This window comes from Geomonas subterranea (assembly GCF_019063845.1).
In the GTDB taxonomy this organism is placed as follows: domain Bacteria; phylum Desulfobacterota; class Desulfuromonadia; order Geobacterales; family Geobacteraceae; genus Geomonas; species Geomonas subterranea.
In genome coordinates, this window is sequence record NZ_CP077683.1 from 861471 (window position 1) to 919141 (window position 57671).

Below are 57671 nucleotides of genomic sequence, written 5' to 3' on the forward strand. Positions count from 1 at the left end.
CGAGAATATGTTCAACGACCTCGGCCTCACCAACCCCTTCATGAAGACCATCGAGTGGCACAAACACCACACCCCGCAACTGTGGGGGGAGATCTGTTCGCAGGCGGGCTTCTCGGAGCCGTTGATCACCTGGCCCTCCGGCCGGTACCTCAGGTACCTGAGGATTTACAGCCGCCCCTCCTGGTGTTCCTACCTCACCGACAGCCTTTTCCGGCTGGAGATGACCCGGTCATAATAGGTGGCGTTCATGCGTTGTGTCGAATTCATAGGCCCTCCCGGCGTAGGGAAGACCACGCTGGTAAACGAGGTGGCTGCGGTTCTCGCGAGGAGCGCGTCGAGCACCGTCTTCACCCCGGAGGAGGCGGCCTTTCACGTGGCCAAACACCACGGCGAGCCGTCGGTGGCCAGGGTTTTGCGGGTGCTGCCGCAGTGGCTGGGACGGCGCGTTTTCAGGCTTCTTGAAGGAAGGACGTTGTGGCAGCAGGACGCGATTTTCCGGTTCGTTGTGCAAAAACACAAACTGATCCACGAACTCTTCGAGGCACCTGCCATGAAAAGCCGTGCGGAGGCGGACCGCTTGGTCGTCCTTTCGGGGCTTTTGAGATCGGGCGGGCTGCTCGCCTCCCTTGAGCGGGGGGGGGGGGACGATGCCTGGGTCCTGTTCGACGAGGGGATGCTTCAAAAGTCGATGATGCTGGTGGGCGGGGATTCCGCCGGCACGGAAGAGGCGCTGAGAAGCTACCTTTCCCAGGTCGAGATGCCTGACCTCGTCGTGCTGCTCGACGCGGCAGCGGATACCTGTGTGGCAAGGATGATGGGGCGTTCCAAAGGGCTTACCGCGAGGTTGAAGCTGAAGTCCGATGAGGAGAGGTCGGCGTTTCTGCAGAACTCCGCCCTGCATTGGCGCAGGGTCGCGAGGTACCTGGCGGAGGAGACCACGGTCCCGGTGCTGTCAGTCGACGCGGGCCAGGAGAAGTCCCTCCTGGTCTGCCGCCTCGTCGACGAATTGACCGGGGTCATCAGCGGAGCGCCGGGGCAGGGGACGGCGCTTCCCCTCCCCGGCACCCGGTAACCACCGATGAGGTAAGCGGCAGCGGGGCGTAGCGCAGCGAAGCCCCCACTGTCCGCTTGACCGTTTTGTTAGGCGTTTCAGTTTTGTCACTTTGCCTGGAATCCGCCATCAACATTGAGAACATGGCCCGTAACGAATGATGCCTCATCAGATAAGAGCCACACAATGCCGTTGACGATCTCATGTGGCAGGCCCATGCGGGCCATCGGATGCATAGCGGCAATACTGGGTTCGTCATATACCCCTTGGGTGATCGCTTTGACGATGATGTCAGTCTTGGCCGCTCCTGGCGCAACGGCGTTAATGCGTATTCCTTGCGTGGCGTAATCGAGTGCGCCTGCCTTTGTTAGCCCAACAACCGCATGCTTGGTTGCACAATAAGCGCCCGTGTAGGGAATACCATTGAGACCAGCAATGGACGCGAGATTAACAATGGAGCCTCCACCATTCTTCAGCATTTGTTGAATCTGGTATTTCATTCCAAAGTAAACGCCAAGCACATTGGTTTGAATCATTTCTTGGAACCGAGCTGTTTCAGATTCTGCAATCTTTGCACCCTCAGTCGAGATACCTGCATTATTTACTGCCAAATCAAGGCGACCATATTTTTCAACGGCCCTGTTGACGAGCGCTTTAACGCTGGCTTCGTCGTTGACATCGGCGTAAGTAAACATTGCCTCGCCACCTTTGGCGCGAATGTCCGCAACGAGATTTTCACCCGGTTCCTTGCGGCGACCGCTGATGACGACTTTCACACCTCTGGCGGCCAGAACCTCTGCGGTTCCTTTGCCAAAACCCGACGTAGCACCTGTAATAACTGCAACTTTACCTTTCATTATTGCGCACTCCTTTTTCTTGGCTTGCGAAATATGTTGATCGATTCGTTAATTTACGCCTAACTACGGGTTGGCCCTTCTGAGGTTGGGAGGAGAGGCCGGTTTGGGTTCGGCGAGTCCGTTTATGTACTCCTCGATGTTGGTGTAGCCGTCGCCGTTTTGATCCAGCGCCGAGTCATCCACCCTGGGGTTCAGTCCTTTGGCGATTTCGTAGCTGTCCGGCATGCCGTCGTTGTCCGTGTCTGTGAGGGGAGGTGTCTGGGCGTAGGTAGGCCAGTCAGCCGGGTAGGCGACGGTGTCCTTCATAAGGGAGATCCCCGCGTCGAAGGACTTCGCTATCGCGGTGTCGACCGAGTCCCTCAACGGCACGGTAGCGCCGGCCGCGGCGACGATCCTCGATGCCAGGGCCGGGGTCATCTTGTCGTATGGGAGGGGGGCGGAGATGTCCCACCGCGAGCCCTGCTGGTAGGTCGAGGGGAGCGGCGTCGTGGTGTAGGCCTGCGACACCATCCATTCCGGATCGGTGTCACTCCGCGCGGTGCCCAGGTTGCCGCTCACGTACAGAAGCGGTTTCGCCGGCGTCACTATGGTTTCCCCCTGCATGAAGAAGTTCTGCCTGTTGGAGTACGGTCCTTCCTTAGCGTAGTTGGCGATCCAGTTCACATGCGCGTCGCCCCCAACCGACGGCCTGAGCCCCCCCTTCCAGTTGTAGCTGACGTTGTTGGTCCCGTCGACGAGGAAGCTGGTGTTGTCGGTAGGCGGGTTGTACATAAGCGGCGAGCGGTCGGTGTTGTGGGCGATGAAGTTCCGGTAGAGGGAGACTTCGGTGGGGAACTTGTACTTGCCGCTAACCATGAGCCCCTTGCTGTGATCGGAGGTGGCCAACTTCGCGTACCTGAGCCCCTGCGCGATCAGATTGTACTGCAGGGTCGTCTTGGTCACCCCTCCGGTTATCGAGAAGGTCTCGTCGGTACCCCACGTGAATGAGCAGTGGTCGACGATGACGTTGTAGACCGGAAGTCCGCCGTTCCAGTACTGCCCCCAGAGGCTGAAGCTGTCCCCGTCCGAGTCGTCGCCGGTGTAGAGGTAGCCGCCGGAGCGGAACCTCATGTGGCGGATCACAACGTCATGGGTGGCGACGTTGAACTGTTTTCCGGAAACGGAGATCCCCCCCGGCGACGTCTGCCCCGCGATGGTCACGTACGGCTCCTTGACGTAGAGCAACGTCGTGAGGCTTATGTTGCCAGACACGTCGAAGACGATGATGCGGGGGCCGGGGGTGGAGAGGGCTTCACGGAGGCTGCCTGGACCGCTGTCGTTGAGGTTCTTCACCTTTATGACCTTGCCCCCCCTGCCGCCGACGCTGTTCGCGCCGACACCGACCGCACCAGGAAATGCGGGTAATCCGAAAGCAGATGAGCCAAGGCCCACCGTTATCGCCACCACCAGGAGTAGAGTTCTCATATTTCGCCTCTCAAAAGCACTATTTGTTTTTGACGTTGACGGCGATCTGGCTGGACTGGGTGTTGCCAGCAGCGTCGTACGCCGTAGCCGTAAGGGAGTAACTTCCATTGGGCACCGTCTTGGTGTTCCAGTTGAACCTGTAAGGGGCCGACGTGCTGGTAGCGATCAGCACCCCGCTTCTGTAGAAATTCACCTTGGTCACGCCGACGTTGTCTGATGCGTTGGCGCTCACCGTCACCGTTCCAGATACCGTGGCGTTGTTGGAAGGTGAGGTGATGGCGACTGCGGGAGCTTGGAGATCGTTTTGGACGGTGACCGAAACGTTCTGAGAGCTTCCCACATTGCCGGCCGCATCGTAGGCCTTTGCCGTCAGGGTGTGACTGCCGTTGGTTGAGGTTTTCGTATCCCACGTGTAGCTGTAGGGGGACGCCGACAGGGTGGAGAGAAGGGTGCCGTCGCGGTAAAACTCCACCTTCGACACACCGACGTTGTCGCTTGCGTTCGCGCTGATCACCACGCTTCCGGTCACGGTACTCCCGGAACCGGGCGAGGTGAGCGAAACGGCCGGCGCTATCAGATCGCTGGAAGTGTTGGCGACGGTCACCGTGACGCTTTGCGACTGTCCGACGTTTCCTGCCGCGTCATAGGCCTTCGTGCTGAGTGTCCAGTTGCCGTCGACGACCGTCGTGGTGTCCCAGGAGTAGGTGAAAGGAGCACTTTTAATGGTCGCGATGAGGGTGGTGTTGCGGTAGTACTCCACCTTGCTGACCCCGACGTCATCGGTGGCGTTGACGGTTACCGCGACCTTGCCGCTGACGATGGCGTTGGGGGCGGGGGAGGTGATGGAAACGGTCGGCGCTATCAGATCGCTGGAAGTGTTGGCGACGGTCACCGTGACGCTTTGCGACTGCCCGACGTTTCCTGCCGCGTCATAGGCCTTCGTGCTGAGTGTCCAGTTGCCGTCGACGACCGTCGTGGTGTCCCAGGAGTAGGTGAAAGGAGCACTTTTAATGGTCGCGATGAGGGTGGTGTTGCGGTAGTACTCCACCTTGGTGACCCCGACGTCATCGGTGGCGTTGACGGTTACCGCGACCTTGCCGCTGACGATGGCATTGGGGGCGGGGGAGGTGATGGAAACGGTCGGCGCTATCAGATCGCTGGAAGTGTTGGCGACGGTCACCGTGACGCTTTGCGACTGCCCGACGTTGCCTGCCGCGTCGTACGCCCTGGAGGTGAGAGTGTGGCTGCCGTTGGCCGCCTGGGTGGTGTCCCAGGTGTAGCCGTAGGGAGCCGCCGCACTTGTCGCGGCCAGCACGCCGTCGCGGTAGAACTCGACCTTGCTCACCCCTATGTTGTCGGTGGCGTCTGCCGCAACGGTCACCGTTCCGGTTACCGTCGCATTGCTGGCGGGGGAGGTGATGTTCACTACCGGGGCCACCAGGTCGTTCATCACGTTCACGGTGACCACCTGTGATTGCCCGGCGTTGCCCACGGCGTCAAAGGCCTTGGCCGTCAGGGAATACACCCCGTTGGTCATGGTCCTCGTGTCCCAGGTGTAGCTGTAGGGGGCGACGTTGGTGGCGCCCAGGAGCGTGTTGTTCAGGTAGAACTCCACCCGGCTGACTCCTACATTGTCGGTTGCATTGGCGGAGACGGTGACCGCGCCGCTCACCGTCATATTGTTGGCCGGGGATGCCAGAGAAACCGTCGGCGCCAGGACATCATTGGCAACGGTGACGGATATCGCCTGCGACAGCGCACTGTTCCCCGCGGCATCGAAGGCCTTGGTCTGCAGCGTGTAACTCCCTGGCGCGAGGGACGCTGTGTCCCAGGAATAAACGTACGGGGCCGCGGCCGCGGACCCCTTCAGGACCCCGTTCACGTAGAACTCGACACTGGCCACGGCGATGTTGTCAGTGGCGTCCGCAGTAATCGTTACCGCGCCGGCGACTGTGGCGGAGGGGGCCGGGTAGGTGATGGCGGTGGCGGGTGGGACCGATTCCACGACGGTTACGATATTCGAGTAGTCGCTTTCTATGCCGTCAACGTCATAGGCGGTCACGGCGAAGCTGTAACTGTGGGAGGGGTCCAGGTTGTCTATGGTGGCAGCGGTGAGGCTCTGTACGTCGACCGGAGCGGGGCCCTGGAACGGGGTGGTCTGGGAATCGGGCTGATAGTAGACTTTATACCCTACCACCGTGGCATCGGAGGAGGGATCCCACGCCAGCGATACGCTGGACGCGGAGGCGGAAGCGGTCATCGCGCCCATGGAGAGTATGGCGGCCAGGACCGAGTTGATGCACATCTTCTGCAGCCGCACCACGTGGTTGATCTGGCTGCGTCGGGCGAATCCTTCCGCTACGATGACTTCACCGAGCTTTTGGCCGGTGCGGCTTTGCTTGGCAAGGGCCAGGTCGAGTTGTTGCCGGGTGATGAAGCCGCTCGAAACGAGCAGTTCCCCCAATCGCAGCGGGGTGCTGGCTGGGCTTTCCTGGTTGTGCTGCAACTCCAGAAGCCCCTTTAGCTGAATCTCGGTGAGCATGCCGAGGCGGATGAAGACCTCGCCCAGCCTTTCACCCGTCCTCTGGTGTTCCGCAATGGCGTGATCCAGCTGTGCAGCGGTGATCTTGCCGGACAGGACCAGCAGGGAGCCCAGCAGCTGCCTTTGCCCCGCAGCCAGCTTTACCGCATCCTCCATGCTGCTTAAGTGCCCCTGGATCATCAAAGGCACGTCCACGTCACTGGGGCGCAGAACCCCCATGCGGACCAGAACCGCCCCCAGCAGCTCATGGGTCTGCTTTTGCTGCTCGAGGGCGCGGTCAAGCGTGCGTTTGGAGAGGAACTTGCCGTCAACCAATATCTGCCCGAGGGCGCGTCTGAAAAAGCTTCGCATGACAGGCTCCTTATTACCCTTCACATGTTCTCCTCTCAGCGGAAAAGGAAGGCTTGTCTGTTTAAGGACAACTCTCTAGCAATTTTCGGAGGGTCTCTATGACGGAGTCATGGTGAAGTTTTAGCAAGGCTGGATACCCGCCATGTCCAGACAAGTTTTTACCTTTTTTCTCTATTTGTCAAGGTGTTAGGAAATTCTTACTCTGTTTGGGATGGCCTTCCTCGAAAAACAGGCGAACCAGGTAGTGATAGCTTCCGGTTCTGCTTTCCGGGAGTCTTTGGGGAGGGTAGGATGTGGGGCAGCCCGGTTTGGAGGCTGCCCCTGCAGGGCTTTAGAGGGACATGATGGTGACCGGGACGGACCACTCACCGGCACCGAAACTGAAGATACCACGAATCCGGACCCAGTAATTCTGGCCGCTGACCAGGTCGCTGATAATGATTTTGCTGCAGCTCTTTGAGATACAGTAGGCGGCCCAATTGGCTTCCAGGTTGGGATCGCTATTGCTTACCTGCACCTCGTAGCTTCCAGCACCCGGGAGTGCTTTTGCTTTCACCCAGATGGTGCACCTGCGCTCGCCGTGCCTCAACTGGACTTCCGGTGTGAGGGGGCGACCGGCTTTTGTCGACCGGCGCTCTTTCTGGAAATCGAATCCGCTGCTTTGCAAGGCCTGGACATTCCCCGCGGCGATGAGTTGTACATAGTTCGCGATGTTCCTCAATACGCGCTTTGTTTCGCTCTTCACCTGGTTCCGGTACTTGACCTTAAGGGAATCGTGGTATTTGGCCTCGTCGTGCGCCTGTTGCAGTTTTTCCAGACAACCAGACAGTTCCGCGAGGGAACACCCAACCCATGGCTCGGGAAAGTTAGGATTTCCGGTCAACGATACTAATACTCGGCGCACCAGCTCGATGAACGCAACTATTGCCGATGGAAAAGTGATGATGACTTTGTCGATGGACATGCGAGCCTCCTTGTCTGGAAGTTTAATATTTTCTAATCATACCCCGATATTTTGCCTAGTCAAGGCTGTCGTTTCCTCACCGTTCAAAATAAGCGGAAGGGCCGATCGGGTCTTGTTTTGCGTTGATCGGGTTTGGTTTTCTCTTGATCGGGTTTGGTTTTCTCTTGATCGGGTTTGGTTTTCCGTTGATCGAGTTTGGTTTTCTCTTGATCGACTCTGGTTTTCTTTTGATCGAGTTTGGTTTTTTGGCAGCTAAGCCCTCAAATTTATACTGTTTTTTTGTGGAGGGGTGAGATCGACCCTGAAAAAGAGAAAAACAAGGCTGATTTTCAGCATCATTTGGGGCTAAAAGGGTGCATCCGGTTTCACCTGCCGCAGTTTTGGGCGGCGTTCGGTTATTCCGATTACGCGAATGAGGCGAAGAAGAAACGGAAGCGCCACGATGAAGGGCAATTTCTGCCTGACCGGCCGTTGAACCGTAGAAATGTGATTTGAATCACAGCAGATGAACGCCGGTTGGGTTAGAAGGGAGTTAAAATTTTGCGGTAAACGACAATACTAAACCTTCCGCGAGGATGGGACGGAAAGCCTATAGGGTCTCCCTGAGACAGCCGGGTCGCCGAAATACCTGCACTACAGGTCGGTGCCCGGTTTTTTTGCGTCCTGAATCCTGGTCCGACCTCCTGTGGAGGTCACAGTTGAAAGTAAAGCATGTAGTGCTCCTCGCGCTGTTTGCGCTCATTGTTCCCAGCGCGGCCTTTTCATCCACTGTGACCCTGCAATGGGATCCTTCCTCCGACCCCGATCTTGCGGGTTACCGGGTATATTACCAGGCCAATTCTTCAGCCATCCCTTTCGTTGGCAGTGGCGCAGCGGAAGGTAACGCCCCCGTCGATGTTTCCGCCAGTACCACCGCTTCCATTAGCGGCCTCGATCCCGGCACCTCGTACTACTTCGCGGTGACCGCCTACAACACCAGCGGTGCGGAGAGCGTCTACTCCAATCTCGTGCAGGTAAAGGAGATGGTTCCGCCGGTGGTCGGCATCACCTCACCGGCAACGAACGCGACCATCAGCGGGCCGGTAGCCGTCGGGATCAGCGCCGTCGACAATGTCGGGGTGACCAGCGTGGAGTTGTACGTGAACGGGAACCTGCTGGGGAGCAGCAACACCGCTCCCTACGTCTTCAACTGGACTACCTCCTCGCTCGCCCCCGGGCAATACACCCTCACCGCGAAGGCTTACGACGCGGCAGGCAACGTTGGCACCTCGGAAGAGGTCGTCTTCGTTGCCGGAGACGCGATGGTTCCAACCATCGCCTTTTCCGCACCTGCAAACAACAAGCAGGTAAGTGGCATCGTCGACGTGACGGCCAGCGCCTCCGATAACGTCGGAGTCACCGGTTTAGCCCTTTACGACAACTCGACCCTGATTTACGCGGCCAACGCAGGCACACTCAGCTACAAATGGAACACCGCGACCGCCGGCAACGGGAGCCACACCTTGGTCGCCATAGCCTCCGATGCCGCCGGAAACGCAGGTTCGGCCAGCGTGTCTGTCACCGTGGCCAACGACCTCACCCCTCCGGCCGTCAACATCGTTTCCCCTTCCTCACCACAGATCACCAATGCGAACCTCAAGGTCGCGGCTTCGGCCAAGGACAACGTGGCTGTGGTACGGATGGAGGTCTATCTGGACGGAGCGCTGCTTTTGGGAACCAATTCGGGGTCCATCAGCGCGGCGGCGAAGCTCGGTGTCGGGACACATACCGTCACCGTCAACGCTTTCGACGCCGCCGGAAACAAGGGGACCAAGGCCGTGTCCGTAACACGCTAGCTGTTGGTCCTCGTCGAGAGGGTAATCGCGGGGGGAGCCGGGGCGGCGCTTTATTGGTAAAAACAAGTTGCTTTTCATTTATAAATCAAATAATATGCGCTCCCGATGACCAGGCCGTCCCGGTCATCCAACCTAATAATAGGTACACGACAATACTAAACCATCCGCGAGGGTGGGACGGAAAGCCTACAGGGTCTCTCTGAGACAGCCGGGTCGCCGAAATGCCAAGTACTGGTGCTGCGGTCCCGGCTTTTCTTTTTTCCTTCCCCTGACAAGAAAAGCCCAAGGCCCCACGCCGATCCTTGGGAGCCAACGATGGAAGTATCCGCAAGAGCTGGATTGTTTTCTGTACTGCCGCTGTTTTTGTTCTTGCTGCTGTCCCTGCCTCATCCCTGTCTCGCCACCAGCGTGTCCCTGGCCTGGGATCCCAGCCCGGACACCGACATCGCCGGATACCGGGTCTACTACCAGGCCAACAGCAGCGGACTTCCGTTCCAGGGGACCGGAGCCGCCGAGGGAAATGCCCCTGTTGATGGCGGCACACTCACCGTGGCGAGCATCAGCGGGCTGGATCCGGCCAACTCTTACTATTTCGCCGTGACCGCATACAACTCCGCCGGTACCGAAAGCGTCTATTCGAACATCGTGCAGGTCCCCGAAACCCTCCCCCCCCTGGTCAGCGTAACCTCCCCCGCGGAAAATACCCCGGTGGCCACAAATCTCGTCATCTGCGCAGCCGCCGCCGACAACGTCGGCATCGCCAAGGTACAGTTCCTGGTGAACGGCGCCCAGGTGCACGAGACTTCCGCCGCACCTTATACCTACACCTGGAACGCGGCGGCGCTGCCGGCGGGGAGCTACGCCATCTCGGCCAGGGCCGTCGACCTCTCCGGAAACGAGGCGGTATCCAAAGCCGTCAACGTTTCAGTGGTGGGGGACGCCATATCACCCACAGTTTCGCTGGCGGTGCCTCCTTCGGATGCCAAAGTGGGGGGCACCATCAGCGTCTCAGCAAGCGCCAGCGACAACCTCGGCGTGAGCAGGCTCGAGCTCTCCATCGACGGGACGTTGTTATTGAGCAGCAACCAGAACCCCGTGAGCTACGTCTGGAATACGGCGAGCTTCGCCAATGGCACCCATGTCATCAGCGTCAGGGCGTACGATGCAGCCGGAAACAGCGGAGTGGCATCCGCGACCGTCCTCGTGGACAACGGCACCGGTCAGACCGACTCGACACCCCCCCCGGCCTCGACCTCCACCTCGACTTCAACTGCAACCTCGCCCCTCACGCTCGCGGACGCGCAATTCGCCCTTCAGATCGCGTCGGGGCAGCAGGGTCCGACGCTCGACCAGATGCAGCGCCTGGACGTGGCGCCCTACGTGAATGGCCAACCCCAGCCCAACGGCAAAGTCGATACCGGCGACGTCGTGGTCATCCTCGCCAAGCTGACCGGTAAGCTGTGAAACGAGCAGGCGAGCTCCCGGTCCAGATGGCAGACGGAGCTTAGGAGGCGCTATGGAGATCTTGAAACAAGCAGTGCTGGGTGGGATGATGTTCCTGGTAACCGCCTGCGGAGGCGGGGGAGGGGCTGATGTCGCGGTAACGGTCCCGGTGCACGCCACCATGACTACTGTCGTAAGCGGAGCCACCGCCGTCGGCACCGTGTCGGTGTCTGGGCTAGCGACCGCCGCCCCTTACGGTTTGAATTTCGTGGTGACGATGCCCGCCGGTGCAACCCTGTTCACTGTCGGAACCTCCGGGGCGTACGCGCGCAACGGTCTTGCCAGCATCGCAGGCACCAACAGTCTCATCCTCGCCAGCAGCAATTTGGCTTCCGGTGAGATCCTGACCGTCACCTTCGCCAATGTTCCGCCGGGCGCCCAGCCGGGCGACTTCGCCGTAACTCTTTCGGCCGTCTACGATGGCCAGGGTAACCCCATTCAATAGGGAAGGCGTTGCACGAAAAGGGACGCCTGGCGCGGGGCCCTCACCCCGCCCCTCTCCCGGAGGGCGAGGGAGGAGTCGCAGGGATCCTGGTAAGGGGCGAGGGCGGCTCAGGAAAGGAGAGGGGGATGGGAGGGCGCGTGGAAAGGCAGGCGTTGTTCAGAAGCGGAGTCGGCGTGCGTGCAGTAGCAGGATGGAGAACGCAGACGCAAAACGCATACGTAGAACAGTTCCCGTGTTTCGTAGGACGTAGAACGGTTCCCCGTTTTACGGCCTCTTGCCGTTGCTTCGTGTATTGAAGAAGGTCTTGTTGAGCAGGATCGCCTTGCTGTCCAGGACGCTGATCACGTCCGACTTCTCCAGGCTGCGCAGCACGCGGCTCATGGTTTCGCGGGTCACTGACGCGTAACTGGCCATCTGCTGGTGGGTCATCTTCACGTCGATGATGACGCCGCGGTCGTCACGGACCCCGTACAGTTCTCCCAGCCGGTCCAGCAGGGAAAGAACCCGGTCCTGGGCGTTCTCCGCGTTGAAGCTGAGGATCTTGATCATCTCCCACGATTCGCGCAGGCGGCTGCACAGCAGCTCGATGACCTTCTTGCGGATCTCGTCGTTGTGCATCAGGTGCTGCTCGAAATCGCTCTTGTGCAAAAGCCCGATCACCGAGTCCTCGTGGGCTATGATGGTGGCCGGGGAGGTCTTGTTGTCCAAAAGGGACATCTCGCCGAAGAAGTCGTTCTTCTTGTGGATCGTGATGATCTGCTCTTTCCCCTCGTCGTTCATCTTCACGACCCGTACCTTCCCCGAATAGATCAGGTACATGTAGCTGGAGGTGTCCTCCTCGTACAGGACTATCTGCTCCTTTTCGTAGTTCTTCTTTCTGAACAGTTTCTCAACCTGATCGACCTCATCTGGGGTCAGGGATGAGAAGAAAGGGATGCTGCTGATGACGTTGGATTCGTGCTTGTGTCTCAGCGATGTCGGACAAGTCATCACAGTGCCTCCGGCTTCATTTTACCTCAGCCATTCGATTGTTTAACATAAACAATTAGCACTTGTCAATTTATGCCTGAGGCTGTATAGGTATAGCAGTCATTTTCTAATGGGGTGCCCTGAGGAACGGGACGTAGCCACTTCCCCAGCGGCAGACTTTGATCCTGAAAGACATCCGGTTATGTGGTTCTGCCTTACTGAGAGGACACCGCTGTGACTGTTGCCGAGTCGATAAGGACGTACAGGTGGCAATTCGTGTTGGTGCTCCTGTTGCTTACCGGAGTCTACTACGCAGTCGTTGCCGACATGGTGTCCCAATGGTATGAAGACCCTAACTATTCCCACGGCTTTATAGTTCCTCTAGTCGCCGGATACTTCGTGTACCAGCGGCGGCATGACGTGGCTGGCCTGCCCCTGGATCCCTGGTGGCCCGGCCTGTTCATCATCCTGCTCGGTCTCGCCCAGCTTTCGATTGGGTGGCTCGGCATCGAGTTTTTCACCATGAGAAGCTCCCTCATTGTGACGCTGGGGGGGATGACCCTGTATTTCTTTGGCAGGCAGTTCTTCGCCTTCATGTTCCTCCCCTTGTGCTATCTCTGCTTCATGGTTCCAATCCCTTACATCGTCTACGACATGATTGCCTTCCCTTTGAAGCTTTTTGTGACCCGCATTTCCATTGCCGCCCTGAAGTTGATGGGGGTCGTGGTTATGCATGAAGGTAACGTAATACTGCTTCCCATGACCACGCTCGAGGTGGCGGATGCCTGCAGCGGAATCAGGTCTCTCATCTCCCTTCTCGCCGTTGCCGTGGCCTTTGCTTCGTGCCTGAAACTGAGTTGGCGGAAAAAGGTCTTGCTCGCCTCCCTGGCCATCCCTGTCGCGATTCTGGCCAACGCCTTGCGGGTCATAGGCACGGGAGCGCTGGCCCAGTACTGGGGGGCACGAGCTGCCGAAGGGTTCTTTCACGAGTTTGCCGGGATGGCGGTCTTCGTCGTAGCTGTTCTGGTTCTGGTGGCTATGGGGTCTTGGCTCGCAAGAGGCACGCAGGGGGCGCGATGATCAACTGGTATCGCTTTGTCATGCTGTATGTGCTTTTGCTTGGCGTCGGGCTGTATTTGCAGTTTCACCGCGATGTCACCGTGCCGGTGAACAGGCCGCTCGAACAGTTCCCGGCCCAGGTGAACGGGTGGCGTATGGTCGGCTCTACCCAATTTTCCGCTGACGTGCAGAACGTGCTTAAGGCAACGGACCTCCTTGTGAGGCAGTATGTCAACGAAAAAGGGGAAAAGGTCGAGCTTTATATCGGCTATCACGGTGGCGGTAAAGGGAGCGGTGAGATTCATTCCCCCAAACACTGCCTCCCTGGAAGCGGCTGGCACGAGGAGTTCACCTCAAAGGACACCATCCCTGCCGGGAGCGGCTCCTTGAACGTGGTGCGGTCCGTTTATCGGAAGGGCGATAGTAGCGCGCTTTTTCTTTACTGGTACCAGGTCCGCGGCAAGAGCATTTCCGACGAGTTCTCGCTGAAAGGGCAACAGATTGCGAATTCATTTCTCTCTCGACGTCGAGATGCTTCTTTCATCAGGATATCACTGCCATCGGAAGGCGATCAGGCAAAAGCCACTGCCACGGCCAAGAGGTTCGCGCAGGATCTGCTCCCGACCATAAGGGCTTTTCTTCCGGGCTGAGTCGGCCGCGATATTTTGCGCCCTGGAGAAGCCAGGACCGGGGGGGCGCGCACGCGGCGTAGCTGGTTATAGGGGCCATTGGCGAGCTTCGGCAGGTATCCTGGGCCCTAGAGGTGACGATGTCGCTTACGCTGATTTCAGTCTTTTTGCTGCTGGCCTCCGTGCTGCGCATCGTGCTGCTGGAGAGACGAAGCGGTGCGTACAGCTACCTGGCAGTGCCGTTTTTCGCCATCGCTGTCCTGGAACTCTTCGATTTCTTCGCACTGGGGAATTCCCGGGCTGAAATCGACTGGAAGCGCTGCGCCCTGTTCGTCGAGGCGCTTTTACCGTCCTGCTGGATTTTGCTGAGCCTGACCTACGCGCGGGAGCTCCCGGAGCGGGGACTTTCGTTGAAGAGCCGGTTACTGGTCGGGATCAGCGCGCTTCTGGTACTGGTTCCCCTGTTGCTGCCGGCGGCTTCCTTCTACTACGCTCCTGACTTCCCGGCCGAGGCGGTGCTGTTTCTGGCCGACGCCGGCTACTACTTCTACGTGGCGATCCTGTTGCTGCTGGTGGTGGCGCTAATCAACTTCGAGTCCACGCTGGTGAACGCCTCCTCGGAAGCCCTGTGGCGGGTGAAGCTCGATATCGTCGCGCTCTGCTCCATGCTCGCCGTGCTCGCGTTCTACTACTCGAGCGCCCTGCTGTACCGCTCGCTCAACATGGAGCTTGCGCCGCTGCGCTCCCTGCTCTTCATCATCGCCTCGCTGATGTTGCTCTATGCCCGTTCCCACTGGCGCGGCAGCGCCCGTGTCAAGGTCTCGCAGGCGGTCCTGCTGAAATCCGTGGTCATAGTGGTGATCTCCGCCTACCTGGTCATGCTGGGCGCGCTCGGCGAGGCGATGAAGTACTTCGGGCCGCTGTTCCCGCGGGTGCTCACCCTGTCACTGGGGTTCATAGCCGGCATCCTGCTGCTGCTTCTGCTCCTCTCCGACCGGGCCAAGCGGGAACTGAAGGTGCTGCTACACAAGCACTTCTACCAGAGTAAATACGATTACCGGGCGCAGTGGCTTGGGTTGACCGAGAGGCTGTCGACCTTCGAAGGGGGGGATGACCTGGTCCACAGGGTGCTCCTCGCCTACTGCGAGATCTTCGGAGTGCACGGAGCGGCGCTGTATCAGCACCAGCAAGGGTGCGGCTGGTACTGCGTCGCCTCTGCCCTCGAACTGGAGCCGCTTCGGGAGACCATCAACGACGACAACCCGATCCTGACCTCCCTGCGGGAGAGGCAGTGGGTCTTTTGCAGCGGTGACCCCAACCATGAGCTCACCCCGCACGAATGGCTCTTCCTCGAACGCTACGGGATCTCCTTCGTGGTTCCCCTCTTCGAGGGGGAGGCGCTCTCCGGATTCATCGTGCTGGGGGCCCAGGTGGTGCCCGACGAGCAGTACCGCTACGAAGACTTCGATCTGATGAAGACCATCGCGCGTCAGGTGTCGGTTGCCATGCAGCATCAGCGCCTCTCCGAGCAGCTGACCCAGTCCAAGGCGATGGAGGCGGTGGGGAGCCTGGCGACCTTCGTGGTGCACGACCTGAAGAACCTTGCGGCCACCATCTCGCTGGTGCTCGAGAACGCCCGGGAGCACATCGATAACCCGGAGTTTCAGCAGGACATGCTGAGCAGCCTCGGCAACACCACGAAGAAGATGCACCACCTGATCGGCCGGCTGCGCAACCTGGGCGAGAGCGAACTCCTGCAGAGGCGCCCGGTCGATCTGCTGGCGCTCACCGGGGATTGCGCGGCGATGGTGCAGGGAAGGACCATTTCGGTGCAGGGTGACCAGCAGGTAGTGCTGGGGGACAGGGAGGAGCTGCAAAAGGTGCTTTTGAACCTCTTGCTGAACGCGGTGGAGGCTTCACCCCCCGGGGCATCCATAACCGTGGAAGTCGGCTGCAACGGCACCCCGTTCGTCAAGGTGGCGGACCGCGGCTGCGGCATGTCCCCGCGCTTTATCAGGAACGATCTGTTCGTGCCGTTTCGCACCTCAAAGCCGACCGGGCTCGGCATCGGACTGTACCAGTCGCGCCAGATCGTCACGGCCCACGGCGGCAGTATCGAAGTCTCCAGCGTGGAAGGGGAGGGGACCGTGTTCACCGTCCACCTCCCGGTCGCGGCGGAGGAACCGGCGGCCGGCGCCATCGAGGCCGCATGAAGGAGGAGCAGGTGAGAAAGCTTCTGATTGTCGATGACAATGAGGATATCAGGCAACAACTGAAGTGGGGGCTGAACCAGGAGTACCAGGTGCTTCTGGCGGCCGATGCCCGCGAAGCCCTTTCCCTTTTCAGGAGCGAGCGCCCTGCGGTCGTGGTGCTCGACCTGGGGCTCCCCCCGTACCCGGACAGCTCGGTCGAGGGATTCCGCTGCCTGGACGAGATGCTGGGGGTGAACCCGGTGACCAAGGTCATCATGCTGACCGGCAACAACGAAAGGGAAAACGCGCTCAAGGCGATGCGCATGGGCGCCTTCGACTTTTACGCGAAGCCCCCCGTGTTGTCCGAACTGAAGGTGATGATCGGGCGCGCCTTCCACATCGCCAACATCGAGGAGCAAAACAGCGTGATCTCCCCCTGCGGGGAGGCGGAAGAGCAGTGGGGTATGGTTGGGAAGTGCGCCGAGATGCAGGCTGTCTTCACCACCATCCGCAAGGTCGCCGCCTCCAACGCCCCCATCCTGATCCTCGGCGAGAGCGGTACCGGCAAGGAGCTTGTGGCGGCCGCCATTCACGAGGCGAGCCAGCGCCGCACGGGGCCGATGGTGGCGATCAACTGCGGCGCCATCCCGGAGAATCTCCTGGAGAGCGAGCTCTTCGGGCACGAGAAGGGAGCCTTCACCGGCGCTCACACCGCCGTGCGCGGGAAGCTGCAGTACGCCCACAAGGGGACCCTTTTCCTCGACGAGATTGGTGAACTCCCGGTGAACCTGCAGGTGAAGCTGCTGCGTTTTCTCCAGGAAGGGACCATCCAGCGGGTCGGCGGGCGGGAGGAGATCCCCATCGACGCGCGCACCACCTGCGCCACCAACATCGACATCCCGAAGGCGATCGAGGAGGGACGGTTCCGCGAGGACCTCTACTACCGGATAGGCGTGGTCACCGTCAAGCTCCCCCCCCTTAGGTCGCGCGGCGACGACGTCCTCCTGCTGGCGGAAACCTTCCTGAGGCTCTTTTGCAAGGAGAGCAAGAAGAAGGTGCGGCTGTCGCCCGCTGCCATTGCCTTCCTGAAACGGCACGACTGGCCCGGGAACGTGCGCGAATTGAGAAACCGCATCCAGCGCGCCGTCATCATGTGCGACGGTTCCAGCATCGGCCCGCTCGATCTTGGTTGCGACTTCGAGCCTCCGCCGATGCCGTCCCACAACAATGACAACCTCTCGCTCAGGGAAGCGCGCGAACGGATGGAGCGGGAGATGATACTGAACGCCATAGAACGGCAATCGGGCAACATCCTGAAGGCCGCCGAGGAACTGGGCGTCAGCCGCCCCACGCTCTACGACCTGATGAAGAAGCTTTCCATACACCAGTAGCCCCGTTCAAGGTTCTATGACCTGAGTGAGTGAAACGCGAAAAGGGCCGGCATGTTATCTGCCGGCCCTTTTCGCGTGGTGAGAAGGTATGAACTACAGGCCCGGGGGGGGCGGGGGCGGGGTCCAGGCCGCGGGCCTTGGGAGCGCGGCGCCAAAGGGATTTTCCTCGCAGGCCGGGCAGGTGATGGTGCCGCTTCCAAAACAGACGCTGCAATCCGATTCCCAGATGTCCAGCACCGGGACATAGTACCGGTTACCCGTACCGCCGCACTCCGGGCAGGTCACGATCTTTTTGTCTCTACAGTCCTTACAGATTGCCATGGTACAACTCCTTCCGTGCTGCGGCACGTTGTGACTTATTGAGTAGGAGTTGTGCAGTATAGAACAGGATTGATTCCTGTCAATTAAAAATAATAAATATTTATGCACCGGGGGGACGCGTCCGTACCTGCGTCCCCGCCGGTTTCACGGATTTCAGAAGCGCTCGAAGTCATTGTGGTCCAGCCTCAGTGCCACACCCTTGTCTATTGCCGCCTGTGTGGAACGTGATGTGGTGGTTCCCTTGGCGGCCGTGCCGGCATACGTCATGGGTGCCGCGTCGCGGCGCCCTTGCCGCTTCCCCCCCTCCGACGCCCGACCCGCGGGGACACCGCTGTCCCGGACCTGGAAGAAGGAGACCGTGTTCTGCAACTGGGCCGCCTGGGAGGACAACTCCTCGGCGGTGGACGCCATCTCCTCGGCCACCGTCGCGTTCTTCTGGATCACCTGGTCCAGCACCTGTATGGCCTGGTTGATCTGCTGGGCGCCGCCGTCCTGCTCTTTGCTCGCGGCGCTGATCTCCTGGACCAGTTCCGCCGTTCTCTGGATGTTGGGCAGTATTTCGCCAAGGAGTGCTTCCGCCTTTTCGGCGATCTCGACACTGGAGGTGGAGAGGGTGGAAATCTCACCTGCCGCCTTCTGGCTCCGCTCGGCGAGCTTGCGCACCTCGGCCGCGACCACGGCAAACCCCTTGCCGTGTTCCCCGGCACGCGCCGCCTCTATGGCGGCGTTGAGCGCGAGCATGTTGGTCTGCCGCGCGATCTCCTCGACGATGGAGATCTTTCCGGCGATCTCCTTCATGGCCGCGAGCGTCCCGGCGACGGCCTTCCCCCCTTCCTGCGCGTCGGCCGCCGACTTCACCGCGATCTTTTCGGTCTGCATCGCGTTGTCCGCCGTCTGCCTGATGTTGGCGCTCATCTCCTCCATGGAGCTGGACGCCTGCTCGGCCGAGGCCGCCTGCTCGGTGGCGCCCTGTGAGGTGTTCTCCGCGTTCTCTGCCAGTTCCTTGCTCCCAAGCGTCACGTTGTCCGCCGCCTGCTTCACGTCGAGGACCACGTCCGAGAGCTTTCGCACCATGGCGGCAAGGTCCTTCAGCAATTCGTCCTTCTCGGAGCGGGGCGTGACCTCCACGCTCAGGTTGCCGTCGGCGATTTCCTTGGTGATGCCGATGACGCCGTCCATGGCGAGTTTCACGCTCTTCAAGCTGTCGTTGATGCGCATGAAGTCGGAGTGGGTATCCCTGGTATGCTGGTCCGGCTGCGCGATCGCGAAGTCGAGGTCAAGGTCCCCCTGCGAAAGGAGGTGGAGGTTCACGGCCATCCTTTCGATCTCCGTCTTGGTATAGTCGCGGTTCCTGATGATCGCCGTCAGGTCCTGGACCACCTCGACGTAGCCGATCTTCTCCCCCTTGCGGTTCATGAGGTACGTCGTGTCCTGCTTGCACCCGGAGCCGCACCAGTCGAAGTAGCTCTCCGGCACCCCTCTGTGCAGTTGCTTTATCCCGCACCCCTCGGTGTTGCAGATGTTGGCGGCGGCGTTGCTGCAGGGAAGCCCCAACGCCGTCACCCGGTCCCTGATGCGTCCTTCCTTGACCAGGAGCGCCTCGAAGGGCTTGTTGAGGAAGGTCCAGTTCATGTCGTTGTCGGTGACGTGGATCGGGAAGGGGACCGCGTCTATGATCGCCTCGTACCAGTCGTTCTTCTGCACCACCACGTCCAGGGTCCGGTTGACCCCGTCCACGATGGCCCGGTACTCACCCTGGTGCTTCGAGGCGTCGGAGCGGGTCTGGAAGTTGCCGGCGAGGGCCGCGTTCACGAGCGTTTCGGTGTCGACGATCATGGCGCCGACGGCGTCTTTCACCCTGGAGAGGCTGTCGTTGATCTTGACGAAGTTGTCACGCGCCACTTCGGTGTGCTGGTCTGCATCCGCGACCTTCAGGTCGAGGTCCAGGTTGCCCAGCGCGAGCTTGGTGAGGTTCCCCGCCATCCGCTCCACCTCGGCCTGGGTGTAGTCGCGGTTCCTGATGATCGCGGTCAGGTCGGTCACCGTCTCCACGTAGCCGATACGCTCGCCGTTGCGGTTTACAAGGTAGGCCGTGTCCTGCTTGCATTCCGAGCCGCACCAGGTGAAGAAGCTTTCGTTCACCCCCTTGTGGAGCTGCTTGATGCCGCATCCCTCGTTGTTGCAGATGTTGGCGGCCGCGTTGCTGCAGGCATGTCCCACCGCGGAATCGCGGTCCTTGATGCGTCCCTCCCTGATCAGCAGCGTCTCGAACGGCTTGTTCATGAAGGTCCAGTTCATGTCGTTGTCGGTGACGTGCACCGGGAACGGGACCGCGTCGATGATGGCGCGGAACCAGTCGTTTTTCTCCACCAGCCGGTCTCGTTCCTGTTCGAAATCCCGGGTCACGGTCTCGACCGTCTGCGTGTTTTTCTCCATGAGCCGGTCGCGCTCCCCTTCGAACTCCCTGGTCATCGCCGCGGCTGTCCGTGTGTTCTCCTCTACGAGTCGTTCCCGTTCCGCTTCGACCGCGCGCGCCATGTAGCCGCCGAGGACGAGCGTGAGGACAAACGCCACGGCGCAGGCGCCCGATGCGCCAGACGTGGAACCTCGCACCGCGGCGAGAGAACCCGCAACACCGAGTACCGCGGCGGCGATGAATGCAACCATTACCTTTACCTTGAGAGTCATTGTCTCCATACCCCTTTTATGCGTGCTGCTTGTTTAGTGATGGCGTCGCCCCGACGCGTGAATTCTGTGTGTCACCGGCACCGGTAAAGGGTCCGTTTAAAAGCCGTGGCGGCATCCTCTCGGGAGTGTGCCTTACACGGGTGATGTTCCGAGGGGATTTCATGCTGCTTTCGGCGGGGCGGCTGATTAATAAAGCGAAAAAAGATTAGGGCGATTGAATATGAGGGGGCGAAGAAGGAGTAGTGAAATCGTGCGGCGGTATAAGAGTAGGAATAGATTGATAAATAATGTATACGCAATCTGATTTGTAATACATTATTTTCTGTTACTTGTCACGGCTGAAGGGTGACTTCCGACAAAGTATCAGCGTGGCCGCGAAAACATCTACTGCTTCCTGCCGCGGGTCTTCCCATGCCTCGTTTTCAGAAAGTGAGGTCCGGTGTCCCGGCTGATGACTGGTGGAACACAAGTGAAGAGTCACTGGACGGGGGGCGATGAGGCATTTACCCGCCGGCGGCGAAAGAGGGAGTGGAGCGTCACCAGGGGGGCGGAACAGGGGTCATGTCTTTCGCGAAAAGACCGTCAACTACAGCCAAATGACAGGCGGAAACATTCCAGCAGCCGCGTCCTCTCCGCATGTGGCGGGGAACAGGGTGATTGGTGCCGCTTCAGGAATTGCCGTGAGGCGGCATTGTTCTTGCTCTTAATGAAGGTTGTGCACTGTTATTTGGTTATCTGATTATTGCGTTTTTAGTTCGGAGGAGCTTGCATGAAGAATCTGGTTCTTGTTCCGGCCCTGCTCTTTTGCCTCGTGTTCGATCTTCCCGCCTTCGCAACCTGTCCGGAAGGTTCCAACTGGACCTCATCGTGGACCGACAGCTACGGGCAGACCACATACTCAATTACGGCGCCTTGTGTGGTTTACCTCGGGGTTCCATTCACCGTAACCGCCAATGTGCATGACGTGTACTATGCCAACACGGCGGTGGGGTGGAACTGGGCCATCACGGACGACGGCGCGACCCTTCTCTCCAACCAGGACCCCCTGGGCATAACCACCGACGCGAGCGGGAACTGGCAGCGATCGGTACAGCAGACCTACAGCGGCGTCGCAACCAACCATAACCTTTCTTTCTCCTTCACCGACTTCGGAAAAGGGCTCGGGTTCATGAGGACTGCAGGCTCATCGGTCGGCGGCCTGGTCGTCGACCCGTATTTAATTACCCTTACTTCCTCGTTCACCCTGTCAGCCGCCGCGCAAAGCGCTACCACGATCCCCGCAACCGTCTACAACCCCGGCGGTGCCCCGTTGAGCTACAGGTGGCTCGAAGGTGGCGCGGTGGTCCAGGATTACCAGCCGGTGGCAGGGACAGGGACGGTGAACATCCCGCTCAACCTGGCCGCTTTGCCGCCGCTTTCCATCGGCACACACACCTACACCGTCGAGGTCACCGACGGGACGCAGACCGGCTCAAAAACGACCGATGTCGCGGTGACCCTGTCACCCCCGACCATCTCGGGCTCCCCGGCCGGGGCGGTTACCGCCGGCACTCCCTACAGCTTCGTGCCGACAGCCAGGTACGCCTCCAGCTTCAGCATCGGCAACAAGCCGGCATGGGCCATGTTCAACACCTCGACGGGTGCCCTCACCGGCACGCCCACTAGTTCCGACGCCGGCACCTATTCAAGCATCACGATTACCGCCATCAACAGCGCCGGCTCCGCGTCTCTCGCCCCTTTTTCCGTCATCGTCTCCCCCGCGGGAGGCGGTCAGGGGACGCCTGTTCATGTGATGGAGGGGTGGTGGTTGCTTCCCGCACTCCTTGCCGGGGTCGGGATCTTCTCGCGTAGAAAGGGAAAGTGAAGCGCGGGCACTGAAGCTCGTGTGGTATGAAGCGGGGAGGGGGTGCGATCATCGCGGCACCTGTTACGGCAATGCAAAAAGGGCTTACGGGAATCCCCGTAAGCCCTTATCAGTTTCACCCTGTAGATGAAAGCGCAACCGCTTCCGCGCGGAGGTCACGTCGTTGCCCGTTTTTTGTACCAAGCCGGCAGCAGCATGACGGCAACAATGAGTGCGGCACCTGCAAAGAGCGCCGGGGAAGCCTCTCCCTTCAGCAACTGTGGCAACGAACTGGAGAACACGATAAAGGCTATGCAGGCCGGCAGCATGAAGAGGAAACTGGCTGTGACATAATGCCAGAACGGTATCCTGGTCAGGCCGAACGCGTAATTGAGCACATTGAACGGGAAGAGGGGGACCAGTCGGGTGATGGCGACGATCTTCCATCCCTGTTCACCCACCTTCTGGTCGAGGTTCTGCCACATCTCCCCACTCAGCTTGGCTACCACCCAGTCCCTTGCCAGGTACCTCGCCACCAGGAAGGATGCGGTTGCTCCCAGTGTGGCTCCGGTTATGGCGTAGACGACTCCCCAAAGAGGGCCGAACAGCAGGCCGGCAGCAATGGCCATCGGCAGGCCTGGCAGGAAGAGCACCGGCGTGATGCCGTATAAAAGGATGAAGACCACCGGACCCAGTATCTCGTGCCCCTGGAGCATCTGCTTCAGGGCTTCCGGGTTGCAGGCCTGGCTCCCCCCGGCCAGCCGAAACAGCAGCGCGGCTGTGGCTATCAGGATCAGGATGGTACCGGCCTTGATCCGCTTGGTGGCGTCAGCAGTCACCTCTTTTCCTCCTCTTTCCCGCATGATGACGAAATGTCCACTGTTGCGAAATCTCCGTTTCAATGCCAGCCGGTTGAGGTAGGTGAAGGGAGCCCTCGACACCTTGGCCTTGCCGGCCATGGCCCGTTCCGGCGCCAACCAGAGGTCGAGCACGTGCATGGTCGCGGTTGTGCCGCGATATGTTTCCGCACATGCCGCGCAGTAGGTCACGATCGGCCGTCCCGCCGCTTCGGCGGCACGTGATGCGGCCGCCTCCTCCAGTGCTTTGGGACGGACGAAGTTGACTCCCCCGCCGCGACCGCAGCACCGGGTCCTTTGCCGCGCATGCTTCATTTCCTCAACGTGGAGCCCGCGGCGTCCGGCGAGTTCCCGGACTGCGTCCTGCATCGCCTTCATCTCCCTCGATACGCAAGGGTCGTGAATCACCACGGTGGTAGAGCGGTTCGCGGGAAGTGCGCCGGGGGTGCCGGCAAAAGCCTCATAGACGGTCTCCACTTGCAACGGTCCGCCATACTCGCTGAAGATCCTTTGGCAGTTGGGACAAGCGACCAGCACCTTCCTGATCCCTTTCTCCAAAAGGTAGTCCGTGATCTCCCGGAACGAGGCTCCGAACTCTTCCCTTCTTCCCAGGCTGTGCGACGGCTTGAGGCAGCAGTCGAGGACGATGCCGAGAGCGGGAACCGTCCGCTTCAACTCCTCGTACACGTTCCACACCATGTCGGGACGGGAACCGGGGAGGGCGCATCCCGGGAAAAGGACGACGCTGCAGTGCTCCGGCAGCCCGTAAAAGGTGTAGGCCCGGGAGGTGCCTCTCCGTTCATAGGCGATGAGCGGAGCGTGTCGCGGGTCGTCGGCTCCCTTTGCTGCCCGGAGGTCCCGCCGGCGCTCGAGGAAAAACGCCGCGGGATCGACCCCCAACCGGCAAACGGCGGTGCAGAGCCCGCAAAGGGTGCACTCGAAGGGATCGTACTCCGCTCCTCCTCCCGCCAGTTCCTTGGGGTTTCCTGTCCGCTGCAGGAAGTCACATTCTTTCACACACAGGTTGCATCCGGTGCAACCGCCGACATTGCCGACGGTTGCCCCCGTTGCCACGGGTGCCTGGTTAGATACTGCCATGAGGTGGTCCCATGGTGGGGAGGGGGCTCCCCACCGCAGTTGAGATGAATGATCAGCGGATGGCCGCTACGGTAGGCGTGGTGCCACAGCCGGTAACGATGGGAAGGGAAGGATCCTTGGACCAGCCAATCCAGGAACTGTCGTAGTTGTGCAGTTTGTCCAGGGACCAGCCCAAGAGATAAAAGGTAAACAGTGCCTGTGTGGAACGCACGCCGGACTGGCAGAAGAAGTACTGGTCCTTCTTGGGATCCGCTCCGAGTTTCTTGAGGGTGGCGGCTGCTTCCTCAGCCGCTACCCACTCCGCCTTGTTGGCCTTCTGCTTGAAGAGCTCCCAGTTGGCGAATTTCCCCCAGGGAATGTGCCCTTTGCGGAAGGCACCTTTCTTCAGTTCTTCGCCGCAGAATTCCTTTTGTTCGCGCTCGTCCCAAAGCTGTCCCTTGGGCGAGTCCTTGAGCGCCGCTATCTCCGGTGTATCGACCCTTAACCGCGGATAGGCGACTTTGGCCACGAAGTTGCCGCCATTGCGTCTTTCGGGACCAAGAAAGTCGGTCTCGTATCCGCTGTCTTTCCAGGCTTTGATCCCGCCGTCCAGCACCCTTACGTCGGTTTTGCCGTAGTAGAAGAAGGCCCACCAAAGCCGGGTCGCGTCGTACTTGGTGTCGTAAACGACGACCTTGGACCCCTTGTTGATGCCGAGCTGCCTTGCCAGCTTGGTGAACCCTTCGGCATTGATGAGGTTGCCGGTGATGCCGTTTTGAGTTTCGGCCGGAGCTTCGTAGTCGGGACGATCCACCATGAACGAACCGGGAATATGCCCGACGCGGTACTCAAGTTCATTCTCGGCAGCAAGGATGATCAGGTTGGGATCCTTGGAATCGATGAGGCGTTTCAACTCGGCTGCTGTGATCAGGGCGTTACCCCGAACATACCCCTTGTACCCCTGATTTGCGGGGGACGCATAAGCGCCGGCGGCAAACAGCAATAACATTGCAATAGTCAACAAAAGCCTGGTGATTGATTCCTTCATTGTACAACCTCCACGGTAAAGTAAACGCGTGGACATAACTAACCAAAAAAGTCGTAAAAATCAAGGATAAAATCCAAAGCGAAATACTAAAGTAAAAACATCGAGCATCGAGGAGAAACGGGGGAGCCGCAGTGGGGTGCATGCAGGATCTTGGGGAGCTGGTGCCGGGGTCTTGAAGACAGCGTGAGCGGTGCGCGACAGATTGAAGGGGAGGGAGCGTGAGAGTGTGAGAGCGTCGGGGTCCCCAGGAGCAGGGAGCGAGGCAGGTTCCGTTGTGCCACGTGGAGAGGGATAGCAACGTGGACGGGGTTGAGGAATTCTTGCAATGGAGACAAGGAATGTTTGCGGTGGATTTTACAGCGAAAGAAAAAAGGGCTTACAGTGTGTCACTGTAAGCCCTTTTTATTATTGGAGGCGGCAATCGGATTTGAACCGATGAATGAAGGATTTGCAGTCCTTTGCCTTACCACTTGGCCATGCCGCCTTGTGCATCGAAGGAGCCCGTTTATAACCTGATTCCCGCGTCTGTGTCAATACGAAATTTTATTTGGCTATCACTCTGACAAATTTGTTCAGGTAGTCGACGCCGCTCCAGATGGTTATGATTGTCGCGATCCAGAGATAGAACATGCCGACGTTGTGCATGTTCACTACCAGAAGGGGATGGTCGATGCCGAAGAACCAGTGGTAGTCGTAATGCAATAACAGTCCGATGATCGCCACAAGCTGGAAGATGGTCTTGAACTTGCCCAGGTTGCTGGCCGGGATGACGATCCCCTCGGTGGAGGCGATGCCGCGCAGGCCGGTGATGATCATCTCGCGCCCGAGTATCACCAGCACCATCCAGGCTGGTACCCGGTCGAAGGGGAGGATCATGATCAGGGCGGCCATGACGATCAGCTTGTCGGCGATCGGGTCCAGGAACTTGCCGAACACGGTGACGATCCCCATCCTCCTGGCCAGGTAGCCGTCCAGCCAGTCGGTCACGGAAGCGGCGGCGAAAAGGGCCGCGGCCCAAAAGCCCGGTTCGCGCTCTGGCGAGAGCAAAAGGACGCACAAAAGCGGAATGGCCGCAATGCGCACCATGGTCAGGATGTTCGGGAGGTTCATGATCTGGGCTTGGGTGGAGGGCATGCGTTGGCCTTTGCGCTATCTGTAGCTGTTCCGGTAACTTAGTACCTTGGACACGTAGGTCTGGGTTTCGGGGTAGGGGGGGATGCCGCCGTACTTGGCGACGTTGTTCAGGCCACAGTTGTAGGCAGCCACGGCCAGGGACTCGTTCCCCTTGAAGGTGTCCAGGAGGAACCTTAGGTAACGCACCCCGCCGCGGATGTTGTCCGACGGGTTGAAGGAGTCGGCGACCTTGAGCCCCTGGGCGGTCTTGGGCATGAGCTGCATCAGCCCCTGGGCTCCCTTGGGGGATACCGCGCTCGGATTGTAGCCGCTCTCGGCATGGATCACCGCCTTCACCAGCGAACTGTCGACGCCATACTCGCGCGAGCAGGAACTGATGATGGGTTCGAACTCGGCGGGGTTTCTGGCGTAGCCGGAGAGCTTGAAGGCGGTCCTAAGCCGCTTGTCCTTCTTTATGTCGCGCATGAAGATCTTGAAACGCTTGTCGGTGGGGGCGTCGGTGAAATGAACGGTTCCGTCGGGATCTTCGTACTTGTATATATCGGCGCGAGCCGGTGCCGGGATGCACCACGACAGCGCGGCCACGGTCAGGATGGCTGCCAGAAAAACTCGGTGTGACGTTACACGCATGAGCTACCTTTTTTAATGGGAAAGGAAAATTCCGCCACCGAAATATATAGACCAATAAACACGATAATTCAAGGTCTAATGTGAAGTTGGCGGGCTATAACCTGTCAAAAGTCTTGACAAAAATCTTGGCCGGATCAATAATTTGCGGGTTTTCCCGAGCCGGTTACGCGAAGAACGCAAGGTATCCGCGACGCACGCCAAGAAATCTCCTTTGAGGGCACAGGCCCAACGTTGCCGCCAAGACCCCCTAAGCCTTTCCTGAAGTACTCGCGACTGCTGCACGGCTTCGTCTCATACTTTGGTCTCAAGAAACGCCTAATCCAGCTTATCGGGGGGTAGTTGATGAAGGAGAAAACTGATTTTCTGGTGATCGGAAGCGGTATCGCGGGGCTTTCCTTCGCGCTGCAGGCCGCGGCCCACGGCAAGGTCGCGGTGGTCACCAAAAGGGATATTGCTGAGTCCGCCACGAACTACGCGCAGGGGGGGATCGCCACGGTCTCCTCGGAAGAGGACACCTTCGACGCGCACGTGCAGGACACCCTGGTCGCCGGCGCCGGCATCTGCCACGAGGACGTGGTGCGCATGGTGGTCGAGGAGGGGCCCCAGGTCATCCGCAACCTGATCGACTGGGGGGTGCAGTTCACCAAAAGCGGCGACGTCTATGACCTCACCCGCGAGGGGGGGCACAGCGCGCGGCGCATCCTGCACGCCGAGGACATCACCGGCCGCGAAATCGAGCGCGCCCTGGTCGAGGCGGCCAAGCGGCACGAGAACATCACCATCTACGAGAACCACATCGCCATCGACCTCGTCACCGAGTCGAAGGTGCTGAAGCAGAAACTGGAGCACAACCGCTGCCTCGGCGCCCATGTGATGGACAAGGAGTCCGGCGTGGTGAAGACCTTTGCCGCGCGCATCACGCTCCTCGCCTCCGGCGGCGCCGGCAAGGTGTATCTCTACACCTGCAACCCGGACGTGGCAACCGGCGACGGCGTCGCCATGGCCTACCGCGCCGGGGCGACCATCGCCAACATGGAATTCATGCAGTTCCATCCGACCACGCTGTACCACCCCAACGCGCGCTCCTTCCTGATCTCCGAGGCGGTGCGGGGCGAGGGGGCCGTCCTCAAGCGCCGTGACGGCACCGCCTTCATGGAGAAGTACCACCACCTGAAGGACCTGGCGCCGCGCGACATCGTGGCCCGCGCCATCGACAACGAGATGAAGACCTACGGCGACGACTGCGTGTACCTGGACATCAGGCACCGCGGCGCCGAGTACATCACCTCCCGCTTCCCCAACATCTTTCAGACCTGCCTCGAGTACGGCATCGACATGACCAAGGAGATGCTCCCGGTGGTCCCCGCGGCGCATTATCTCTGCGGTGGGGTACAGGTGGACTTCAATGCCGAGACCGACATCAAGCACCTCTACGCCATCGGCGAGGTCGCCTTCACCGGTCTGCACGGCGGCAACCGGCTGGCCAGCAACTCGCTTCTCGAGGCCGCCGTCTACGCGGGGCGCGCCTACGAGCACGCGGTGCAGGTTCTCAGGGCGGAGGAGTTCTCCTTCCCGCAGATCCCCGAGTGGGACGCCGGCACCGCGACCAACTCCGACGAGATGGTGGTGGTTTCCCAGAACTGGGACGAGATCCGCCGCTTCATGTGGAACTACGTCGGCATCGTGAGAAGCGACAAGCGTCTCGCGCGCGCCATGCGACGCATCGAGCTGATCCAGGACGAGATCGAGGAGTACTACTGGAACTTCATCGTCACCTCCGACCTGATCGAGCTTCGGAACATCGCCACCGTCGCCCAGCTGATCGTCGCCTGCGCGCAGATGCGCAAGGAGTCGCGCGGGCTCAACTACAACATCGATTACCCGGGCGTCGACGACCAGAACTGGAAGCGCGACACCCACATCAAGAAGAAGTTCTGAGGACCGCCATGGGCATTGACGACATCAGGGACGAGATAGACCGGCTGGACGGCGAACTGCTGCGCATCTTCAACGAGCGCGCCTCCCTCGCCCTCAAGATCGGCGAGATCAAGAAGGGGCTCGATCTTCCGGTCTACGACCCCGCCAGGGAAAAGCGGATCTTCGCCCGGATGACGTCGGAGAACAAGGGGCCGCTGGACGACCAGGCCATCGTGCGGCTCTTCGAGAGGGTGATCGACGAATCGCGCCGGCTTGAGCGCATCATGACCCGCGGCGAACAGTAAAGGGAGGTTTGGCAGGTGCTCATCGTTATGCGTAAGACGGCCGACGAAAAGGCCCAGGAAGAGATCAAGTCGTACCTCATCGAGCGCGGCTTCGACATCCACCAGTCCACCGGCGCGAACCGGGTCATCATCGGCGTCATCGGCGACACCGAAACCCTTCCCGAATCGGACATCAAGGCCTTCCCGGGTGTCCTGCAGGTGGTGCGTATCGCCAAGGAAGAGTGATGCGCCTCAACATAAACGCATACCTGTCGGAGGCGATGAAGGGGGACGGCAAGAGCTTCGAGGAGAAGCGCGGCGCCTACCTCGCCGCGGCGCGGGAATTCCTGGAGCATTTTCGCGAGGAGTCCAAGCGCTCGCACCGTGAAGGGGAGGACGGCATCTCCGTGGTGCAGTCCATCACCGCGATGACCGACGCCCTCGTCACGCGCCTTTTCACGGCGCTTTCCGACGACCTGAAGATGCACAAGTCCGGGCAGCTCGCCCTCATCGCGGTGGGGGGGTACGGGCGGCGCGAGTTGAACCCGTATTCCGACCTGGACCTGCTGTTTCTGTATAGCGGTAAGGACTCCAAGGTGGTGGAGGAGGCGGCGAACCGCCTGCTCTATTTCCTGTGGGACCTGCGCCTTGACGTCGGCTACTCGGTACGCACCATCGCAGATTGCATCGATATGGCGGCCAACGACATCACCGTCAAGACGGCCCTTCTGGATGCGCGCCTTTTGACCGGGAGCGAACACCTCTTCGGCGAGCTGAAGAAGGTGATGGTGACCCAGGTGCTCGCCAAGCGAAGTGACTCCTTCATCAACGAGAAGCTCGAGGAATTGAGGAAGCGGCGCGAGAAGTACGGTTCCAGCGTCTACATCCTGGAACCCAACATCAAGGAAGGCGAGGGGTGCCTGAGGGACCTGCACACCGCGATGTGGGTCGCCAAGATCAAGTACAAGGTGGACGAGCCGCGCGAACTCGTGATCAAGGGGGTGCTCTCCGAGGAGGAGCTGGGGATGTACTACAGCTCGCTTTCCTACCTCTGGCGCATCAGGAACGAACTGCACTACCTGGCCGGAAGGAAGAACGACCAGCTCACCTTCGAGGCCCAGACCACCATCGCACGCTTCTTCGGCTACGAGGACAAGGGGAAGACCCTCGCCGTCGAGCAGTTCATGCAGGATTTCTACCTTCACGCCAATCGCGTCGAGCATTTCAGCTCGCTTCTCATCACCAAGTGCAGCCAGCGCGAGGACTCCGCCCGCAAGATCCTTGGGTACTTCACCCGCCGCCCGGTGGGGGACGGCTTCTACGTCATGAAGGGAGAACTGGTGGTCCCGGACGAGACCGTGATCGCCAAGGACCCGGTGCGGCTCATCAAGATCTTCGAGCACGCCCAGAAGCAGGGGGTGGCGCTCAGCCTCGCCACGAAGACCCTGATCCGCAACAATCTGGAGCTGGTGAACGACAAGTTCCGCCGCTCCAAGGAAGCCAACGCCAGCTTCATCAACATCCTCCAGTCCGAGAAAAAGGTTTACGCCACCCTGCAGCAGATGCACCACCTCGGTTTTCTGATCCGCTTCATCCCGGAGTTCGAGCGGATCTACTGCAAGGTGCAGCACGACGTCTACCATATCTACACGGTCGACACCCACACACTGTTCGCGGTGGAAGAGATCGCGAAACTCTGGCGCGGCGAGCACAAGGATACCTTGCCGCTTCTGACCCAGCTCGCCATGGAGATCGACAAACGCTGGCTTTTGCTCCTCGCCGTTCTGTTTCACGACATCGGCAAGGGGGGAGGGGGCGGACACGCGGAGGTGGGCGCCGAGCTGACCAAGACCATCGCGCGCCGCATGGGGCTCATCAAGGAAGATTCCGAACGGCTGCAGTTCCTGGTTCGGCAGCACCTCCTCCTGGCCCACATAGCCCAGCGCCGCGACCTGCACGACGAGCGGATGATCATCCAGTTCGCGCGCCAGATGGAGAAGAGCGAGAACCTGAAGATGCTCTACCTTCTGACCTACGCCGACATCAAGGCGGTGGGGCCGGAGGTCTGGACCGAGTGGAAGGCACTTTTGCTGCAGGAGCTTTACGAGAAGGCCTTCCAGGTGCTGGAACGCGGCGACTTCAAGCTGGAGGCGTCCGGGGACCGGGTGCGCCGCGTCAAGAGGACCGTCTTCGACCTGTTGGTGGATGACTACCCGGGGCAGCTCATCAAGGACGAGTTGCAGGCGCTCACCACCAGGCACCTGCTCTCCTACACCCCCGAGGTCCTCTCCGGGCATGTGCGCACGCTGCTCGAGATGCCCAAGAAATTGTTGGTGCTGCAGATGTCCCACGAGGTGGACAGGGGGTACACCAACTGCACCATCTGCACCTACGACATACCGGGGCTCTTCTCCATGATCACCGGGGTTATGGCGGCCAACGGCATGAACATCCTCGGCGCCCAGATCCACACCAACACCAACGAGAAGGTGCTGGACATCCTGCAGGTGAACTCGCCGCAGGGGTTCGTGATCACCGAGGAGAGCCGCTGGGCGCGGCTGGAGGCCGATCTGAGGCAGGTGCTGGAAGGCAAGGTCCGTGTCGGGCAGCTGGTGGCGAAGAGGCACCGTCCCAGCATCCTCACCGAGAAGGCGAAACCGACCGTGCCGGCGCGGGTGGAGATCGACAACGAGGTCTCTTCCGATTACACGGTCATCGACATCTACGCCCACGACAAGGTGGGGCTTTTGTACAGCATCACCAGCACGCTGACGAGACTCGGGCTCTACATCGGCGTGTCCAAGATCTCGACCAAGGTCGACCAGGTCGCCGACGTGTTCTATGTGAAGAACATCTTCGGGCAGAAGATCTCGGAGCCGGGGAAGCTCGAGGAGATCCGCAAGGAACTCCTCGCCGCCGTGGACGGGTAGTGGACCGCTACCTCGACCTGTTTCTGAACTACCTCGTGGTGGAGAAGGGAGCTGCCGCCAACACGGTGGCGGCCTACAGCAGGGATCTGACCCGCTACCTCGCCTACCTCGGCGAGCGGGAACCCGGGCAGGTGAAGGCAAGCGACGTCTCCGGGTATCTCGCCAGGCTCAAAGGGGAGGGGATCTCGCCGCGAAGCCGCGCCCGGGCGCTTTCCGCGCTCAGGATGCTGCACCGCTTCCTGGTGCGCGAGGGGTACTGCGAGGTGAACCCGACCTCGATCGTGGAGGCGCCCAAGGGGCTTCAGAAACTTCCCAGCGTGCTCAGCTCGCGCGAGGTGGAGGCGCTTTTATCCTCGCCGCTGGACACCGGCGCCATCGAGCTGCGCGACAAGGCGATGCTGGAACTTCTCTACGCCACCGGGTTGCGCGTTTCCGAGCTGGTGGGGCTGAAGACCGGGGACGTCAACATCGACGCCGGGTACCTGATGACCATCGGCAAGGGGGACAAGGAGCGGCTGGTACCGATGGGGGAGGGGGCCTGCCGCGCGGTGGGGGAGTACCTGGAGCAGGCGCGCCAGGAGCTGTTGAAGCAGAAGTGTTCGCCGCTGCTCTTTCTGAGCCGGCTCGGCGAGGGGATGACCCGGCAGGCCTTTTGGAACATCATCAAGAAGAGGGCGCTGCAGGCGGGCGTTCGAAGCGGCATCTCGCCGCACACCCTGCGCCACTCTTTCGCCACGCACCTGCTGGAGAACGGAGCGGATTTGAGGAGCGTGCAGATCATGCTCGGGCACGCCGATCTCTCCACGACGCAGATCTACACCCACGTGACCAGGGAGCGGCTGAAAAGGCTGCACGAGAAGGCGCACCCGAGGGGATAAACAAAGCGCCTCACGCAAAGCCGCAAAGGCGCAAAGGCACATAGAGAAGCTAGTGATTCTAAAACGTTTCACCCTTTGCGCCTTGGCGGCTTTGCGTGACAGATTGTGTTTCACTCTAACCACAGATTACTGATAAAGGATGGATGCTATGAAGTACGTTGTGTTGCTCGGAGACGGGATGTCGGACCAGCCGGTCGGGGCTTTGGAAGGGAAAACGCCGCTGCAGGCGGCAAAGACGCCCAACATGGATTTCATGGCGCGACGGGGAACGCTGGGGCTCGCCCACACCGTGCCGCAGGGGTACGCTCCCGGCTCGGACGTCGCCAACCTCTCCATGTTCGGCTACAACCCCGTCGACTGCTACACCGGCCGCTCCCCACTGGAGGCTGCCAGCATGGGCGTGTCGCTGGGCCCCGACGACGTCGCCTTCCGCCTCAACCTGGTGCACCTGGAGGCTCGCGGGGGGAAGCTGATCATGGAGGATTACTCCGCCGGCCACATCTCCAGCGCCGACGGGCGTGAACTGGTCGAGGAACTGCAGCGCCAGCTGGGCAACGAGGAATTCTCCTTCCACCCCGGTGTCAGCTACCGTCACCTCATGGTATGGCACGGCGGCAGGACGCAGATCAAGATGACCCCGCCCCACGACATCTCCGGGCAATCCATCACCGAACACATGCCGTCCGGCGAGGGCGCCGACAAGCTCATCTATCTCATGAACTCCTCGCAGATGATCTTCCACAACCACCCGCAGTACAAGCGCCGCGCGGCCAACGGCGAGGTGCCGGCCAACTCCATCTGGCTCTGGGGACACGGCAAGGCTCCCGCCATGGACACCTTCGGCGCGCGCTACGGCCTCTCCGGCGCCGTGATCTCCGCGGTCGACCTCATCAAGGGGATCGGCGTCTACGCCGGTCTCGACATCATCAACGTCCCGGGCGCCACCGGCTACCTCGACACCAATTTCGACGGCAAGGCCCAGGCCGCCATCGACGCGCTCAAGGAGCATGACTTCGTGTTCGTGCACGTCGAGGCTCCCGACGAGGCGTCGCACTCCGGCAAGCTAGCCGACAAGATCAAGGCCATCGAGCTCTTCGACGAGAAAGTGGTGGGGGCGGTGCTCCGGGGGGTGAAGCAGTTCGGCGAGTACCGCATCCTCTGCGCTCCCGACCATCCCACCCCGATCGCCCTGATGACCCACAGCTCCGATCCCGTTCCCTTCGTGATCTACGCCGGAGAGGAGAAGGAGAAGAGCGGCGTGGCCGGCTACGACGAGATCGCCGCCGCGGCGACCGGGCTCCAGGTGGAGCCTGGGTACAAGCTCATGGAGATGCTGCTCGAACGGTAGGGCACATCCGGTTGCTGGATAGGGGATCCTTCCTTCGGGCACCGGTGGCTGGGCAAATAATTATTGCCCCTACAGGGGTGATATCGTTGGCCAAAACGATGCGGTCTCTGTAGGGGCGAATAATCATTCGCCCCTTGCCCGCGCTTAACGCCTCTCCCACCTGCTTTTTGTTCAAAGATGAAAACATCGCCCCGCATCCTCACATTAAGCGTTGACAACTGCCTGGCCACGGGTTTTAATGGCCAGTCTATTACTTCCTAATCTCATCGGTCCTGCCCCCGGGCATATCACATTAAGCTTCAGGAGGAATTTGATGAATCCATTAGCCGCAGAGTTAAACGAGTCTCTAGCCCAGCACAGCCCCCATGTTCTGGAGATGCTGTCGGATCTCGGCAAGAACCTCTTCTTCCCCAAGGGCATCCTTACCCAGTCGGCTGAAGCCAAAGAAAAAGCTACCAAGTTCAACGCCACCATCGGCATCGCCACCGAGAACGGCGGCCCGATGTACCTCTCCTGCATCCAGGACAAGCTCTCCTCCTTCGACCCGAAGGACATCTTCCCGTACGCGCCGCCGGCAGGCAAGCCGGAACTGCGCGCCCTGTGGCGCGAGAAGATGCTGCGTGAGAACCCGAGCCAGGTCGGCAAGCATTTCAGCAGCCCCATCGTCACCAACGCGCTCACCCACGGTCTCTCCATCGTCGCCGACATGTTCGTCGACAAGGGGGATCACCTGATCCTGCCGGACATGCTCTGGGGCAACTACAACCTCACCTTCGGCACCTGCAGCGGCGCGATCGTCAAGAAGTACCCGACCTTCACCGCCAACGGCGGCTACGACGTGGACGCCTTCAAGGCCACCCTGCAGAACTCCGCCGAGGAGAAGGGGAAGGTCATCGTGCTCTTGAACTTCCCGAACAACCCGAGTGGCTACACCCCGACCGTCGCCGAGGGTGACGCCCTGGTCGCCGCCATCAAGGAGGTTGCCGATGGGGGCTGCAACGTGGTTGCCATCACCGACGACGCCTACTTCGGTCTCTTCTACGAGGACAGCCTCAAGGAATCGCTCTTCGGCAAGCTGGCGAACCTCCACCCGCGCATCCTCGCGGTCAAGCTGGACGGCGCCACCAAGGAGGAGTTCGTCTGGGGCTTCCGCACCGGCTTCATCACCTTCGCCGACGGCAACGACTACGAGAACGCGCCGGTCATGACCGCCCTGGAGAAGAAGGCTATGGGCATCATCCGTGCCCGCATCTCCAACTGCCCGCACCCCTCCCAGACCTTCGTCATCGAGGCGCTGCGCTCCCCCGACTTCTTGAAGCAGAAGGAGGAGAAGTTCGAGATCATGAAGGGTCGCGCGCTGAAGACCAAGGAAGTTTTGAACAGCGGCAAGTACGACAAGGCCTGGGATTACTATCCGTTCAACTCCGGCTACTTCATGTGCCTCAAACTGAAGACCGTCGATGCCGAGAAGCTGCGCGTGCATCTGCTGGACAAGTATGGTGTCGGTGCCATTTCCACCACCAAGACCGACCTCCGTATCGCCTTCTCCTGCATCGCGGAGCAGGACATACCGGAGCTCTTCGACATCATCTACAAGGGTGTGCAGGACCTGGCGTAAATTCACTTCAGTTCCAGGTTCTAAGTTCTACGTTTACGTAACAAAAGCCCCTGACCGCATGCGCGGCAGGGGCTTTTGTCGTTTTGGCTGTCCTATTTTCTGTCCTGTAGGGGCGAATAATTATTCGCCCTGCCTTTGGTCTTTTCATGTGCGAGAGGATGGCTGCAAAAGAAAAGGGCTCCCTGATGCAGAGAGCCCTTTTCGAGAAAGAGGTTGAAACGTAGAACCTGGACCGTCGAACCTGGAACGTAGAACGGCCGTTTAGTCTATCAGCTTGCCAATGGCGTTGAAGCGCGGCCGCATCTTGTCCTTGTCCCAGGACCAGTACTTGATGAAGGCGAGCCCCTTGATCTTGTCGTTCTTCACGAAACCCCAGAAGCGGCTGTCGTAGGAACGGTCACGGTTGTCGCCCATGACGAAGTAGGAGCCGGCGGGGACGGTGACGGGATCCTTGAAGTCCCTCGGGTTGTACTCCTTGGGAACGGTGTCCGGCTCCTTGTGCACCTCGTGCGGGTTGGCGTAGAGCTTGCCGTTCACGTAGACACGCTTGTTCTTCACCTCGACCACGTCGCCGGGGACCCCGATGACGCGTTTGATGAAGTCCTTGGTCGGGTCCTCCGGATACTCAAAGACGATGACGTCGCCCTGCCTGGGGTCCCGGATCTTGAGGATGCGCCCGTCCATCCCGGGGATCCTGGTGCCGTAGATGAACTTGTTGACCAGCAGATGGTCGCCGATCGCCAGGGTATCCTCCATGGAGCCGGAGGGGATCTTGAATGCCTGCACGACGAAGGTGCGGATGACCATGGCCAAGAGCACCGCGATGATGATCGACTCGACGTACTCGCGGACGATGTGTTTGGCCTTGACCGGCTTCACCTCTTTTGCCGGCTCGGCGGGTTTATCTTCGCAGACGTTCTTGTAATCTTCCATGTGCTGTTGCTTCCTTTTGGGGAGATGGGAGGGCGTGAGCCGACCTTGGTTGCGGCTACCCTTCGACTTTCAGGATCGCCAAAAACGCCTCTTGCGGCAGTTCCACGTTGCCCACGTTCTTCATGCGCTTCTTCCCTTCTTTCTGCTTCTCCAGGAGCTTGCGCTTTCTGGTGATGTCCCCGCCGTAGCACTTGGCAAGAACATCCTTCCTCATGGCCTTCACCGTCTCGCGGGCGATGACCTTGGTGCCGACCGCCGCCTGGATGGCGATCTCGAACATCTGGCGCGGGATCAGTTCCTTCATCTTGGAGACCAGCTCCCGGCCGCGGTAGTACGCCTTGTCCTTGTGGATGATCAGCGACAGGGCGTCGACCACCTCGCCGTTGATCATGATGTTGAGACGCACCAGTTCGCTCTGGCGGTAGTCCAAAAGCTCGTAGTCGAGCGACGCGTACCCCTTGGTGATGGACTTCAGGCGGTCGTAGAAGTCGAGTACCACCTCGTTCAGCGGCAACTCGTACACCACCATGACGCGGGTCGGGGTCAGGTACTTGATCTCGCGCTGCACGCCGCGCTTCTCCTCGCAAAGTGCCAGGATCCCCCCCACGAACTCGTTGGGGACGTGGATGGAGGCGAGGATGAACGGCTCCTCGACGTAGGCGATCTCCTGGGTCGGCGGGAGCTGGTTCGCGCTCTGGATGTGGACCATGTTGCCGTCGGTGCCGTGCACGCGGTACACGACGGTGGGGGCGGTGGTGATCAGTTCGAGGTTGAACTCGCGCTCCAGGCGCTCCTGGATGATCTCCATGTGCAAGAGACCGAGGAAGCCGCAGCGGAAGCCGAAGCCGAGCGCGAGGGAGGTTTCCGGGTCGTACGAGAAGGAGGAATCGTTCAGCTTGAGCTTCGCCAGCGCGTCGCGCAGGCTCTCGTACTGAGAGGTGTCGATCGGGTAGAGCCCGGAGAACACCATGGGCTTCACTTCCTTGTAGCCGGGGAGGGCGCCGTCGCAGGGGTTGTGCAGCAGCGTGACGGTATCGCCAACCTTGGCGTCGGCGACTTCCCTGATCCCCGCGATGATGAAACCGACCTCGCCGGCGGTGAGGGCGGCGCTCTCGCGCATGTCCGGGGCGAAGACGCCGGCCTTCAGGACCTCGTAGGACTTACGGTTGGACATGAGCTGGATCTTGTCGCCCTTTTTGATGGTGCCGTCGACGATGCGCACCAGGATGATGACCCCCTGGTACTGGTCGTACCACGAGTCGAACAGGAGCGCCTTGAGCGGCTTGTTCGGGTCACCCTGCGGCGGCGGGATCTTCTTGACGATCTCTTCGAGGATCTCCTTGGTGCCGATCCCTTCCTTGGCGCTGGCGAGGACGGCGTCGTGGGTGTCGAGGCCGATGATCTCCTCGATCTCAGCCTTGACCCGCTCCGGTTCGGCGGCGGGGAGGTCGATCTTGTTCAGCACCACGAAGACCTCGAGGTTCGCGTCCAGGGCGAGGTAGACGTTGGCGAGCGTCTGCGCTTCCACCCCCTGCGAGGCGTCGACCACGAGGAGCCCCCCTTCGCATGCGGTCAAGGAGCGGGATACCTCGTAAGTGAAGTCCACGTGTCCCGGGGTGTCGATGAGGTTGAGTATGTAGTCCTTGCCGTCCTCAGCCCGGTAGTTGAGACGGACGGTCTGGGCCTTGATGGTGATGCCGCGTTCGCGCTCCAGGTCCATCTTGTCCAGGAACTGGTCCTGCTTCTCGCGTGCGGAGAGGGCACCGGTGAATTCGAGAAGGCGGTCGGCGATGGTCGATTTGCCGTGATCGATGTGGGCGATGATGGAAAAATTGCGGATATGCTCGAGTACCATATTGTCCTTTATCACGCGGAGGTTAACTCGCGAATAATATAGAACCAAGGGGTAATTGTAAAGGAGTTTCTAGGTGTAAACGGGAGTTAGCGGTGGTGGTGAGGGGGGGCGGCGCATGTGAAGAGGGATGGACGTTTCCGGCGGAAAAGGGGTTCAAAACTCGCGCGGCGGACTGGGGGACGGGGAGGGGCGGGGAGGGGGATCCTACGCCCCCCTCCCGCTCCCCCCCGGTGGGAGGAACTGCGGACTAGGCCAGCTTGAACTGACCGACCAGCCGCTGCAGGTCCTTCGAGAGGGCCGCGAGGTTGCTCGCGGCGTTGGCGCAGGTATGCGCACCCCGCGAGGTGTCCTGCACCACCTCGGTGATCTGCATGATGTTGTTGGTGATCTCGCCCGTGGTCGCGGTCTGCTCCTCTGCCGCGGTGGCGATCTGGTTCACCTGCTCGGTCACCTCGCTGATCTGCCGCAAGATCTCCTGCAGGGACTCACCCGATTTGGCCGCCTCCCTGGTGCCGTTCTCTACCTCGCGCACGCCTTCCTCCATGGCTCCCACGGCTTCACGGGTCTCACTCTGGATCGACTTGATCATCTCGCCGATCTCGCGGGTCGCGCGGGTGGTGCGCTCGGCGAGAGCCCTGACCTCGTCGGCGACTACGGCGAACCCGCGCCCCTGCTCCCCGGCCCGCGCCGCCTCGATGGCCGCGTTCAGCGCCAGGAGGTTGGTCTGGTCGGCGATGTCCTCGATGGTGCCGATGATGGCGCCGATCTGGTCGCTGCGCTCGCCGAGCCCGGCCACCGTCGCTGCGGAGGTCTGCACCTGCGCCGCGATCCGGTTCATAACCTGCACGGTCTGCTCCACGACAGCCTGCCCGGCCTGGGCGCGGCCGGTCGCCTGCTCACCCCCGGCGGCGGCACGGTGGCAGCTCTGGGCGATGTCGGCGGAGGTGGCGGCCATCTCCTCGCTGGCGGTCGCCACGGTGCTGGTCTGTGACGCAACCTCCTCGGCGCCGGTGGCGATCTGTTCGGAGGTGCTGTGCAGGTCGTTCGCCGCCGAGGCGACCTGGAGGCTGTTGGTCACCACCTGGTTCATGGTCTCGTTCAGCTTCTGCGCCATCTCGTTCACTTCCGCCGCCAGCATCCCCATTTCGTCGCGGGTCGTGATACTCGAGCGGGCGGTGAGGTCGCCAGCCGCCACCTCGGCCAGGGTGTCGAAGACCATCTTGAGCGGCCTGCTGATGGAGTTGGCGATGAGCACTCCGATCGCTGCCAGTAACACCGCGGCCAGCGCGGTGAGGCCGATCATGAACATCTGGGAGGAGCGGTAGGCCGCGAGGTCCTGCTCGTAGAGACTCTTGGCGCTCTTTTCGTTGTCTGCCACCAGATCGCTGATCGCCTCCGCGGGTTTCTTGTAGAGCGGCGCCACCGAGCTGGTCGCGAAGGCGACCGTTTCCTTGCGGGCTTGGGCGTTGCCCACGCTCTGCTGGGTCATCTGTTGCAACTTGGTCCCTTGCACCAGGTACTCTTCGTACCCCTGCTTGAACTGGCCGATCAGGCGCTTTTCGTTTTGGTCCAGGTCGTACTTCAGGAACTTGGCCTGGGTTTCTTCGATCTGCTTCTTCCTTTTTTCCAGGTCGTCCGCCCTGTCCTTGATGAGGGCAGGATCTTCGAGGAGCATCATGTAGACGAGGTCCAGCCTGATGGCCAGGAGGTCGTTCTTCATGTCGTTCAACATGCCCACGTGGATCACGGATGTGTTCATCGCTTCCTGGTCGTCCGACATGACGCGCATCTTGTGAAGGCTTGCGGCGGCAATGGCAATCAGCGTGACAACGGCGATCGCCACAAGGCACAGGCTCTTGGTTTTTACTTTGAGGTTCATCCAGAAATTCATAACATTTTCCCCCTTAAAGCTGCCTAAAGTGGTTATGGAGGCAGCGATAGTCTCTTTATCGGTAGATACCCTCCCAACTTGAGCTTGAATTGGTAAACTCGTAGAGAAGGCGAGAGTAATGCGTGCCTGACGTTGTAAGCGGATGCACGCATGCTAAAGTTTCCAGTCGCAACCAAAGGCCATGCTTCATCAATCCTTATTATAAAAGGAGCGTCCCATGTCTCTTCACAGCGACGTGATCCCTTCATACAACCCTCCCGACTTCCGTCGCCCCAAGTTGGCCGCGTCGCCCGCCGCGAAGTTCGTGCCGGCTCCCGCGGACGGAGTCCTGCCGGAGAACTTCCACGCCACCTCCAACCATCCCGAATACGTGCACCTTGGGGGTGGGGAGTGGCTCCTCGCACCGCAAAGCCGGATGGACTGCGTCATCGTGCTGCGCGGCAAGGAGCTTGACGTGATCGAGCCGCGCCGCGTACGCCGGGGCGACCAGGTGGCGATCGGGCGTACCGAGAACGGGGAGGACGGGATCTATCTTCACATCGGCGGGTTTTTGAACCTCGCGGAGCCGTTCGCCGACAAATTCTCATTCAGAAGCCGCGGCACCAGGGAGACGCCTTTTTCCCGCTCCTACGACGAGCTGTACCAGGTGCTGCGGCACGACCGCGACCACGGCTACATCGTCTGGGTGCTCGGCCCGGCGGTGGCCTTCGACATGGACTGCCGCAACGCCATGCAGGGGCTGATCGAGGCGGGGTACTGCCACGCACTCTTGGCCGGAAACGCCCTCGCGACCCACGACCTCGAGGCTGCCCGCTTCCGCACCGGCCTCGGGCAGAACATCTACACCCAGGCCATCATGCCCATGGGGCACTACAACCACCTGGACATCATCAACGAGGCGCGCCAGGCGGGAGGTATCCCGCAGACCATCGAGAAGCTCGGGCTCGACGACGGCATCATGTACGCCTGCAGCAGGAAGAAGATCCCGGTCGTGCTGGCCGGCTCCATCCGCGACGACGGTCCGCTGCCGGAGGTTATCCCCGACGCGTATCAGGCCCAGGATGCGATGCGGGTCCATGCGAGGAAGGCCACCACGGTGCTGGCCATCGCCACGCAGCTGCACTCCATCGCCTTCGGGAACATGGTGCCGAGCTACCGGGTGGAGAATGACGGGCGGGTGCGGCCGGTTTATTTCTACGTGGTGGACATGGCCGAGTTTTCCGTGGACAAGCTGGCCAACCGCGGCTCCGCGCAGGCGGTGGGGCTTTTGACCAACGCGCAGGACTTCGTGGTGAATCTCTGGAACCACCTGAAGAAGCTAGGCTGATCGGGAAGAGGCACAGTCATGGAAAACGGCATCAGGATGATAGGGGTTCCGGTAGATCTGGGGCAGGAACAGCGTGGCGTGGATCTGGGGCCGGGCGCACTGCGTTACGCGGGGCTTTCGGCGCGGCTGGCTGGACTTGGGTACATCGTGGAAGACATCGGCAACCTCCCCGTACCGGTGCGCGACGTGCTGGGCGCCGAACGGGAGCTGCGCTACCTCCCCTCGATCCGGCAGGTCTGCGAGACGGTCTACCAGGCCGGGCGCAGCGCGGTGACCCAGGGGGTCATGCCCATCTTCATGGGGGGGGACCACTCCATGGCGGTGGGCTCCATCGGCGGGGTGACCGACGAGCAGCCGACGGCGGTGATCTGGATCGACGCCCACGGCGATTACAACACCCCCGAGAGCAGCATCACCGGCAACATCCATGGCATGGCGCTGGCGGCGCTTTTGGGGGACGGGTTCCCGGAACTGGTCAACGTGGGGCGTCCCGGGGCGAAGCTGCATGTCTCGGACATCATCCTGATCGGCCTGCGTGAGCTCGATCCCCAGGAGAAGCTGCGCCTGCGCGGCTCCGGCATCAAGGCCTACACCATGCGCGATATCGACGAGCGGGGCATGGCGGCCATCGCGCACGAGGCGCTGGGGCGGCTCGCGCACCGCACCCGCCTGCACGTGAGTCTCGACCTGGACGGGCTGGACCCGCTCGAGGTCCCGGGTGTGGGAACCACGGCGCCTGGGGGGATCACCTACCGGGAGGCGCAGTTGCTGATGGAGATCATCGCGGACACCGGCCTTTTACGGTCGATGGACATCGTGGAGATCAACCCCATCCTCGATCACAGTAACCGCACCGCCAAGATCGCCGTGGAGCTGACGGCGTCTGCCTTCGGGGCCTCCATCTTGTAACGGCCTCCAGCTCCTGAACGAAAAAAAGCCTGTCCGGCGCGCCGGACAGGCTTTTTAGTTGGAGAGCGCATGAGAGCGGCGCCGCCCCGGGCGCGCTTTCAGCTGCCGAGGTTGTGGTGTTTCACCACCTTCAGCTTGGTGGCGATGAACATGTAACCGCTCTGGTACTTGGTGAACTTTCCGGTTGCCCTGATCTCATCCCCGACCTTGGGTGGCTGCGCCGGGTACTTGACCGGGATATAGACCTTCTCGCAGCCGCTCTTGCACACCGCCTCCTTGGGGTCCATGACGCCTATTACCGCCTTGTCGTACTGGGAGAAGCCTGCCATGACGCCGGCAAGGGTGATGGTTTCGGTGAAGATCTGGGGATTGTTGCCGATCTCGCCCACGGTGACGGTTTTTACCTCGCCGACCTTGCTGACCGTGACGGCCAGCGCCACGCCGATGATGAGGGCTACCGCGATGAATACTATTTTTTTCACGCTGATTCTCCTGATGAATTGTTGTGCCTGTGACGCGAGTAAGGCTCCCGTCGCTGTGGGGCCGATAGGTTATGAGACGTCCGCTGGACCTCAGATCGACTCGGGCGGGTAGTCTATGCTGCGCACGAAAGCGCTCAGTGTGCTGCGCGGCGGCGGGTATTGAGGCAGGTCCTCCGCGTCGATCGCCGCGCGGGCGACGGTCACCGGCGCGTGGAGGATCATGGTGATGCAGGCGAAACAGGGGCAGTCGGGGGAGGAGCTGTGGCCGTCGCCGGTGGCGGGATGAGCCCCTCCGGTATCGCAGCACTCCGTGTGCGGCTGATCCAGCGCGAAGCTGGCAGCGGTGGCAGCCACGCCACTGAGTGTCAGGAGGGACACCACCAGTATCAGTGCTCCCAATATGCGCAGGACGTGCCGTTTCACGCGACCACTTTATGGACTTTCCCTATTCATTGTCAAGCTCAAAAAAAGAGCTGGTTCAGTCGGAAAAATCCTTGCTTCAGGGCGGGGCGGGGGCGATAAAAACAAGGCCCGTTGCTCCACTTTGGAGTAACGGGCCTATGACACTGGTGAGGGGAGCTTCAAAGGAGAAGCCCACGCTTTAGTATCCCGGCACCACCACTTCGAGATGGCCATCGTTGGGGCAGAAGATCAGCCCGTGCACCGGAACGTCCTTGGGGATCAGGGGGCTGTTGCGGATGATCCCGGTGACCCGCTCCACGTTCTCCTCCGGGCAGCTGAAGGCGCCCACCCACTGGCCGAGGTCCGGGTCGAGCCCCTCGATGGCCGCGGGATCGATGCCGCGTTCAACCATCTTCGCCTTGAGCTGCTCCACGTCCACCGATCCCATGCCGCAATCCTTGTGGCCGATCACGAAGATCTCCTCCACGCCGAGCAGGAACACGGCCGCCACGAGGCTGCGGATCACGCCGCCGTTGGGGTCGACCAGGGTGTTGCCCGCGTTCTTGATCACCTTGGCGTCGCCGCGCTTGATCCCCATGGCCGGCTCGAGGAAGTCAACGAGCCTCGTGTCCATGCAGGTGAAGATGGCCAGCTGCTTCTTGGGGTCCTTGGGAAGGGGAGGGAACGCCCCGGGTCTCACGAATTTCTTGTTATGGTCCAGGACTTTGTCGAGAAGAGTCATTGTTCTCCGTTTCCTTGGGGTTGGTTGCTGTGCAAAACGGTTTTTTAAGCCGAAACTCCACTCAAGTCAAGGAAAAGCGGCCTCCGCCCGGTATACGGACGGAGGCCGCCTGTCTAGGCGTTCTGCACGTCCACGACCGCGATGGCGGCCATGTTGACCACGTCATGCACGTCGTCGCCGCGCTGCAGCACGTGTACCGGCTTGTTCATCCCCATGAGGATGGGGCCGATCGCCTCGGCGCCCCCCAGGCGGCGCAGGAGCTTGTAGCAGATGTTGCCGGAGTTGAGGTCCGGGAAGATCAGCACGTTCGCCGGGGTCTTCAGTTTGGAGAAGGTGAAGCCGTCCAAAAGCTCGGGGACCACGGCCGTGTCCGCCTGCATCTCGCCTTCGACGATCAGGTTGGGCGCGCGCTCCTTAACCAGTTCCACGGCGCGCTTCACCTTCCGGGTCTGCGGGTGGTCCACCGAGCCGAAGTTGGAGAAGGAGAGCATGGCGATGCGCGGCTCGATGCCGAGCATGGTGACCTTCTCGGCGGCGAGGATGGCGGTCTCAGCCAGCTCCTCCGCGGTCGGGTCGATGGTCACCGTGGTGTCGGCGAGGAAGTAGACCTCTTTCTTGAACACCATCATGTAAAGGCCGTGGACGCTGGAAAGCCCCGCCTGTTTCCCGAGCACCTGCAGCGCCGGGCGGATGGTCTCCGGGTAGTGGGTGTCGATTCCCCCGAGGAGGGTGTCGGCATGTCCCTGCGCCACCATCATGGTCGAGAACTGCACGCGGGATTTCCTGCGCATGATGCGCTGGCACTCGGTGAGGGTGAGCCCTTTCCTCTGGCGCCTGCGGTAGAGCTCCTGGGCGTATTCCTCGGTGTGCTCGGAGTCGGTCGGGTCGACGATGGGGACGTCGAGGTCGAGGTTCAAGTCGTCCATCTTCTGCTGGATCTTCTTGCGGTCCCCCACGAGGATCGGCTGGGCGATCCCCTCCTCGACCAGGGTCTGGGCCGCGCGCAGGATCTTCTCGTTGTCACCCTCGGGGAAGACGACCTTTTTCGGGTCGCTCTTCGCCTTGTTGATGATCATGCGCATGACTTCTTTGGAGCGTCCCTGGGTCGATTCGAGCTGCTCGATGTACTTCGCCATGTCCTCGATGGGCTGGCGCGCCACGCCGCTGTCCATGGCGGCCTGCGCGATGGCCGGGGCCACGTGCAGGAGGACGCGCGGGTCGAACGGTTTCGGGATGATGTAGTTCGGGCCGAAGGTGAACTTCTCGTTGCCGTACGCCTTGGAGACCGAATCCGGCACCTCTTCCTGGGCGAGCCGCGCCAGCGCGTGCACCGCGGCGAGCTTCATCTCTTCGTTGATGGCGGTCGCACGGACGTCGAGCGCCCCGCGGAAGATGAAGGGGAAGCCGAGCACGTTGTTCACCTGGTTCGGATAGTCGCTCCTGCCGGTGGCGATGATCACGTCGCCGCGCACCGCGTGCGCTTCCTCCGGGGAGATCTCCGGGTCGGGGTTCGCCATGGCGAAGATGATCGGGTTGGGCGCCATGCTGCGGATCATCTCGGGGGTGAAGGCCCCCTTGGCGGAGAGTCCGAACAGGACGTCGGCGCCCTTTGCGGCCTCCTCGAGAGTCCGGAAGTTGGTGTCGGCGGCGAAGAGTTCCTTGTAGGGGTTCATCCCTTCAACCCGTCCCTTGTAGATGACCCCCTTGGTGTCGCACATGATCATGTTGTTGGGCTTGACCCCCAGGGCGATGGCGAGCTTCGCGCAGGAGTTGGCCGAGGCGCCGGCGCCGTTCACGACGATCCTGATGTCCTCGATCTTCTTGCCGACGAGCTGCAGCGCGTTCAGAAGCGCCGCCGACGAGATGATGGCGGTGCCGTGCTGGTCGTCGTGGAAGACCGGGATGTTCATGGTCTTTTTGAGCTCTTCCTCGATGTAGAAGCACTCGGGCGCCTTGATGTCCTCCAGGTTGATGCCGCCGAAGGTTGGCTCCAGGAGCTGGACCGCCTTGATGATCTCGTCCGGGTTCTCGGTGTTCAACTCGATGTCGAACACGTCGATGTCGGCGAAGCGCTTGAAGAGGATCCCTTTCCCTTCCATGACCGGCTTGCCTGCGAGCGCGCCCAGGTTGCCAAGGCCAAGGACCGCGGTGCCGTTGGAAACGACCGCCACCAGGTTCCCCTTGGCGGTGTACTTGTAGGCGTCATCGGGGTTCTGCTGGATGGCGAGGCAGGGTTCCGCGACCCCGGGAGAGTAGGCAAGCGACAGGTCTGCCGCGGTCTGGCACGGTTTCGTGGCTATGACTTCGATCTTCCCTTTTCTACCGCTGGAGTGGTAGTCAAGTGCGCCTAATTTCTTGCTCATTTAGTTCTCCTTTGACCCATAGGATGAGCGGCTGCCCGCCATTGAATCCATACTGCTCTGTGATCTACTTCGTCACGACCACCAGGACCTTGACCTCTTTGCCGTCGTGGCTCAGGAGCCGGTGCCCGATGCTCGATTCGAAATAGAGTGAATCCCCTTCGTGCAGGGTGATTTTCTTGTCGTCCAAGAGGAAATCCGCGTTTCCTTTCATGACGTAGATGAACTCCTCGCCGTCATGGCTGTAGGTGTTGGCCTCGGGCGCCTTTTCGGTCAGGGTGACCATGAAAGCGTCCATCTTCTTGTTCTGCTTGTAGAAGGAGAGGGACTCGTAGAAGTACCCCTGCTTGGTCCCCTCCTTGGAGATGACCCGGGGAACGATACGCCGTTCGTGCGCGCGCACCACCTCGAACTTGCGATCGTCCTCATCCTCGCTGAACAGCTGGGCGAGTTTGATGTCGAAGAACTTGGCGATCTTGGAGAGGGTGGCTATCGGGGGGGAAACGTTGTCGTTCTCTATCTGCGAGATCAGGGCCGGGGAGAAACCGGTCTCGTTGGCCACCGCCTGCAGGGTCAGTTTCCGGGCCTGACGCAGTTTCTTCAGTCTCGACCCGATGTTGTACTCTGACATGACGCTGCTCCTGTGGTGAATAATCCACCGTTTTACTTCGGCTAAAATTATTCAGTTTTGGTAAAAAGTCAATTTAAATAGTAAAAACAAGAAAAAATTAATGTCTACGGTAAGGTGGCGAGGTGACTGAAGGTAGCACGTCAGGTGGGCTCCATGCAAGGGGGTGGAAGGGGTGGGGTAAGGCTTTTTACCGTGTTTTAAAATCGCGTTTACTGATATCGAACCGCCGGTCATTGGCGGGACGGTTTTGATACCTCCGATGTGGCCCTGCGGCCGTATCTGCGGACGTGGGTGAATAAGTTTTCGAGGTGATGACGCCACGGGGCAGGGGGAGCGCCTGAGGCTAGGATGAGGAAGTGCTTGAGGGTAGGGTGCAGGAGGTCCCCTATCCCTAGGAGAGGGGTAGGGTGAGGAAGCGTTTAAGCCCAGGACACGCGACATCCCCTCTCCCTCTGGGAGAGGGTAGGGTGAGGGAGTCTGCCAGCCGGTGAAAAATCTGATGGCGGCCGGCAGGGCCCTCGCCCGCCCTTCGGGCACCCCGCAGGGAGAGGGGGCGAAAGATCGTCGCTAAGCCGGTTGAGGAATCAGGTGTGTCGGGTGGCCCTTCAGTCGATGCACTTGTTCAACTCCTCGAGGAGGGCCGCGAGGTCGGCCTTGTGCACGGTGGCGCCGTGCTCAAGTTGTTCGAAGTCGGCGATCTGGCAGTCGTAGCAGTCGAGCCCGTAGCGCTCGAAGACCGGGAGGGTTTGCGGGTAACGCCTGAGGATTTCGCTGATGGTCATGTCCTTGCTGATCATATGGCCTCCCGTGACGACTATCCTGCTGCGGGTAATAAAAAAGGCGCTGCTGTGCGCAGACGCCTGTTGAAAAAAAGGGGACAGGCTACTTTTCCCGTTTCCCTGTGCGGCAGCCCGCTGAAATAGTAGCCTGTCCCCTTTTTCTGACAACCGTGCATGTCAGCGTCCCGGCCTGAACTTCTCGTCCAGGGCGCTCTTCACCAGCGGCGGCACCAGTTTGTCCACCGGACCGTTCAGGTGGCTTACCTCTTTCACGATGGAGGATGAGAGGTAGCTGTAGGGGACCGAGGTCATCATGAACAGCGTCTCCACTTCGCGGGTGATGTTGCGGTTCATCTGCGCCAGCTGGAACTCGAACTCGAAGTCGGAAACGGCCCTCAGGCCGCGGATTACAACGGTGGCGCCGGCGCGACGGACGTAGTCGACCAGAAGCCCCTCGAAGGTTTCCACCTTGGCCTGGGGACGGTCCCTGAGGATCTCGGAGAGCATGTCGATCCGTTCCTGGACGGTGAAAAGGGCGTTCTTCTCCGAGTTTCTGGCCACCGCCACGATCACACCGTCAAAGATCTTCAGGGCACGGTCGATGATGTCCAGATGGCCGTAGGTTACGGGATCGAAGGAGCCGGGATAGACAGCCACTCTCAGGGGCACGGTTCACCTCTATCTGAAAGGGTCAGGAAGGAGAGGGCGGTGTCGCCGTAGATGCGGCGCTCGCTTTCAACCAGCCTGCCAAAACGCGTTGGTACATCCTCTTTGGCGGAGAACTCGGCGACCACGGTGGTGCCGGCATCGATCAGCGGCGACGTCGAGAGTAGCTCCAGCAATCGTTGCGTGTGCCCCTCGGCGTAGGGAGGGTCGAGGAACACCAGGTGGAACGGAGCTTCGCTGCGGGAAAGCCATCTTGCCGCTGCTGCCGCCTCCTGGGTCACCACTTTAGCCCGCTCCGCGAGTCTGGTGACCTCGAGGTTCTTGCGGATAAGCTCCGCGGACTCCCGGTGTGAGTCGACGAAAACGGCGCTTTCCGCACCCCGGCTGAGGGCTTCGATGCCGAGGTTCCCCGTGCCGGCGAAGATATCCAGCACCCGCATCCCGGAGAAGTCGCCCAGGCGGCTCACGAGAATGCTGAAGAGCGCCTCCTTGACGCGGTCGGCGGTCGGGCGTACCCGCTGGTTTTTCGGAGCCAGCAGCTGCCGGCCCCGGGCGGTTCCAGCGATCACCCGCATGAAGACCACCTCCGGTGTTGGTATGTCATAAAAAGAACAACTCCCTGTCTGCGCAGGCCTGGATGCCATGTAGCGTATCAGGCGGCAGTAACGTATGACATTGTCACGCCAGCTGCTCTATTAGCACGATGCCTTGATAAGGTCAATCAAGTTTGCTGTTGACAGCTCTGGCGACCAGTATATAAATTACCTACTTTTAACTGACTGGCAGGGGGGCGGATGAAAGAAGGGAATGCCTTGGAGCGCAGCGATCTGGCCGGCTATGCCGCCACCAGCACCACATCCCGCGGGCGCAGATACCAGGAGGATTTCAGGGACAACCGTCCCGCCTTCGAACGTGATCGCGACCGCATCATTCACTGCGCCGCTTTCCGGCGCCTGGAGTACAAGACCCAGGTTTTCGTTAACCACGAGGGGGATTATTACCGCACCCGTCTCACGCACTCCCTGGAAGTCGCCCAGATAGGAAAGGGTATCGCGAGGCGGCTTGGCCTGAACGAGGAGTTGACCGAGGCCCTGGCCCTGGCCCACGACCTGGGGCACACCCCCTTCGGCCACACCGGCGAGGAGGTGCTCAACCGCCTGATGGAGGGGTGTGGCGGCTTCGAGCACAACCTGCAGTCGCTCAGGGTGGTGGACGAACTGGAGGAGCGCCATCCCGGTTACAACGGTCTCAACCTTTCGTGGGAGGTGCGCGAAGGGATAGCGAAACATTCCTCGCCCTACGATTCCCCCGCCCCCATCTTCGCCGAGTTTCTCCCCGGAACGGTTCCCACCATCGAAGCGCAGCTTATAAACTTTGCCGACGAGATCGCTTACAACAACCACGACATCGACGACGGCCTCAAGTCCGGCTACATCAACCTGAGCCAGCTCAAGAAGGTGGACCTTTGGAACGAGGTGCACGAGGGGATCGTGGCACGCTACCCCGACATCGACGTAGAGCGCGGCGTGTGCCAGACCGTGAGCGCCCTCATCGGCGTGCTGATCAACGACCTGGTGCAGACCACGGCGGAGAACCTCGCCAAGCTGAAGATAGAGACCCAGGAGGACCTCAGAAGGGTGAACGTCCCGGTGGTATGTTTCAGCCCCGCCATGACCGAGCGCAACGCCCAGTTAAAGCGCTTTCTGTTCCAGAACCTGTACCGCCACTACAAGGTCGAGAGGATGCGGGTCAAGGCCGAGCGCTATTTGGCCGAGTTGTTCGAGGTGTACCTTAAACACCCGACGCTGCTGCCCATGAAGCACCAGTTGAAGATGGAGCGCGAGGGACGTGAACGGGTGATCTGCGACTACATAGCAGGCATGACCGACCGGTTCGCACTGGACGAGTTCAAGAGGCTGTTCGAGCCGTACGAGAGGGTATAGCTGTAGCATTGGCCGCACCGCTTCTGTAAACAAAAATAGCGAATCCGCGACTTGATCCTTAGACAAAAGGTGTGATAATTACGCGCTCAGGGAAAACAATACTGTTGAGGTGAATGGGATGGCTTATTTTGAATGGAGTGATGCACTGAGCGTTAAGGTAAAGGAGATCGACGACCAGCACAAGAACCTGGTGGACATGCTGAATTCGCTGCACGAGGCGCACATGGCGCGGGCGGGGAAGGAGGCGCAGAAGGAAATCATCGCCTCTATGGTGAGCTATGTGGCCAGCCATTTCCGGATGGAAGAGGCCTACATGCAGAAGTACCAGTACCCCGAATTCCTGGCGCACAAAAGAGAGCACGATGAGTTCGCCGCCAAGGCCCTGGACCTGCAGAGCCGGGTCGACAACCAGGGGCTCATCTTCACCGCAGAGATCCTGGAATTCCTCAAACGCTGGCTGCAGGACCACATCATGGGAACCGATATGAAGTACTCGGCCCTGTTCAACGCGTCCGGCCTGCGCTAGGGCTGTTGCAAATAAAGCTGCCGGCAGATGATCTTCCGCTACTCCCTCTCCCAGGGGGAGAGGGGATGCGGCGTGTGTAGCGGGCGATCGTAACCGGCTGGAAACGTAAAAAGCCTCCCTGTGTGTCGGGGAGGCTTTTTACATGGTGGCGGGCTGATCGGGTTATTTTCCCTTGGGAAGCTCCAGCTTCGGCTCCTTGGCCTGCTTGTAGAGCAGCAGGGTGCGTCCCAGCACCTGCGCCAGTTCCGCCCCGCAGGCGGTGCAGAGCTCTTCGGCCACACTGTGGCGGTCCATGAGGCAGCTCTCCAGCACCTTCACCTTGATCAGCTCGTGGCTGGCCAGCGCCTCCACGGTCTCCTTGATCAGCGCCTCGCTGACGTCGCTCTTGCCTACCTGGATCACCGGCTTCAGGCCGTGGCCGAGCGCGCGGAGAAATCTTTTCTGCTTTCCTGTCAACATCACTTCTTCCTTTGTACCCATGCAGGCGTTCGGGATTCCGCCCGAGCCGTGCAATAAGTCTTCATTATTCCGAGAACGGTGCAGGCTTTATAGCATTTTGACCCGGGTATGGCAAGGACGGTGAGGGGGGGCGAGTTGAGGGCATGAGAGCCCACCGGGTGATACTGGGCTGGCATCGGTACCGCAGAGGGAAACACATGAAGCGGCCTTGCCTGATGATAAGCGAATCTTAATCGGATTGTGCCTGTTTCCGGCTTCGTTTTCCTTGACTCTGATAAGCCTCGATGCTACTTTGTACCAAATTTATCCGATGCCTTTTAAATTAGCCCCGTGAGGTTAGCAAAGGTGAAGCATAAAGCACTCTTTTACTATCTAAAGAAAGAGCCTTTTCGCCCATCTGCGCGGAAAGGCTCTTTTTAATTACGCGCCGCGGGCGCGGGGCGAAAACATTACACGACAGGCGCTTACGCCGATGACAGGGGGTTATTATGGCTGAAAACACTGTGATACTGGACGGCACCGGCGTTAAAAGGGCCCTGACCAGGATAGCCCACGAGGTGCTCGAGAAGAACAAGGGAGTCGAGGGGCTCGTGCTGGTCGGCATCAGGACCGGCGGAGTGCACCTGGCCCAGGAGCTGGGCGCCCGCCTGAGCGAGATCGAGGGGGTGGAGGTCCCGGTGGGGGCGGTGGACATCACCATGTACCGCGACGACATCAAGGGGCACCATGAGCACCTGCCGGTCGGCAAGACCGAGCTTCCTTTCTCCGTGGAAGGAAAAAAGGTGGTGCTGGTTGACGACGTCCTCTTCACCGGGCGCACCATCCGCGCCGCCATGGACGCCATTTTCGACCAGGGGCGTCCCTCCTGCATTCAGCTTGCCGTGCTGGTGGACCGCGGGCACCGCGATCTGCCCATCCGGGCGGACTTTGTAGGGCGCAACGTGCCGACCAGCCGCAGCGAGAACATCATGGTCGCCTTCGACGCGGACAACAAGCCGACGGAAGTCATCCTGCAGAAGTAGGGGCGAATAATCATTCGCCCTCACACCTCCGCCCTCATCCGCCCCTGCGGGGCACCTTCTCCCGGCGGGAGAAGGGGGATGTGAAGCCCTCGCCCTCCGGGAGAGGGTGGCCGAAGGCCGGGTGAGGGTAGATTTTTGAAGCACTTGCAATCTAGTCTGATCGTTTTCAACGCGCCACGTAACGGTGCGTGGCGCAAAACTAGTTTCTGGGGGGGACCATGGGTTTCAGGCACAAAGACATCATCGCCCTGAAGGATCTGACCAAGGAGGAGATCGAACTGCTCCTCGATACGGCGGACAATCTCAGCGAGATCAACCAGCGGGACATCAAGAAGGTGCCGACTCTGCGCGGCAAGACGGTGATCAACCTTTTCTACGAGGCTTCCACCAGGACCCGTACCTCCTTCGAGATTGCCGCCAAACGGTTATCCGCCGACGCCGTCAACATCACCGCGTCCACCAGTTCCGTGGTCAAGGGTGAGACCCTCTCCGACACCGCCGCCAATATCCTCGCCATGAAACCGGACATCATCGTGATGCGTCATTCGGTCTCCGGTGCCCACGAGTACCTCGCAAAGCGCGTCTCCTGCTCCGTGATCAACGCCGGCGACGGCGCGCACGAGCACCCCTCCCAGGGGCTTCTGGACATGCTCACCATGCGCCAGAAGTTCGGCAAGCTGGCCGGTTTGAAGGTCGCGATCGTCGGCGACATCACCCACAGCCGCGTGGCCCGATCCAACATCTACGGCCTCACCACCATGGGCGCGCAGGTCTTCCTGGCCGGCCCGCCGACCATGATGCCCCCCGGCATCGAGCGGCTGGGCAACGTGACTGTCTGCAAGGACATGCGCGAGGCGGTGGACCAGGCCGACGTGGTTATGATGCTCAGGATCCAGCTGGAGCGCCAGGGCAAGACCCTGCTCCCCAGCATGCGCGAATACTCCCGCTACTTCGGCCTCAACCCCGCAGTGCTCGCCCTGGCCAAGAAAGACGCCATCGTCATGCATCCCGGCCCGATCAACCGCGGCGTCGAGCTCGCCTCCAGCGTGGCCGACTGCGACCAATCCGCCATTATGAAGCAGGTCGAGAACGGCGTGGCGGTCAGGATGGCCATGCTGTATCACGTCTGCGGCGGAGAGCCGGTGGAGTAGAGGCCGTTTTAAGTTCTATGTTCTACGTTCTACGTGGGACATGGACGACGAACCTTTTACGAAATATCGAGAGGCTGTTCTCCGTGCTACCCTGCGCTCTAGGCCTTGGCTTTTAACGTAGACGTAGAACCTGGAACATAGAACTTGTTTTTGGAGGTTTGCATGAATCTTCTGATAAAAGGTGGGCGCGTGATCGATCCTTCGCAGGGGATCGACGAAACCATGGATGTGCTGATTGCCGACGGAGTGGTTCTTGAGCTGGGGCAGGGGATCGTGGCACCGGAGGGTACCCAGACCATCGACGCCTCCGGGCTCCTGGTCACCCCGGGCCTGATCGACATGCACGTGCACCTGCGCGATCCGGGCCTCGAGTACAAAGAGGACATCGCCACCGGCAGCCGCGCCGCTGCGGCAGGCGGCTTCACCTCGGTCGCCTGCATGCCCAATACTTCGCCGGTGATCGACAACAAGGCGGTTGCCTGCTACGTCGTCAACAAGGCCCAGAGCGAGGCACTGGTCAACGTGTTCCCGATCGGCTCCATCACCAAGGGGAGCAAGGGGGACAGCCTGGCCGAGATGGGCGACCTCAAAGAGGCCGGCTGCGTTGCGGTCTCCGACGACGGCAAGCCCGTGTGCAACTCCGAACTGATGCGCCGCGCCCTCGAGTACGCCAAGGGGATCGGCATCACCGTGATCTCGCACTCCGAGGATCTCGCCCTGGTGGGCGAGGGGGTGATGAACGAAGGGTTCGTCTCCACCGAGCTCGGGCTCAAGGGGATCCCCTGGGCTGCCGAAGATATCGCGGTAGCCCGCGAGGTCTACCTCGCCGAGTTCGCTGCGGCCCCTGTGCATATCGCCCACATCTCCACCGCCGGTTCCGCGCGCATCATCCGCAACGCGAAAGCCCGCGGCGTGAAAGTGACCTGCGAGACCGCACCGCACTACTTCACCCTGACCGACGACGCGGTGCGCGGCTACAACACCAACGCCAAGATGAACCCTCCCTTGAGAGGCGAGTCCGACGTGGCGGCCATGAAGGCAGCCCTCGCCGACGGCACCATCGACGCCATCGCCACCGACCATGCTCCGCACCACCCGGACGAGAAAGACGTCGAGTTCAACGCGGCGCTGAACGGCATCGTCGGCCTGGAAACTTCCCTGCCGCTCTCGCTGAAGCTGGTCGAGGACGGGGTGCTGGATCTTAAAGGGCTGGTTTCGGTGATGTCCTGCAACCCAGCGAAAATACTAGGACTCGATCGCGGCACCTTGAGGGTCGGCGCGGTCGGCGACGTCACCGTCATCGACCCGGCCAAGGAGTGGCAGGTCGAAGCGGCCAAGCTGGAGTCGAAGTCGAAGAACTCGCCGTTCCTGGGGTGGAAGATGAAAGGGAAGGCGGTGTACACGGTGGTCAAGGGACAGGTGGTGTACCAGGCATAGGGTAGTGGCGCGCTAGACGCTGTAGGGGCGAATAATCATTCGCCCAGCCACTGGTGCGTCATCAGCGCCCATCGCTAGTCCGTCAGAGATGCAAGAATAGGGGGGGCGAATGATTATTCGCCCCTACAGTTGCGGATGGACGACGTCGCATAGGTCGCAATATCGCGCTCACCGCGCGGCAGAAATATAACGGATTCGGGAGAAGATACATGAAAGCAGTGCTGGCTCTGGCGGACGGCCGGATTTTTAAAGGGAAGGCCTTCGGCGCAACGGGCGAAACCAGCGGCGAGGTGGTGTTCAACACCGCCATGTCGGGCTACCAGGAAGTGCTCACCGACCCCTCCTACAAGGGGCAGATGGTCACCATGACCTATACCCAGATCGGGAACACCGGGATTAACCCGGAGGATATCGAGAGCAACCAGCTCTACCTCTCCGGCTTCATCGTGCGCGAGTATCTCGACTGCTACTCCAACTACCGCGCCACCATGAGCCTGGACGCCTACCTGAAGGAGAACGGCGTCGTGGGGATCCAGGGGATCGACACCCGCGCCCTGACTAGGCACCTGCGCGACAAGGGGGCCCAGAACGGCATCATCTCCACCATCGACTTCGATCCGGAGAGCCTGGTGAAAAAGGCCCGCGCCATCCCGTCCATGAGCGGCCTTGACCTCGCCACCGGCGTCACCTGCTCCGCCCCCTACCACTGGACCCAGGGGCTGTGGGACCTGCAGACCGGCTACCCGGAAGTCGACAAGCGGGACCTGAAGTACAAGGTCGTCGCCTACGACTTCGGCATCAAGCTGAACATCCTGCGTTGCCTGGTCTCCGCCGGCTGCGACGTGACCGTGGTCCCGGCCACTTTCCCGGCCGAGTCCGCACTGGCCATGAACCCGGACGGCATCTTCCTCTCCAACGGCCCGGGCGACCCGGAGCCGATGAAGGAAGTGATCGAAAACATCAAGAAGTTCGTGGGCAAAAAGCCGATCTTCGGCATCTGCCTCGGTCACCAGCTCCTGGGACTCGCCCTGGGCGGCCGCACCATCAAGCTGAAGTTCGGCAACCACGGCTCCAACCTCCCGGTCATGGACATGTCCACCAGGAAGGTCGAGATCACCGCCCAGAACCACGGCTTCTCGGTCGATATCCTGTCGCTCTCCAACGTGGCCGGTCTCGCCCACGAGAACCTGAACGACCAGACTGTCGAGGGTATGGCGCACAAGACGCTCCCCATCTTCTCGGTGCAGCACCACCCCGAGGCGTCCCCCGGGCCGCATGACTCGCACTACCTGTTTGACAGGTTCGTGGAGATGATGGAGAAGCATAAATAATAGGCGGATCTTCCTCCTCCTCCCTTGCCAGGAGGGGGGGGTGGGTGAAGCCGCAAGCTGAGCAGGCTGTGGCATCTACCCCCACCCCCTAACCCCTCCCGCGAGGGGAGGGGAGACTGAAGAGTTGGTCGAAGGTGTTGATTGAAACGCACGACGTACCAGGGACTTTTTGAAAACGGCGAGCTGGCGCGGCGCATCAAGATGGCTTACGCCCGCCTCGCCGCCTGCGACCTCTGCCCCCATACCTGCGGTGTGAACCGCTTGAAAGGGGAGACGGGGCTGTGCGAAAGCGGCAAAGAGGTGCGTATCGCCTCCGCCAACGTGCACCGCGGCGAGGAGCCGCCCATCTCCGGCACGAAGGGCTCCGGCACCATCTTCCTGTCGGGATGCACCCTGAACTGCAAGTTCTGCCAGAACTTCCCGATCAGCCAGCTCAGAAACGGCACCGATCTTACTGTGGGGCAGTTGGCCGATAAGATGGTGGGGCTGCAGAAGAAGGGCGTGCACAACATAAATTTCGTCACGCCGACCCACTTCACGCCGCAGATCCTGGCCGCGCTTTACCTCGCCATCCGCAAGGGGTTCCGCATCCCCATCGTGTGGAACACGAGCGGTTACGAGAGCCTGGAGACCCTGGCCCTGCTGGACGGCGTGGTGGACATCTACCTGCCGGACATGAAGTACTGCTGCAACGAAGTGGCGCTAAAGCTATCCGGAGCCAAGGGTTACACCGAGGTGAACCGTCTCGCCCTTCCCGAGATGCTGAGGCAGGTGGGGCACCTGGAATGCGATGATAACGGCATCGCGGTGCGCGGCCTGATCGTGCGGCACCTGGTCCTGCCGGAAGGGCAGGCGGGGAGCCCGGAGACCCTGGCCTGGATCGCGGAGAACCTCGGGACGGAAACGCACATCGCTTTGATGAGTCAATATTTCCCGGCCCACGCCGCGGCGCAGACTCCGGGGATTGAAAGAAGGATCACCAGCGCGGAGTACGCCGAGG

Annotated in this window: 49 protein-coding genes, 1 tRNA gene and 2 riboswitches (2 of these 52 cut by a window edge); of the genes, 27 read left to right on the top strand and 23 right to left on the bottom strand. The window is 60.7% G+C overall.

Annotation, left to right across the window (positions count from 1 at the left end; genetic code table 11):
• Together KP001_RS03790 and KP001_RS03795 are read left to right on the top strand one after the other, a co-directional pair.
• On the top strand, window positions 1-235 hold the 3' portion of the coding sequence (locus tag KP001_RS03790; protein ID WP_217288249.1) for a methyltransferase domain-containing protein. It extends 533 nt beyond the left edge of the window; 235 of the gene's 768 nt are visible here — the last part of the coding sequence; its start codon lies off the left edge, out of view; its stop codon occupies window positions 233-235.
• Window positions 236-247: 12 nt separating this feature from the next.
• Complete coding sequence (locus KP001_RS03795; protein WP_217288250.1) at window positions 248-1072, top strand: nucleoside/nucleotide kinase family protein; 825 nt, start codon at window positions 248-250, stop codon at window positions 1070-1072.
• Between the two features lie 86 nt (window positions 1073-1158).
• Here the strand turns inward: KP001_RS03795 and KP001_RS03800 are convergent, their stop codons facing one another.
• The 4 genes from KP001_RS03800 to KP001_RS03815 form a co-directional block, all read right to left on the bottom strand.
• Window positions 1159-1908 (bottom strand): SDR family NAD(P)-dependent oxidoreductase, encoded by a 750-nt coding sequence (locus tag KP001_RS03800; protein ID WP_217288251.1) that lies wholly within the window; start codon window positions 1906-1908, stop codon window positions 1159-1161.
• 63 nt (window positions 1909-1971) lie between these two features.
• A complete protein-coding gene (locus KP001_RS03805; RefSeq protein ID WP_217288252.1) occupies window positions 1972-3372 on the bottom strand; it encodes a pectate lyase family protein in 1401 nt (466 codons plus the stop codon).
• 19 nt (window positions 3373-3391) lie between these two features.
• Window positions 3392-6265, bottom strand: coding sequence for an Ig-like domain-containing protein (locus tag KP001_RS03810; protein ID WP_217288253.1), 2874 nt, complete (start codon window positions 6263-6265; stop codon window positions 3392-3394).
• Window positions 6266-6596: 331 nt separating this feature from the next.
• On the bottom strand, window positions 6597-7229 hold the full coding sequence (locus KP001_RS03815) for a fibronectin type III domain-containing protein (RefSeq protein WP_217288254.1): 633 nt from the start codon (window positions 7227-7229) through the stop codon (window positions 6597-6599).
• A gap of 547 nt (window positions 7230-7776) precedes the next feature.
• Window positions 7777-7853, top strand: a riboswitch (cyclic di-GMP riboswitch).
• Window positions 7854-7927: 74 nt separating this feature from the next.
• Between KP001_RS03815 and KP001_RS03820 the strand changes: the two genes are divergently transcribed.
• The 3 genes from KP001_RS03820 to KP001_RS03830 all read left to right on the top strand — a co-directional run bounded on the left by KP001_RS03820 (window position 7928) and on the right by KP001_RS03830 (window position 11012).
• Window positions 7928-9064, top strand: coding sequence for an Ig-like domain-containing protein (locus KP001_RS03820; protein WP_217288255.1), 1137 nt, complete (start codon window positions 7928-7930; stop codon window positions 9062-9064).
• A 144-nt stretch (window positions 9065-9208) separates the two neighbouring features.
• A riboswitch (cyclic di-GMP riboswitch) is annotated at window positions 9209-9285 on the top strand.
• Between the two features lie 118 nt (window positions 9286-9403).
• Complete coding sequence (locus KP001_RS03825; RefSeq protein ID WP_217288256.1) at window positions 9404-10528, top strand: Ig-like domain-containing protein; 1125 nt, start codon at window positions 9404-9406, stop codon at window positions 10526-10528.
• A 61-nt stretch (window positions 10529-10589) separates the two neighbouring features.
• On the top strand, window positions 10590-11012 hold the full coding sequence (locus KP001_RS03830; RefSeq protein WP_217288257.1) for a hypothetical protein: 423 nt from the start codon (window positions 10590-10592) through the stop codon (window positions 11010-11012).
• Between the two features lie 264 nt (window positions 11013-11276).
• Here the strand turns inward: KP001_RS03830 and KP001_RS03835 are convergent, their stop codons facing one another.
• Window positions 11277-12002, bottom strand: coding sequence for a Crp/Fnr family transcriptional regulator (locus KP001_RS03835; protein ID WP_217288258.1), 726 nt, complete (start codon window positions 12000-12002; stop codon window positions 11277-11279).
• Between the two features lie 213 nt (window positions 12003-12215).
• On the opposite strand from KP001_RS03835, the gene xrtA reads away from it, so the two are divergent.
• From xrtA to KP001_RS03860, 5 genes are all read left to right on the top strand, one after another.
• Window positions 12216-13061, top strand: coding sequence for an exosortase A (xrtA, locus tag KP001_RS03840; RefSeq protein WP_217288259.1), 846 nt, complete (start codon window positions 12216-12218; stop codon window positions 13059-13061).
• Entirely contained in the window at window positions 13058-13690 is a 633-nt protein-coding gene (locus tag KP001_RS03845; protein ID WP_217288260.1) for an exosortase C-terminal domain/associated protein EpsI, read from the top strand. The genes xrtA and KP001_RS03845 overlap by 4 nt, the downstream gene beginning before the upstream one ends.
• Before the next feature lie 119 nt (window positions 13691-13809).
• The gene (gene prsK, locus KP001_RS03850; RefSeq protein ID WP_217288261.1) at window positions 13810-15882 is read left to right on the top strand and encodes an XrtA/PEP-CTERM system histidine kinase PrsK; all 2073 of its coding nucleotides are present in this window, start codon (window positions 13810-13812) and stop codon (window positions 15880-15882) included.
• Window positions 15883-15893: 11 nt separating this feature from the next.
• A complete protein-coding gene (gene prsR, locus KP001_RS03855) occupies window positions 15894-17252 on the top strand; it encodes a PEP-CTERM-box response regulator transcription factor (protein WP_217288262.1) in 1359 nt (452 codons plus the stop codon).
• An 88-nt stretch (window positions 17253-17340) separates the two neighbouring features.
• Complete coding sequence (locus KP001_RS03860; protein ID WP_217288263.1) at window positions 17341-17499, top strand: hypothetical protein; 159 nt, start codon at window positions 17341-17343, stop codon at window positions 17497-17499.
• Window positions 17500-17726: 227 nt separating this feature from the next.
• Here the strand turns inward: KP001_RS03860 and KP001_RS03865 are convergent, their stop codons facing one another.
• Complete coding sequence (locus KP001_RS03865) at window positions 17727-20261, bottom strand: methyl-accepting chemotaxis protein (RefSeq protein ID WP_275423348.1); 2535 nt, start codon at window positions 20259-20261, stop codon at window positions 17727-17729.
• A 769-nt stretch (window positions 20262-21030) separates the two neighbouring features.
• Here KP001_RS03865 and KP001_RS03870 point away from each other — a divergent pair.
• Window positions 21031-22125 carry an Ig domain-containing protein gene (locus KP001_RS03870; protein WP_217288265.1) on the top strand — a complete coding sequence of 365 codons (1095 nt, stop codon included), beginning with the start codon at window positions 21031-21033 and terminating at the stop codon, window positions 22123-22125.
• 155 nt (window positions 22126-22280) lie between these two features.
• Here KP001_RS03870 and KP001_RS03875 read toward each other — a convergent pair whose 3' ends face one another.
• From KP001_RS03875 to KP001_RS03895, 5 genes are all read right to left on the bottom strand, one after another.
• Entirely contained in the window at window positions 22281-24059 is a 1779-nt protein-coding gene (locus KP001_RS03875) for a VTT domain-containing protein (protein WP_217288266.1), read from the bottom strand.
• A 52-nt stretch (window positions 24060-24111) separates the two neighbouring features.
• On the bottom strand, window positions 24112-25086 hold the full coding sequence (locus KP001_RS03880; protein ID WP_217288267.1) for a sulfurtransferase: 975 nt from the start codon (window positions 25084-25086) through the stop codon (window positions 24112-24114).
• Between the two features lie 409 nt (window positions 25087-25495).
• A tRNA-Cys gene (locus tag KP001_RS03885) sits at window positions 25496-25570 on the bottom strand.
• A gap of 59 nt (window positions 25571-25629) precedes the next feature.
• Window positions 25630-26220, bottom strand: a complete 591-nt coding sequence (gene pgsA / locus KP001_RS03890; protein ID WP_217288268.1) for a CDP-diacylglycerol--glycerol-3-phosphate 3-phosphatidyltransferase — start codon at window positions 26218-26220, stop codon at window positions 25630-25632.
• 15 nt (window positions 26221-26235) lie between these two features.
• Window positions 26236-26850, bottom strand: a complete 615-nt coding sequence (locus KP001_RS03895; RefSeq protein ID WP_217288269.1) for a lytic transglycosylase domain-containing protein — start codon at window positions 26848-26850, stop codon at window positions 26236-26238.
• A 342-nt stretch (window positions 26851-27192) separates the two neighbouring features.
• Between KP001_RS03895 and nadB the strand changes: the two genes are divergently transcribed.
• The 7 genes from nadB to KP001_RS03930 all read left to right on the top strand — a co-directional run bounded on the left by nadB (window position 27193) and on the right by KP001_RS03930 (window position 35825).
• Window positions 27193-28788 carry an L-aspartate oxidase gene (gene nadB, locus KP001_RS03900; RefSeq protein WP_217288270.1) on the top strand — a complete coding sequence of 532 codons (1596 nt, stop codon included), beginning with the start codon at window positions 27193-27195 and terminating at the stop codon, window positions 28786-28788.
• Window positions 28789-28796: 8 nt separating this feature from the next.
• A complete protein-coding gene (locus tag KP001_RS03905; RefSeq protein ID WP_217288271.1) occupies window positions 28797-29072 on the top strand; it encodes a chorismate mutase in 276 nt (91 codons plus the stop codon).
• Window positions 29073-29087: 15 nt separating this feature from the next.
• Window positions 29088-29297, top strand: a complete 210-nt coding sequence (locus KP001_RS03910) for a hypothetical protein (RefSeq protein ID WP_199395951.1) — start codon at window positions 29088-29090, stop codon at window positions 29295-29297.
• On the top strand, window positions 29297-31981 hold the full coding sequence (gene glnD, locus KP001_RS03915; protein WP_217288272.1) for a [protein-PII] uridylyltransferase: 2685 nt from the start codon (window positions 29297-29299) through the stop codon (window positions 31979-31981). Before KP001_RS03910 ends, glnD begins: the two co-directional genes overlap by 1 nt.
• On the top strand, window positions 31981-32859 hold the full coding sequence (gene xerD / locus KP001_RS03920) for a site-specific tyrosine recombinase XerD (RefSeq protein ID WP_217288273.1): 879 nt from the start codon (window positions 31981-31983) through the stop codon (window positions 32857-32859). The genes glnD and xerD overlap by 1 nt, the downstream gene beginning before the upstream one ends.
• 148 nt (window positions 32860-33007) lie before the next feature.
• Window positions 33008-34207, top strand: a complete 1200-nt coding sequence (locus KP001_RS03925; protein WP_217288274.1) for a cofactor-independent phosphoglycerate mutase — start codon at window positions 33008-33010, stop codon at window positions 34205-34207.
• Between the two features lie 313 nt (window positions 34208-34520).
• Window positions 34521-35825 (top strand): aminotransferase class I/II-fold pyridoxal phosphate-dependent enzyme, encoded by a 1305-nt coding sequence (locus KP001_RS03930; protein ID WP_217288275.1) that lies wholly within the window; start codon window positions 34521-34523, stop codon window positions 35823-35825.
• Window positions 35826-36086: 261 nt separating this feature from the next.
• Here KP001_RS03930 and lepB read toward each other — a convergent pair whose 3' ends face one another.
• From lepB to KP001_RS03945, 3 genes are all read right to left on the bottom strand, one after another.
• Window positions 36087-36758 (bottom strand): signal peptidase I, encoded by a 672-nt coding sequence (gene lepB / locus KP001_RS03935; RefSeq protein ID WP_217288276.1) that lies wholly within the window; start codon window positions 36756-36758, stop codon window positions 36087-36089.
• Window positions 36759-36813: 55 nt separating this feature from the next.
• The gene (gene lepA / locus KP001_RS03940; RefSeq protein WP_217288277.1) at window positions 36814-38613 is read right to left on the bottom strand and encodes a translation elongation factor 4; all 1800 of its coding nucleotides are present in this window, start codon (window positions 38611-38613) and stop codon (window positions 36814-36816) included.
• Window positions 38614-38860: 247 nt separating this feature from the next.
• Window positions 38861-40504 (bottom strand): methyl-accepting chemotaxis protein, encoded by a 1644-nt coding sequence (locus KP001_RS03945; protein WP_217288278.1) that lies wholly within the window; start codon window positions 40502-40504, stop codon window positions 38861-38863.
• Between the two features lie 217 nt (window positions 40505-40721).
• Here KP001_RS03945 and KP001_RS03950 point away from each other — a divergent pair, with 217 nt between their 5' ends.
• Complete coding sequence (locus KP001_RS03950) at window positions 40722-41831, top strand: putative NPN-dependent ornithine cyclodeaminase (RefSeq protein WP_217288279.1); 1110 nt, start codon at window positions 40722-40724, stop codon at window positions 41829-41831.
• Between the two features lie 18 nt (window positions 41832-41849).
• Complete coding sequence (gene rocF / locus KP001_RS03955; protein WP_217288280.1) at window positions 41850-42740, top strand: arginase; 891 nt, start codon at window positions 41850-41852, stop codon at window positions 42738-42740.
• Between the two features lie 98 nt (window positions 42741-42838).
• On the opposite strand, the gene KP001_RS03960 is transcribed toward rocF, so the two are convergent.
• The 8 genes from KP001_RS03960 to rsmD form a co-directional block, all read right to left on the bottom strand.
• The gene (locus tag KP001_RS03960; protein WP_217288281.1) at window positions 42839-43222 is read right to left on the bottom strand and encodes a hypothetical protein; all 384 of its coding nucleotides are present in this window, start codon (window positions 43220-43222) and stop codon (window positions 42839-42841) included.
• 90 nt (window positions 43223-43312) lie between these two features.
• Window positions 43313-43645, bottom strand: coding sequence for a hypothetical protein (locus tag KP001_RS03965; protein ID WP_217288282.1), 333 nt, complete (start codon window positions 43643-43645; stop codon window positions 43313-43315).
• A gap of 178 nt (window positions 43646-43823) precedes the next feature.
• Complete coding sequence (locus tag KP001_RS03970) at window positions 43824-44366, bottom strand: beta-class carbonic anhydrase (RefSeq protein WP_217288283.1); 543 nt, start codon at window positions 44364-44366, stop codon at window positions 43824-43826.
• Between the two features lie 113 nt (window positions 44367-44479).
• The gene (locus KP001_RS03975) at window positions 44480-46729 is read right to left on the bottom strand and encodes an NADP-dependent malic enzyme (protein ID WP_217288284.1); all 2250 of its coding nucleotides are present in this window, start codon (window positions 46727-46729) and stop codon (window positions 44480-44482) included.
• 64 nt (window positions 46730-46793) lie between these two features.
• The gene (locus KP001_RS03980) at window positions 46794-47357 is read right to left on the bottom strand and encodes a helix-turn-helix domain-containing protein (RefSeq protein WP_216510614.1); all 564 of its coding nucleotides are present in this window, start codon (window positions 47355-47357) and stop codon (window positions 46794-46796) included.
• Between the two features lie 605 nt (window positions 47358-47962).
• Window positions 47963-48154 (bottom strand): DUF1858 domain-containing protein, encoded by a 192-nt coding sequence (locus tag KP001_RS03985; RefSeq protein ID WP_217288285.1) that lies wholly within the window; start codon window positions 48152-48154, stop codon window positions 47963-47965.
• Between the two features lie 159 nt (window positions 48155-48313).
• On the bottom strand, window positions 48314-48805 hold the full coding sequence (gene coaD, locus KP001_RS03990; RefSeq protein ID WP_217288286.1) for a pantetheine-phosphate adenylyltransferase: 492 nt from the start codon (window positions 48803-48805) through the stop codon (window positions 48314-48316).
• Complete coding sequence (gene rsmD / locus KP001_RS03995) at window positions 48796-49377, bottom strand: 16S rRNA (guanine(966)-N(2))-methyltransferase RsmD (RefSeq protein WP_217288287.1); 582 nt, start codon at window positions 49375-49377, stop codon at window positions 48796-48798. Before rsmD ends, coaD begins: the two co-directional genes overlap by 10 nt.
• A 219-nt stretch (window positions 49378-49596) precedes the next feature.
• Between rsmD and KP001_RS04000 the strand changes: the two genes are divergently transcribed.
• Window positions 49597-50745, top strand: a complete 1149-nt coding sequence (locus KP001_RS04000; RefSeq protein ID WP_217288288.1) for a deoxyguanosinetriphosphate triphosphohydrolase — start codon at window positions 49597-49599, stop codon at window positions 50743-50745.
• A gap of 118 nt (window positions 50746-50863) precedes the next feature.
• Window positions 50864-51271, top strand: a complete 408-nt coding sequence (locus KP001_RS04005) for a bacteriohemerythrin (RefSeq protein WP_217288289.1) — start codon at window positions 50864-50866, stop codon at window positions 51269-51271.
• Between the two features lie 162 nt (window positions 51272-51433).
• Here the strand turns inward: KP001_RS04005 and yhbY are convergent, their stop codons facing one another.
• On the bottom strand, window positions 51434-51730 hold the full coding sequence (gene yhbY, locus KP001_RS04010; protein ID WP_217288290.1) for a ribosome assembly RNA-binding protein YhbY: 297 nt from the start codon (window positions 51728-51730) through the stop codon (window positions 51434-51436).
• Window positions 51731-52218: 488 nt separating this feature from the next.
• Between yhbY and pyrR the strand changes: the two genes are divergently transcribed.
• From pyrR to KP001_RS04035, 5 genes are all read left to right on the top strand, one after another.
• Window positions 52219-52752, top strand: coding sequence for a bifunctional pyr operon transcriptional regulator/uracil phosphoribosyltransferase PyrR (gene pyrR, locus KP001_RS04015; protein ID WP_216499051.1), 534 nt, complete (start codon window positions 52219-52221; stop codon window positions 52750-52752).
• A gap of 218 nt (window positions 52753-52970) precedes the next feature.
• On the top strand, window positions 52971-53903 hold the full coding sequence (locus KP001_RS04020; RefSeq protein ID WP_217288291.1) for an aspartate carbamoyltransferase catalytic subunit: 933 nt from the start codon (window positions 52971-52973) through the stop codon (window positions 53901-53903).
• Between the two features lie 162 nt (window positions 53904-54065).
• Window positions 54066-55340 (top strand): dihydroorotase, encoded by a 1275-nt coding sequence (locus tag KP001_RS04025; RefSeq protein WP_217288292.1) that lies wholly within the window; start codon window positions 54066-54068, stop codon window positions 55338-55340.
• Between the two features lie 209 nt (window positions 55341-55549).
• Window positions 55550-56671 carry a glutamine-hydrolyzing carbamoyl-phosphate synthase small subunit gene (carA, locus tag KP001_RS04030; RefSeq protein ID WP_217288293.1) on the top strand — a complete coding sequence of 374 codons (1122 nt, stop codon included), beginning with the start codon at window positions 55550-55552 and terminating at the stop codon, window positions 56669-56671.
• A 201-nt stretch (window positions 56672-56872) separates the two neighbouring features.
• Window positions 56873-57671, top strand: the 5' portion of a protein-coding gene (locus KP001_RS04035; protein ID WP_217289545.1) for a radical SAM protein. 68 nt of this gene lie beyond the right edge of the window; only the first 799 of its 867 coding nucleotides appear in the window; the start codon lies at window positions 56873-56875; its stop codon lies beyond the right edge, outside the window.

Bases quoted from the DNA above. Each gene is read 5' to 3' on its own strand.
- lepA (WP_217288277.1), bottom strand. From the start codon at position 38,613: ATGGTACTCGAGCATATCCGCAATTTTTCCATCATCGCCCACATCGAT.
- KP001_RS03800 (WP_217288251.1), bottom strand. From the start codon at position 1,908: ATGAAAGGTAAAGTTGCAGTTATTACAGGTGCTACGTCGGGTTTTGGC.
- KP001_RS03895 (WP_217288269.1), bottom strand. From the start codon at position 26,850: ATGCGTGTAACGTCACACCGAGTTTTTCTGGCAGCCATCCTGACCGTG.
- lepB (WP_217288276.1), bottom strand. From the start codon at position 36,758: ATGGAAGATTACAAGAACGTCTGCGAAGATAAACCCGCCGAGCCGGCA.
- KP001_RS03980 (WP_216510614.1), bottom strand. From the start codon at position 47,357: ATGTCAGAGTACAACATCGGGTCGAGACTGAAGAAACTGCGTCAGGCC.
- rocF (WP_217288280.1), top strand. From the start codon at position 41,850: ATGGAAAACGGCATCAGGATGATAGGGGTTCCGGTAGATCTGGGGCAG.
- yhbY (WP_217288290.1), bottom strand. From the start codon at position 51,730: ATGTTGACAGGAAAGCAGAAAAGATTTCTCCGCGCGCTCGGCCACGGC.
- KP001_RS03835 (WP_217288258.1), bottom strand. From the start codon at position 12,002: ATGACTTGTCCGACATCGCTGAGACACAAGCACGAATCCAACGTCATC.
- KP001_RS03880 (WP_217288267.1), bottom strand. From the start codon at position 25,086: ATGAAGGAATCAATCACCAGGCTTTTGTTGACTATTGCAATGTTATTG.
- KP001_RS03950 (WP_217288279.1), top strand. From the start codon at position 40,722: ATGTCTCTTCACAGCGACGTGATCCCTTCATACAACCCTCCCGACTTC.
- prsK (WP_217288261.1), top strand. From the start codon at position 13,810: ATGTCGCTTACGCTGATTTCAGTCTTTTTGCTGCTGGCCTCCGTGCTG.
- KP001_RS03810 (WP_217288253.1), bottom strand. From the start codon at position 6,265: ATGCGAAGCTTTTTCAGACGCGCCCTCGGGCAGATATTGGTTGACGGC.
- KP001_RS03865 (WP_275423348.1), bottom strand. From the start codon at position 20,261: ATGACTCTCAAGGTAAAGGTAATGGTTGCATTCATCGCCGCCGCGGTA.
- KP001_RS03815 (WP_217288254.1), bottom strand. From the start codon at position 7,229: ATGTCCATCGACAAAGTCATCATCACTTTTCCATCGGCAATAGTTGCG.
- KP001_RS04025 (WP_217288292.1), top strand. From the start codon at position 54,066: ATGAATCTTCTGATAAAAGGTGGGCGCGTGATCGATCCTTCGCAGGGG.
- KP001_RS03875 (WP_217288266.1), bottom strand. From the start codon at position 24,059: ATGGCAGTATCTAACCAGGCACCCGTGGCAACGGGGGCAACCGTCGGC.
- KP001_RS03860 (WP_217288263.1), top strand. From the start codon at position 17,341: ATGAACTACAGGCCCGGGGGGGGCGGGGGCGGGGTCCAGGCCGCGGGC.
- nadB (WP_217288270.1), top strand. From the start codon at position 27,193: ATGAAGGAGAAAACTGATTTTCTGGTGATCGGAAGCGGTATCGCGGGG.
- KP001_RS04005 (WP_217288289.1), top strand. From the start codon at position 50,864: ATGGCTTATTTTGAATGGAGTGATGCACTGAGCGTTAAGGTAAAGGAG.
- glnD (WP_217288272.1), top strand. From the start codon at position 29,297: ATGCGCCTCAACATAAACGCATACCTGTCGGAGGCGATGAAGGGGGAC.
- KP001_RS03925 (WP_217288274.1), top strand. From the start codon at position 33,008: ATGAAGTACGTTGTGTTGCTCGGAGACGGGATGTCGGACCAGCCGGTC.
- KP001_RS03945 (WP_217288278.1), bottom strand. From the start codon at position 40,504: ATGAATTTCTGGATGAACCTCAAAGTAAAAACCAAGAGCCTGTGCCTT.
- KP001_RS03930 (WP_217288275.1), top strand. From the start codon at position 34,521: ATGAATCCATTAGCCGCAGAGTTAAACGAGTCTCTAGCCCAGCACAGC.
- carA (WP_217288293.1), top strand. From the start codon at position 55,550: ATGAAAGCAGTGCTGGCTCTGGCGGACGGCCGGATTTTTAAAGGGAAG.
- pyrR (WP_216499051.1), top strand. From the start codon at position 52,219: ATGGCTGAAAACACTGTGATACTGGACGGCACCGGCGTTAAAAGGGCC.
- KP001_RS03805 (WP_217288252.1), bottom strand. From the start codon at position 3,372: ATGAGAACTCTACTCCTGGTGGTGGCGATAACGGTGGGCCTTGGCTCA.
- KP001_RS04020 (WP_217288291.1), top strand. From the start codon at position 52,971: ATGGGTTTCAGGCACAAAGACATCATCGCCCTGAAGGATCTGACCAAG.
- KP001_RS03905 (WP_217288271.1), top strand. From the start codon at position 28,797: ATGGGCATTGACGACATCAGGGACGAGATAGACCGGCTGGACGGCGAA.
- KP001_RS03970 (WP_217288283.1), bottom strand. From the start codon at position 44,366: ATGACTCTTCTCGACAAAGTCCTGGACCATAACAAGAAATTCGTGAGA.
- KP001_RS03975 (WP_217288284.1), bottom strand. From the start codon at position 46,729: ATGAGCAAGAAATTAGGCGCACTTGACTACCACTCCAGCGGTAGAAAA.
- KP001_RS03845 (WP_217288260.1), top strand. From the start codon at position 13,058: ATGATCAACTGGTATCGCTTTGTCATGCTGTATGTGCTTTTGCTTGGC.
- KP001_RS03870 (WP_217288265.1), top strand. From the start codon at position 21,031: ATGAAGAATCTGGTTCTTGTTCCGGCCCTGCTCTTTTGCCTCGTGTTC.
- KP001_RS04000 (WP_217288288.1), top strand. From the start codon at position 49,597: ATGAAAGAAGGGAATGCCTTGGAGCGCAGCGATCTGGCCGGCTATGCC.
- KP001_RS03985 (WP_217288285.1), bottom strand. From the start codon at position 48,154: ATGATCAGCAAGGACATGACCATCAGCGAAATCCTCAGGCGTTACCCG.
- pgsA (WP_217288268.1), bottom strand. From the start codon at position 26,220: ATGCCCTCCACCCAAGCCCAGATCATGAACCTCCCGAACATCCTGACC.
- rsmD (WP_217288287.1), bottom strand. From the start codon at position 49,377: ATGCGGGTGATCGCTGGAACCGCCCGGGGCCGGCAGCTGCTGGCTCCG.
- KP001_RS03795 (WP_217288250.1), top strand. From the start codon at position 248: ATGCGTTGTGTCGAATTCATAGGCCCTCCCGGCGTAGGGAAGACCACG.